The organism is Staphylococcus edaphicus (assembly GCF_002614725.1).
Taxonomy (GTDB): domain Bacteria; phylum Bacillota; class Bacilli; order Staphylococcales; family Staphylococcaceae; genus Staphylococcus; species Staphylococcus edaphicus.
Genome location: NZ_MRZN01000001.1, coordinates 1 through 53,236, shown reverse-complemented (window position 1 = coordinate 53,236; position 53,236 = coordinate 1). Strand labels below are relative to the sequence as shown.

The following is a 53,236-nucleotide window of genomic DNA, read 5'->3' as shown; positions in this document are numbered from 1 at the left end:
TGAATACGTTTTTTCACCAAATTTTGTTAGCAAATAGTATGTGCCTTCTGTAGCTTCAAAAAACGATTCTATGTTTTCATAATACGAAATATTCACAGATTCCCAATAATCTAAACCAGCACGTTTTAACATTTTATCATCCGTACTAAATCCTAATGGTTTAATTAAATGTAAATGTGTATATGTTCCTGCACAAGTTCTAGCGATACTGCCCGTATTACCGGGTATTTGCGGTTGAAATAATACTATATGATTTGTCATTCTCTTACTCGCTCCTCATTTCAAGCCCTTTCATCATTTCTGTCTGGACTTCTGCTAATTCATTATCATATTGTTGTAATATAAATGGCCTTGCCGTTTCACCTTGAATTTGGCCTATTGCCCAATATGCAGTTCCTCTAATCATAGGTCTAGGATCATTCAAAGCCACTTCTTTTAATTCTGGTATTGCAGTTTCATCTTTAAAATGTGCTAATGCGACGATTGCATTGCGCTGTATTGGTTTCTTACCTCTCCATGCACCTGCTAAATGTCCATAGGTATTTTTAAATTCTTTATTACTCATTTGTAATAATGGTACAAGTCTAGGTTTCAAAATTTCGGGTTCCAACACGATATCATCATGCTGTGTATTTATCCCTTTATTCCTTGGACACACTTGTTGGCATGTATCACAACCATACAGACGGTTACCAATTTTATAACGATATTCATCTGCTAAATATCCTTTTGTCTGTGTTAAAAAACTAATACATTTTTGGCTATTTAGTTGTCCATCTCCAACGAGTGCACCAGTTGGACAACGATCAACACAAATTGTACAATCACCACAGCTATCAATTAATGGATCATCTGGTGGAAAGGGTATACTAACTAGCATTTCACCTAAATAGGTCCATGTGCCTAATTCTGGATTAATAACAAACCCATTTCTACCTACGTAGCCTAATCCTGCACGTTCTGCAACTGCTCTGTCGGAAAGCACACCTGTATCTACCATTGATTGTATTTCTACATCTTCAACTCTAGTTTCTAAATAGGCTCCTAGTTTATCCAGTCGTTTTCTCATAATAGAATGATAATCTTGTCCCCATGATGCACGAGCAAACATGCCTCTTCGATCACCGCGAACACTTTTAGGTGCGCCCTTCAATTTATTTGGATAACCTACTGCAATAGCAATGATTGATCTAGCTGTCGGAAGTGATAACTTTGGTTCTGTTCTCAATTCGATATCCGATTCTTCGAAACCAGATGCATATCCTTTAGCATGATAGTCAGCTAATTTTTGTTTCAACTCATCAAAGGGATCAGCTGTAGTAAATCCTATACTATCAATACCAATTGTATGAGCATAATCTATGACATCTTGTTTCAATTGGTTTAAATCCATTTACATTTACACCCCACATTTAAAACATACATCCTACAGTTTAACACATTCCAATGCTTTTAGCGTATGACGTTTATTACTTTTCTAATTATAATTTAAAAAAGCATATGAGTTAGAATAATTAAATAATCCATCTCATATGCTCTGTAATTATTTATTTATAGTACTCTGCTCAAGAAATTTTTAGTTCTTTCATGTTGTTGGTTATCAAATATATCTGTTGGTGTCCCTGATTCAACAATCACGCCGTCTGCCATAAAGACAACTTTATCGCTAACATCTCTGGCAAAGTTCATTTCATGGGTAACCACTACCATTGTCATACCCTCTTTTGCTAAGTCTTTCATAACTTTAAGAACATCACCAACAACTTCAGGATCAAGCGCTGACGTTGGCTCATCAAAAAGTAAGACTTCAGGATTCATTGCTAATGCTCTCGCTATAGCAACCCTTTGCTTCTGCCCACCAGATAATTGTGATGGATACGCATCTGCTTTATCTGCCAAACCGACTTTTTCCAATAACGTATGCGCCTGCTGTTTTAAATGAGCGCTACTATCTTTTTTCAACAAACTTGGAGCTAATATAATATTATCTATAACTTTTTTATGAGGAAACAAGTTAAAATTTTGAAATACCATTCCCATTTGTTGACGTAGTTTTTCTAATTCAGTATTCTTATCTGTTAGTTTTTTTTCTTTAAAAATAACTTCCCCACGGGTTGGTGTTTCTAACAAATTCATACAACGCAATAATGTACTTTTCCCACTACCAGAAGGGCCTATTATTGCAACAACTTCGCCTTGATTAACTTTTAAATCAATCCCTTTAAGCACTTCATTTTTATCAAACGTTTTATATAAATTTTTAATGTTAATCACTAACTTTCATTCTCCCTTCGAAGTAATACATCACTCTAGATAATGTGAATGTAAGAATAAAGTATAGTATTGCAGCAACAATCAATGGTGTAAACGGATCAAATGACGCACCTTGTACAACCTGTGCATTAAACATAATTTCACTGACACCAATAACAGAAACGATGGATGATTCTTTTATTACAGTAACAAATTCGTTGCCTAAAGCTGGTAATATATTTTTAATTGCTTGCGGTAAGATTACCGATTTCATAGTTTGTCCATATGATAATCCTAAACTTCTTGCTGCCTCTGTTTGACCATTATCCACAGCATTAATACCTGCTCTTATAATTTCCGCAATATACGCAGAACAATTAATTACTAGCGCAATCATGCCACATATAAGCGCCGATATATTTAACCCAAGAACTGCAGTTGTGCCAAAGTAAACCAGGAATACTTGAACTAAAAGTGGTGTACCTCTTAAGAACTCAATATAAGCTGAAGCAAGCCATCTCAATATTTTTATTTTACTTAGCTTAAGTAAAGCAATAAGTGCACCAAACACAGTCCCTAATAAAACACCAACTATAGAAATTAGAATTGTGTTTTTTATACCTTTTAAGAAGAAATTACCATATTTAGTGAAAAAGTTGCCATCATCTTTTTTCATTGCTTCTGCTGCAGAGGCTTTATAATCTGCTATTAAATTATTATCTTTAACATCCTTTATTGAAGCATTCAATTTTTCCATCAGTTTCGGTGAATGCTTAGGTGCTGCAATTGCTGTACTTTTTGTACCTTCATTAAATTTCACATCTTTAGCAAATGTTAAATCTTTATTTTGCTTCAAATAAGCTTCTGCAACTGGTCCTTCTATGACCATACCTTTGACCTTACCACTTTTTAAAGACATGATTACTTCTGGAACTCTTGTCAATGACTGTACTTGAGCATTATCAATTTCACTTTGTGCAATTTTTTCTTGTTGTGTTTGTTTTTGAACACCTACTTTCTTATTTGCGAAATCATTAATATTTTTTAAATGGTCTGCATCAGATTTTTTTATTATCATTTTTTGCTGCACCGTCATATAAGGATTAGAAAAATCTACTTCTTTTTCACGTTCTGGTGTAGGTGTCATTCCAGAAATAATTAAATCGACCTTCCCTGTCTTAATAGCTCCCAATAAACTGTCAAATTGCATATTCACTATTTTTAATTTCAGATGATTATCTTTAGCAACTTTTTTGGCTAAATCTATATCGATACCTGCATATTCTGATTTACCATTTACATTATGCTCAAATTCATACGGCGCATAATCTGCTGATAAACCAACACGCAATTCACCACGTTCTTTTATTTTATCCCATTGGTCTTGTTCTGCTGCATGCGCAACAGGATTAATGTAAACGATTATACCGCTAATAATTAAAATAGCAGCCATCATTAATTTAGTAATATAGCTCATTGTCGCTCCCCTTTTCTATATAATTTATTATTATACATATTAACGCAATAATATTCAATAGTGTTTTGGTGATAATTTACTAATCGCTAGATATAACCAAAAATTTATAAAATTATGCATTAAAATTGCATAAAAAATAACCTGAGACAAACTTTTTGTCTCAGGTACAATCACTATTTTACAACTTTAAATACCAAATATGTGAAATTTATTCTTTATACAATATGTTTAAAAATTACCTTCTATATTTTAAATCAATTTAGCTTTGAGATTTATTGTTTAGGTATTTCAAATTTATATATATCATCCGAATAGCTTCCAATGAACTTTTTACATAATTCATGTACAAAAAATGCAGCCACAAACGGGATAATTAGATAGCCAAATACCAAGAGAATCACATTCATAACCGGATCTCCATCCATCCTATTAAATGCATTGATCGGTCCAACTAAACCAGTATAACCAAACCCTGCAGACATAGGTGTGCCTTGAATCCCTATGAAATAAGCTATTAATCCGCCTATCATGCCATTTATAATTAAAGGAATTGCAATGATTAAATGTTTAAAATAAACAGGAATCATCATTTTAGCTGCACCAATAATTAATACAAGGTTTACTCCCGCACCGTTTACTCTTATTGATCCAAATAAGAACGTAACACACGCTGCTACAATACCCATATTAGCAGCACCACTACCTAATCCTGATAAACCTATCGCAGTGGCAATTGCTACAACAGATATAGGTGTAACCATTAATAACGAATATGTAACACATATTAATATAGACATTAACAAGGGATTCAGTTCTGTAAATGAACTAACTACATGGCCAATACCTTTTGTCACATTAGATACATAACCCAATGAATAAATACCTATCATGCCACTTATAACTGGAATTATTACAGGTAGTATAATCATTTCTAAAGAACCTAATTTATTTTGAAGTATTAAATATAAAAAACAAGCAACCATGACTACCAATATCGTATTTATAATATCTCCAATCCCATTCAACATAAAACCATTTGGTGTTACCTTTACAGCACCACTACCAAGCATTGCAGAAACGCCAATCATCGTGGCACCTGCACCACTAAATTTAAATTGATGCGCTGCTAACACACCAATAATAAAAGCCATAAATGATTGAATTAATACAACCAATTGAAAAACAGACTCTAGTAATTGGTTCCCTTCTTTAAAGAACTTTAAAAATTCACCTAGCAAAGCATTTGGTATTAATGCAATAACTACACCAGCTCCAACAGCTTGAAGTATGTTGCTAAAAAATTGTTTACCATTAACATTACTATTCTTAGTTTTAGCCATTCCTTTTCCTCCAAATAAAGCATTAGACTTATAATATTATACTTTCATAGAAAGCTCAATATAAAATCACGATAATCAACAGATAAACTATATAGTAATAATGGTCAATGCAAACAGACATGGATATAAAATTTAATAAAAACAAAAAAGGCCCATACTAAATACGTAACCACAAGACTGTATCTTATAATTTTCTATTAGATGGACTATTACATATTCGTATAGTTAACTATTTAAGCTTAAAAATATTTAATCTAGGTCACAAAAAAAGAAACCCTGTAACAACAGGGTTTCTAATCTATGTTGATGTCTTATGATGTTATCATTATACCGGTGGTCGGGATATTTTGAATTTAAAATCGTTGTTATGCCTAGGGTTGAGACTTTAGCGTGTCCACTACGTGACCAAACTTTTAATTTGACAGACCATAAATCCCGATTGGGATTTTTGATGCACACATTATAATGGAAGAAATTCATCCCACCTTAATGGGTGGGTCATTTTCTTACACTGTTATTTTTAATCTTTTAGCTTTTGTACCAATTGCTATATCAATAACAGAATCATCATAAAGGCCTTTAGGATTGTGAATGTCTAAATAAGCTTCACCGCTTCCTGTTTTTAAATAAGCTTTTGTTTCAACAGATTCTTGTTGTTTTCCAAAATTATATATAGATGCAAGTAGCTCAACATTAGATTGACCGTACACATGATCAACTGTAATTGGAATTCGGATAAATTCACCAATATTCTCAGCTTTAGTTGTTTCTAAAGTTGCAAAATCCAAGAAGTTTTTAACGGTTGAGTTCAAATCAATCGATAATAATTCTGATGCATTTTTATATATTAGGTAAGTGTTACCGTTTATTATCGCAGTGTGTTTGAAAGCATCTGTACATGCAATGGCTCTTTGTGAAAAGAAATCTAAATATGAAAATCTAGTTGCTAAATCATAAGGTTGTTGTTTATCAATATCATCTTGAATGAAATCATCTAAACGCAAACCAAATGTCAATGAACCTGTAACTGTATACCCAGTTAATGAAGTATCATAATTAAATTCACTTTCTTCTACATGCTTTAAATCCCATGTAGTTCTCGTTGTTCTACCTTTTAATGCAGGTAGATACATATTATCCGTTGCATCTATTTCATGATATTCAGTTAATTCTTTAGGTAATGCCTTTTTAACATCTTTAGGTAAATTTAATTTAGGTGCTTTCGGCTTACCTTTGATTTTCACATCACTTTTCTCATCATTTGTAATTTTAGCTTCAGTTGTAAACATGATTTCATCTTTATCAAATGAAATATCTTTAATGTAACTTCTAGCAGTGATGTTTGCTTTTGATTCAGAAAATGAAATAGCAAGTTCTGGTTTGTTGAGTTCTAATATTTTATCTAAAATTTTACTTCTAGTATCTAGTTTTTCTATCACTTCATTAGTAACGTATTTTTCTTTCCACTCTTTGGCTTTTTTAAATTCAACTTCTTTAGTTGCATCTTTTTTCTCGTGGAAGTTTTTTCTAATAGCACCTAATACACGTGAATTGTACCAGTGAGTAATCATTGTAATTCTATCTTTTTCATCTAAATGTTTATTGAAAAATTTTGCTAAATTGTTTAATTGCGACCATTTATAGTTTAAGTCTTTTCCGAATCCAGCAGATACATTTTGTTCACGCCAATGATAAATTGGGTAATCTGCATAGATACCTATTTTAGGGTTTTTGCTATATACAAGGCATGAGTACATAACATCTTCCCACCATACCTTTTCACCTTCAGAAAAATAAAGGTCATTATCAATTAGGAAATCTTTTTTATACAATTTAGGTACTGTCATTGGTCCCATTGAATTTACACCGTCTTTTTGTGCATCAATCTTATTCTCTTTGTATTCTTCCCAACCCCAAGACCAGCCTTTCGTTCTTACTACTTTAGGGTTTACCACATCTAAGTTATTCGCCTCTGCGAATTCATACATACGTTCTAAGGCTTGTGGGAAAATTGAATCATCATCATCACTGAAGAATATGTATTTTGAATTAGCTAAGTCTATCCCTTTGTTTCTAGGTCTGCTTGACCAACCCGATGGTGAGATTCTGTGGACAAAATAATTTTCATGAGATTTTGCTTTTTCTTTCAATCTTTTATAAGCAGCAAAATCACTAGACCCATCATCTATAAAAATTACGTCAAAATCATTTTTATCCATTGTTTGTGCATTTAATGAGTCAAATAATCTTTGTAATACTTTTTCTTCATTATTAAAACTAGGTATGACTACACTTATTTTTTTCATAAAAAATAACCCCTTTACATATTTCTTTAAATATTATCACATTTTATGTTTTATTTATACACAACAGAAAACAATTTTAATTTACATAAAAACAACCTACCTATTCATTTAGGTAGGTTTTTGCATATTCGTATAGTTTCCTTACTGTGTGTAACCTTGCATTTTCAAGTTTCGTATTACCGTTTCGCAAATCTTGAACTGTTTGATATGGTACCCCAGTATTTTTAGAAATTTTTGAACCGTTTTCCTTTTTAAAAAGAGTTTGAATTTCTTCAATTATTTCATCGAAGTTGGTCATTTTTTACCATTCCTTTTATCTCTGTACATTTTTAATATAACTAAAGTTGTGGCTAATGTAAGTGCAGCGCTCGTATAAGAATTACCGACAAATAAGTTTATCCATAATAAAATAACTAAAGTGATCGCAATTGTTTTCATATATACAACATGTTAGAATTTATATAGGCAAGCCCCGAAGGGCTATTACCTATTTTTCTTTATCGTCTTTCAGTGCTTTGATGACTGCCATTGTCGAAACCACTGTAAAGGCGATGTTTGCTATTCTTTCCAAATTCTCTAACATGTTTTCCCTCCCTTCTTTATATATTAATTATATCACGGTTAATCGTGATAAACAACCCTTTTCTTAAAGTTTTTTAATTTATTTACATAAAAAAATAGGGCAAGCACATAAGTGCCTACCCTTGTAATATAATCTCGCGGTAATTTTATTATAACATCATCACATTACCAATTCCATTTTAATTTACCCCAATACTTCTCATTTTTAACCTTTTCTTTGTTATCAGTAATCTTACAAATAGCACTGTAGTATGTTTTACCTTTAGATGTGTAGCTTATCCACCAATACCCATCGGCTTTGACAATGAAATTAAATTTAATAGTCTTAACCCTTGTGAACGATAGTACATTATTACTTACAACTTTACCATTTATTGATGGAGAAGTTCTCACTTTAATTGCTGTATTAGGTGTGAATCTACCCTTCCAGTTCCATTTAGTTTGTTTAGTTTGTTTAGCTTTTTTACTTCCTCCACTTGTACCACCAATTGCTTTACCATTGATAGCCCCTGCAAGTTCTTTACTAAACTTGTCATAGTTCTTTTTAAGATAATTCATATCTTTTTTGTTTGTAATGAATCCCATTTCAACAAGTCTATAATTTATGTTTAAACGACCTGACACATTCGCGTTCAATAAATCATTACGTGGGTCAATACCTCTTATTGTTCCTACAGTCGCTTTCAAGCAGTTATTTATATCTTTATCAATCTTGTCTGCTGGCCACTGGTTAGATATAATTACATGACCACCTGTTGCACTTGCACTAGCTGCGTCAAGATGTAATTCAACTACAATGTCATATTTCTGCTGTTTAACCCAATACATACCATAATTTTTAGTATCTCCTAGACGTTCACCGTATGCAGTATCGGTATATAAGTTTTGGTCTTGTTTACTTCCACCGTATAAATCTACAGTGTGTCCAGCTTGTTTAAGATACTTTTGTACGTTTGGAGCAATGTATTTACGAATGAAGTCACGTTCGTTTGTGCCATTAGCAACTGCACCAGGATCATTATATCCATGACCACTAGCGATTAGAATTTTCTTACCTTTTGTTTTAGATGTGCTAGGTTTAAAAACTTTATCTTTTACTTTAGATACAACACTAGCTTTAGCTTTATAATGTGGACGAATGAAATACATATTCATATCATAAGTGTGAGTGACAAGTTGAGCGACCTCTGTTTTATATCTTCCACCACCATACCAATTTTGTTCTAATCCTACGAAAGTGTTTAAGTTAGCGCTCCACACCGTACCAGTGTGACCAGCGCCTTCACCATACTTTTCATCCATTACAAAAATATCTCCTTCTTCTGGAAGGAATGATGGCGTATTTTTATAGACAGTTGCTAAACCGTTAAAATTGTTTTCAAAAGGTATGTCCTTAGCATAGTAACCATATAACTTACCACCGGTTAAATAGTTCCACTGCATGTTACTTAGATCAAAGCACTGCCAACCAAATGCCCCATCGAAGTCCCAACCTTTTCCTTTCAAAGTTTTCATATAAGCTATTGCTTGCGCTTTAGTTTTATTTACAGTCATTTAATCCCTCCTATATTTGTCCGTCTTTATCTGCGTCAAAATCACTAGGTGCCTTACCGTTAGTCGGTTGTTTCTTTTCGTACTTCAATTCTTTTAATTTATCGTTAGCTTGTTTACCTTCTTTAGTTATAGGGTTATCTTTATAAGCTGTATATGCTCCAATAATCCACACAACAATATCGCTTAACATTTGGTCGTCACTAGGAATAGGACTGATACCATGTTTTGTAAGTTGTTGATTTATTAAAGCTAAAATTAAAGCTAGAATCCTTACTGCGGTTCCTTTTGTAATATTCATCTAAAAACCTCCATAAATTTATGCATAATAAAAAGCCGACACAAATGTGCCGACTAAATCTATTTAAAAAAAGATATGCGCTACTCCAAACGCACCAACTAGCACTGTTCCTAAAGTAGTTATAATTGCAACAGTGATTTGCACGCTTCCAGCTTTCTTTTCTTCAGATACTTTAATAATGTTATTTATATTTCTTTCGTGTGCATTTGATTGGTCTTCAACTTTTGTTACGCGCTTATCAAATTTGATTAAGTTATCATTTATTCTGTCTAAGCTAGAAATCATTTTCCCTTGTTGTTCTATTGTTTGTTCTCCACGTTGTCTATCTAAATCTAACTTTTTATCAAGATTATGAAATAAGTCTTTTAACTCCCCGTCTCTTTCGTCAATGTATCGGTACATTTTACGTTCTCTAGTATTAAGAACTTCATGGGTAATATATTTATTTTCTTCTAGCATAGATTTCTGCACCACCAATAAACGCTAATACACCAGTCCATACCGTTAGTATTAAAAAATTAAATGGCGTTAACCAATTTAAATTGTTGTACATACCAGCACTCGTCATAATGAAATAAAATATCGCGGAAGTTCCACCACCGACAAATGAAACTAAATGATATTTTATGGAATGTTCCATTGACGTTACAAATAACGCACTAGAGGTATAAATGATACCAGTAACCATAACTATTAATCCCCAAAGCCAAATAGGCATAATTTCATGTAATGCTAAATAAAATGGAGAATCATGTAAAACTGATTCTGGTCTTGTAAACCAGAGAACACCTCTACCAGTTATGGTTGCTCCTAGTAATATTGACTGAAGAATTAGTATTATCTCTTTTGTCTCTAACTTATCCACACTCAACATTTTCTTCATTCACTCACCCACTTTCTATAAAATAAAACCACAAGCCTAAGCCTGTGGTTGTTCTGGATATTTTTCACCCGTAATTAAAACATAGTCTTCTTTATCAATAGCTCCCATTGTTACAAACCATTGAATATCTTGGTTGGTGTAGCAACCCCAGCCATAAGTTATCTGTATATCATTAAACGTTGGAAAGAACATCTCCATGTTACTCAACTCCCTTAGCTTCTTTTAACTTCTCAATTTCTTTTTCTAGTTCAACAATTTTCTGTGTTGCTTTCGCATTTTGTTGAGCCATTTGCATAGATAATTTTGTACCTTGAAGAGATTGCTTTTGTAGATTAGAAACCATTGTTTTTAATTGTTCAACACTTTTAGAATCGCTATTTATTTCATTCACTATAGGTGTTTCGTTAATAATTCCTTCTTGAAAGTTATTGTTGTAAGTGACTTTTTCGTTTTCATATAAGAACTTCCCACTCTTAAATTCAGGTATAAAAGTATCAGGAAGGATAGAATCATCTATCTCTATCCCTCCATCAAATCCACCGATAATAGCATAAGAAGTGATTAAATTATCACTGTTTAATAATATTTGCATTACTTACGCACCCCCACAATTTTTGTAATGGTACATTTATTTGCATTTGCACCTGAACCGATTTGTTGACCTATGTCAAAATATACATCATTAGCTATAGTTAATTGAGTTCTATTTGTTTTAGTTAGACCAATTTCATATATAGCCCCACCGTTTCCATCAGCATCTACTATGTTAGATGGGGTTAAGTTTATTCTAGATGTTCCAATCGGATTACCAATTTCAGTCAGTAGCCCACCTGGAAACGTTCCATAAAAGATTAATAATATAAAGTTATCAAGTGTTTCTGATAAGTTAATAACTGAACCTACACCATTTGCAGTACCTTCAAATATAGTAGTGTTTCGATTGCTGTACTTGCTATCAGCATAAGCTTTTGCGTTACCTTCTGCTACGTTTGCCTTAGCTTGTGCACTTGTTGTAGTTTCCATATCAGCAATCGGATTTTCCCATTCTAACCAAGTATTGTAAAACCTTTTTATAAATCTTTGACTTGAATTATAAGGTCTAAATTCTAAATATTGGACAGCCCCTCTACTAAACTTAGTTAACCAACCATTATTAGACGTAGCATTTGTCGGTGTTCCTGTAGAAGAAATTATATATCTAGTCCCTGTAGTAAGGTTAGATAATTGATCACTATTGTTAAAATCAATTTTCAAAGTACTATCGTATAAATTCGTTCCATCATCATTTGTTACTTTGTGCTTCTGCCAATTAGCAGTAACTCCTGTAGTGACTAACCCACTACCTTTTACTGATTCTCTAAATGCAGCTGATTGTGTATCAATGTATTGCTTATCAGAGTCAAATTTATTACTGTACTCAGTACCTTTATCATTTAACTCTTTTAATTTAGCTGTGTGATTAGCATTGTAAGCGCTTTGTTTAGTGTTGATTAAGTTAGTTAATGCTGTAATACCGTCTTGAGTTGTTTGTTCTACTTGAGTAACATAGTCGTTCATGTTTGCAAAATCATTATTTAATTTCTCCATCATCTGAGCTACTTCTGCTCTCATATCAGAAAAATATTTAATTTCCCTTATCTTATCTTCAGCAGGTAAAGAAGCTATTAAATCGTTTGCTACATCAAAACTAAATTTACGTTGCACTACCACTTCTTCTTCATCTAAAGTCGTTACATAAACTTGACCTACAACACTTTTAGCAACTCTCATGAAATTATCAGGAATCGTATATGATACGACTCCATTTAATTCATCTAGGAAATCTAAATTATCATCCACTAAAAAACTATCCCCTGATTCAAGTGCTACAAAAACTTTCACGTTTTCTTCACTTAAAGCTAAAGGATAGTTATTACGAGTGATTTGAAATTGTAGTATTGCAGTTTGTCTATCTTGATTCCAAAATTGAACACCTAGTTGTGATAATGCTTGATAACTAGCTGTAGTTTCTAACGGAATACCTTTTATTTTATTCATTGACATATACTAAATACCTCCTATATATTTTTCCCATCCATTAGTGTCCACGGAGAAGTACGTTTATTCTCAGTAGTGGAGAAATAAGCTATATACATTTGTACCGCCGCTGTAGTAGTAACTCGTGTGATTGTTACTTTAAATACATATGTGCTTATATTTTCAACGTATGCTGTCATCCCCACACCTGATATCGGTAAATCTTTAATTTGTCGACTTCTATCGGATGTTATATACCATTGTTTATCCGCAATGATACCAATTTGGCTTATATCTGTTATATGGTTAGGAATACCATCAGATGGACCACCAATTGAGGTACTACCGATATGATTCCAATTAGTAGTAGTGTTAGAATCAGAGAATTTATTGATAGATACAATCCTTGTGAATTGCATGATATCTCGTGAAAACGTACTTCTTGTAAGTGTTTGTTTAACTTGTCCTGCTTGGTTTGGTGCGGATACTTGCAACCAATAACCAGCATCTCTCATTTCTTTAGGTAATGGGAAATCGGTAAGGTTTTGTATGTCTACGGTATATAAGTAATATTCACCTGGTTCAATGATATCTGATAGTTTAGTGAAATTAATTACTGGTAATGTCTTTGTACGTCCTCCAGTTTCCATTAATGATTGTGGTGTAGCTTGCGCAGTGAGTTTGTCGTACACGTCACGCATGAAAATACCATGTACTTGATGTGAACGATAGTTTCCAGCACCAACAGTCACACCTATGAGCATAGCTTTTTTACCTGTTCCTTTGTCATAGTACATTTGTATACCTTCAGCCTCTGCAAAGTTACCAGGAAATTCATTACCAATTTTCCCTACATCTGCTTGTTTTTGATACAATTGTTTCCCTGTTTTTAAGTCAAACACAGTAACAAAGTTAGGTACATTCGGGTCACTATCGCCTGAGTACCAATAAAGTTTTCCATCGTCATAAGCACATCCTTGCATAGGTTGCGCCCCTTGTGTTAATCGTCTAGGAATATCCATTTTATAGATTACTTTATCTACTCTATTATCCACATCAGATAGCTTTCTAACTTCAACATAGTTAGCTGAACCTCTTACATCCCATTCTGATTCGGGATATTGAATACGATACATAATCATGCCTTCATGTTCATTGATACTAGGTGTCATATAAGGTAGTTCTGGTTTACCTGTAAATACTTCTTCCATATCATAATCGCCATAACCAATACTCGTATCAGGTCTATATGAAAACCTTACCAATTTACATTTACGGTCATTATCATAAATAAATGAATAGATCCATAACTTATTATCTATCCAACGATAACCGTTTTGTGTTCCGTGTCCGCCACCGATTATTTCCATTTGAGATAGAAACTGTCCATTAGGTTGTAATCGTGAAATTTTATAATTATCTCCGTAAACTTGTGTCATATAAATAATTCCTGTTTCGTTATCTAAATGAAATGATTGCATAACAGAGTTTGTCCACGGACTTAAGTTAGTTAAATATTGCCACGACTGATTGGGTATATCAAAAGCAAATTCTTGTGCCAATACTTTCTCTTTTGCATCATTCACACTTTGCATGATTTCGTTTTTATCAGTCTCAAATCGAACATTGTCAGATAACAAACGGTCAAATAACGTTAAATGAGCTTGTCCTTTATTATCTACACGAGCGTCTTTTACTTCTTGCAAACTATTTTTAGCTTTAGATAAAACTAAATTACTATAACGTTTGCTTATGACTTTCAATCCATTATCAACTGTCCCGAATTTTTCATCGCTTATTTGCTTTGAACTGTGGGCGTTTAGATCTTCGTTCTTATGTTTTTCAAACTTATCTGTTAATTCATTAACAAAATCTTCGATTCTCAAAAAATTTGTGTGTAACTGCTGTCTGAATTCTTGTCCCAACGTTTGAGTTAAAGACTTCAATAATTTCAACATTTGCATTCTCCTATTCTTAAAGCATGATTGTTATATCAATTGGAAACCATAAACCACTTGTAACACTGTCCACTGTTGCACGTTCTATTTTGATCGTTCCATTAGTGTCTACTCTCATTCTTGTAAATTGAGCCATATTATTTACGACACTCATTGACTGAGAGAATTGTTTGTTTTCTTTAACAGCAAATGTCATCGATGAAGGTATTCTCCCAATCTCAACATTATTTGAAGTTAGACCTTTAAACGCACCTTTCAATGACAAAAAATAAACACCATTGACTGAGAATAGTCTAGCCTTAGGTGTACTTACTGTGTCATATGAAATTGCGCCATTTAAAAAAGAAATATTTTGCCAACCTGTATCGGTTACTGTAGGTATATTGGCTACTGCACTTTGTAAATTAGCTATCTGTGATTGAATATTGCTAACGTCTTCTTTTACTGTTCCTACATCAAAATCAGCAATATCTTCAGGAATACCTTCCACACAAGTAACGTGAGTAAATGGAAAGTACACCTCACCTTTTGCATCTAGTAATTGTCTAGCATTAATCTCAGGCATCTGTTAACACACTCCCCATTACATCGCTATAAAATTCTTGCTGTATGTTTTTATTTACGTTCCAATTTCCATTAGCTATCGTACTGTTTGCTCGTTTTATTCTTAGATTAATTTGATTTTGAATAGATATGATATCCTGCTTTGAATTACTGAATTCTACTTCGTTAGCTTTCTGAGATTTAGGATGATATTTAGTGAATTTCACTACTTTTAACTCTGTATTAAATCCTAATGGACGATGTATGAATCTAACTAAACTGTTCTCTTTAATATCGTCCTCAGTTATATAATGCCTATCATCCGCTTCTCCTAAATAGTTAGTAGATAATTCCACAGTTGGTTCATCATTAAGCGCTTCTTTTATTTGTTCTTCTACTTGTTCCTTAGTAGTAGCTGAGTCTGAGAAGATTGTAGGTGCTTGTATGTGTCCAAATGTTTCATAGTTAGGACTCTTATAAGTTGTTGTTGCATAATAAACTTCTGAGCCTTTTAAAACTGCTGTAAGGTTTAATATAGTCGTTTTTTCTGTACCTATCATCATCTGAGCAGGTTTCTTCTTATAATCTACGACTGATTGAGCACCTCTAAATACTGCTTTAAAAGTGTGTTCACCTTTTTCAAGATTTTTAGCTATGACAATAGATTCCGTTTTTGATGTTTTGTTGTAAGTATTAAAGGAATCGACTTTTACATTGTCCAAGTAGACATCTACTTTTCCGCCTTTAGAACCTCGTTTACGTGTCCAAGTAAGGGTTTCATTACCCCACTTACATGTAAATGTTTTTGTATAACTAGCCCCAACCTCCTCAGTGTTCCAAATACTCTCCTTAGTAAATTTACCTGAGTATTTTAGGTCTTTCGGTTTGATTGGTGTATAGTTCTTAGTTTCTTTAACTGTTTTCTTTTTACCATAACCTAGCCCTACTGTTTTTAGATCAGTTGTGACTATAGTAGCTTGTAATTCATCTGAATTACCTCTATATATAATTGGCGTTTCTGCCCTCTGATAGAATGTTTCAGGTTGATAAAAATAAATCTTTTTATTATCGGCAAAGTATATATAATTGAAATACTCAGCACCCGAAACGATGTGCTCCATTCCATTTTTACCACCAAGTTCTTCTACTGGTGAACGGTTATTCGTTTCTCCAATAATCTCGTAAGTAAAACCTAATGGATTATTTTTAAAACCAAATTCAATATATTGTTGTAGTGTATAACTAGGTACAGATTCCTCAGTTGCTTCTGTATTTAATTCTTCATCTTCCACATCTTTATCAATATAATGATTTTGAAATTCCATAAAAATATGTTTACCTATAATGTCATTTGTAATAACTTGACTATCATATTTAATAGCGCTTGATTTAATAACAAAATATTGACCTTCATAAATGATGTAATTTTCATTTGTTAACATATCAAATATATCTTCATGACCCACTGCTTTATAAGCAGTAAGAGAGATACTTCTTTCGTTATTAACTTCATATTCATAGGCAAAAGATTCAGGGTCATAGTCTGTGAACACTTCAGCATAGTTACCCGCTTTATTTTTGATAATTAATTCTTTCACACTATTCACCTACCTATATATGAAATTAAATTCAAATTCTGCCGATACATTACTCATACCATTACCATCTATTTCAATGTTGTTCATTCCAGGAATCAAAGTAATCCATTCGTGATTAGTATTTACGCCCACTCTGCTTTCACCAATTACTGGATTAACTCCATGCAATGTTAATGTTTGATAATCTTTTAATTCTCCTGTGTATTCAAATGTTTCACCTGTCATGTGGTTAGTCATTTTAAAACCATTCGGAGCATTGCCTTTTATTCTTATGATTAATTTATGATTTAATGGGTCGATAGTATCGTAACTACCATTCCATATTGAAAATCTTTTATTATTATGTTTGTAACTAATATCTCTATCAGTGATTAAACCACCTTCAAATTGCCAATTATCTGATAGAAAGTTAACGTCTAAAGTGTCTTTTAACGATTCACTATAGCCTTTATACACAACAAAACTTATCTCAAAACTGCCATATTTGGTACCTATATCTGTAATTGCATTTTCTGTACAGTAAACAGCGTACTTCTTGCCTGGCATATCTGAATGAACAATGTAAAAAGGCTCCCTTCTAAAAAGGAGCCCTCTAAGTCTTTGTTTTAATAAATTATAATCTTGTGTATCTGAACCACTATAAAAGAATCTGAGGATAAGATTAAAGGGTCCGAATGATGAATCACCAATCAAAACCCCATCTTTACCTTTGACTTCAAGTGTGTTGGCTCGAACCTCCACACCTTCTTCGTCGTAATCTAAAAACTTTAGACCGTTGATATCAGTTAAAACAGTTTGAAAGTTATCGTTAAACATTTTTACTGTTTTTACCAATTTTTATACCTCCATCATAGACCTAAATTATAACTTGCAATCCTCGCCCTATTACCTTGTGCTTGCGATACATCTTTTTCAGTAAACCCTTTAGGTTGTCCCTCGATGTTCTTAGTAACTCCTAGTAATTGCATTAACAAATTATTTTGTTCTTTTGTGGCTTCTAACTGTTGTTTCATAAGAGCAATTTCACTACTATTATTACCACCAGTAGACGGTGTGCGCATTTGGTTAGGGCGTTTATTTTTCTTATTACCTTCAATTCTTTGTCTAGCTATAGCAAGTAATTTCATTGCATCCGATTGGCGACTAGGGTCTGTTGGTATAACAAACTCTGGATGTCCTTCTTCAGCTAAGTTATACAAACCGGATGAATTGATTAATCCTCCTGTGGCAAATCGTCTCCCCCCAGTAGGACCCCAACCACCTCGACCTGAAGGTAAATTAGCACGCCAAGCACTGTTATTAAAGAATGCTAATAATTGATCGTAACCATTTAAAATGTTTCCATGACCTTTAACAGCATAAGATTTAAATGTTTTCGGAACATATTGTAATAGCCCTTGTGCAGGTTGACCTAGTAGAGTGTTAATATCAGTTATACCTTGCTTGATACCAGCATTACCGCCAGACTCGTGTTGTATTAAAGATACTAAATCATTAATATCATTTTGCCCGATTTTAACTTTCATTTGTTTTGCAGCACGTTTAATATCATCTGTCCATGCTTTAGCGGGTTTACTTCCGCCTGCTCCACCTTTACCATTTTTCTTCAACCAAGGTATTGGATCAGTTGAATTAGCATTACTTTCTCCACCTTCGTTTACTTGGAAATGTAAATGACGATAGTTTGTCATAGAACCAGTATTACCTGATTTACCGACTAATTGTCCTGCTTTTACAGATTCGCCAGTTTTTCTCAATTGTTCGGCTAAGTGCATGAACCATAATGATGTTTTACCTTTCGTTACTGTAATAGCATTACCACCACCGTATGGGTCGTACCATTTACGAACTTTGCCATCCATCGGTGTTTTTACTGGTGTTCCAACTTTCATGTCATAGTCGACACCGTGATGGACACCACCATTAAATGGGTAATTAGGATTAGGTTTTTTAGGAGGAGCTGAATATGGTTGCAATATTCTGTATCCATCAAATACTGAACCGTCACCAACTTGAGCATCCATTCCGCCTTTTATCCATTGTATAGCTGCAGATTTAATTTTTTTCCATCCAGCTTTTGTCATTTGACCAACAAGGTTATCATCTTTAAATTGTGAGAAGTCCACATTGAAAGCTTGTAATGCTAAGTCTAAAAGTTTTCCGGGATTATCTACGTAATCCATAACATCTTTCACTTTGCCACCTAGCCATTTAGCGCCTCCACCTACTGCTTCTTTGGCTTTTGTATAACCATTTTTAACAGAATTTCCAATCCATTTACCTGTATCCATTGCTTTATCTTTAACCCAACTACCTAAGCTAAAGTGTGGTAAATCAACTGTTCCAGTAGATAACATTTTCTGTGTTGTAGCACCGTTGATGACGGATGACCCTTTAGGTAAGAATGTAGTTGTATCCTTAGCAGGTGTTAAAGCAGTACGTCCATTTGGATAGCGAATCATTTCACGACGACCGTCTTTACCTTTACCATTACCAGGTCCTTTGTCGCCAACTACTGCCATAGTGCCATGTTTTAATGCACCATCACCAGTAGTTTTGATTTGACGATTAATAGTTTGTGTACCAGTAGAAAGTTTAGGAATGTTAGGTAAACCTAATTTGCCTCCGACCCAGTTTAAACCTTTAATCAAACCATTTAATCCAGATTTAACAGCATCAACCATACCGGTTATGTGGCCTTTTATTTTTCCAATAATATTCTTAAGTCCGTCTTTCATATTATTGAATATACCTTTTACTTTTGACCACAGTCCGGAAGCTATATCAACAACTTTTGATTTAATTGAGTTCCAAGTATCGATAAGATTGTTTTTTACATTCTTAATAATATTGCTAATACTAGTTTTTAGACCATTAAATTTATCTTTAACACCATTCCATAATGATTTGGCAATATTTATTACTTTATTTTTTATTGAATTCCAAACACTGTATAAGAAACTTCTAATTTTACTTGTTATTGAATTAATACTATTTTTCAAATTATTGAACATGGTTTTTACGCCATTCCATAAAGTCTTAGCTCTAGAAACAACGCCATTTTTAATATTAGTCCATAATTTTAGAGCGAAATTCTTAACAGCATTAAATATGTTATGGATACCTTTACTTAAAGTATTAAATGTATTTACTACTCCAGTTTTAAGCCCTTTTACAATATTTATAACGCTGTTTTTAATAGTATTCCAAACTTTAATAGCAAATGATTTAATAGCGTTAAATATTGTTGTTACAATACGTTTCACTAAGTTAAAATTAGATCTAACCTGATTAACGTATGCTTTAATAATTGCAACTACACTATTTTTAAGTAGAATCCATATTTTAATGGCTGCTGCTTTCATTCCATTCCACAAAGTGGATAATATAGTTTTCAAAGCTTGAATTGGGTGTTGTACTGCATATTTAATTGCATTCCATATTGTAATAGCCGAAGTTTTTAATGCGTTCCAAATACCGATTATATATGGTTTTAAGAAACCAAATACAGCAATAGCAGTATTTTTTATTGCGTTCCAAGCTGAAATTACAACGTTTCTAAATGTGCTGTTGGTTTTCCACAAATATATTATGCCACCAACTAATGCAGTAATTGCAGTTATAACTATACCAACGGGACCCGTCATAAATCTCAGAGCTAAGCCTAAACCTTTGGTTGCTAATGCAGCTGCTTTCGTTACGCCTGTCCAAACAACTGTTGCAGCAGACGCTATTTTTGTTTTAATAGCTTGTGCAGTTTGCGATGTGCTCAGTGCAGCTATAGCATATCTATATCCATTAGCTATTCCTTTTGCAGTGGCAGTAACACCATTCCATATAGCTTGTGAAGTGGCCGATATTTTAGAAGCAACGTTATGTCTAATGAAGAATTGTATCAATCCAGACATACCACTAAACATGCCACCAATTACACTTGTGAATTTACCGAAAATAGTTAATACCGGTCCCATTGTGAATAAGACAATGCCTAACCATTTAGCTAAGCCGCCTAGAGTTTTTTGAGTGCCTCCGTCCAATCCTTGATACCATTTAACAATTCCACTGATACCATCTATTATTTTGCTAAAAGTATTTCCTAGAGCTACACCCCATTGTTCTGCTTGAGGACCCATTTTATCGAATGTTTCCGTTAGATTATTCATAATAGGTTTTAATTTCGAGAAGAAACCGCCACCTTTACCACCAGCGTCAAGAAATGCGGCGCCTAATCTTCCAACTGCCGCCCACATATTTTGAACTGATGCAGTAAATGATTTTTGACCCATTTCTTTTGCTGCGCCACCGATATTGTTACGAATTGCCTCTTGTAACATCTTACTGGATATTTCACCTTTAGAAGCCATTTCTGTAACTTGTTCTCCAGTCACTCCTGCTTCTTTTGCTAACCATTGATAGATAGGTAGACCGCGGTCTGATAACTCTTGTAATTCGCCATTATATGCTTTGTTTTGTGTTTGAACTTTATTTAATGTTCGACCCATTTCTGACATATCGACTCCGGCAACTGCCGCAGCATCACCAGTAGTTGTTAAATATTTTGTTAATTCTTTACCTGGTTTTATTCCAGCAGCAACCGCGTTTGCAGCAGTAGTTGCAGCTTCTCCCATACCAAACGATGTGCCTTTAACAGATTCCATAGCATTATCCATAATCGTATTAGTATCTTTAGCACTATTACCTAATGCAGATAATTTAGCTTTAGCAGTATCTATTTCTACTAAACGACCAAATCCTTTTGTAATTGCAATTCCAGCTAACGCACCACCAGCTAACAAAGCAGGCTTAGTTATCTTACTTGTCAAAGATTGTCCCATCGTTTGTGCTTTAGTACCTACATCTTGCATGCCGGTTCCAATTGACTTGAATTTATTGCTCAGTTGACCCATAGAAGAAAAATTTTGTTTATAATACTGATCTAATCTTCCATATTCATCTTTTAAAGCGTTAATAGAATTAGCTTGTTTATCATATTCTGTTTGTAGTCGTATAGCTTTAGCACTATTTGCACCTTGTTCTTGAGAAACTTGCTTGTATTGAGTTTCTAATTGCTTTAAATTAGATGTACCAACTTTTATTGCACCATCTAAGTCATTCATTCTTGATTTATATGATGCTGCGTTTTTCTCTCCGTATTTAAAGTTATTACCTGATAACTTCAAACTAGAGTTCAGGGACCTAAACTCACGTTTTACACCGGCAAGTGTTTTGGCAACACCCATATCACGCATGGATAGGTCAATTTGCAACCCTTTTATCCTTTCTGCCATTACTCCACCTCCCTACTTGTGAGATATTTACATGAATGCATCAATCATTGATTCTGATTTTTTAACATTTTTCTTGCTTGATTCATCTACTAATTCCATAAAAAAAGAAAAGGGCATATCTAAAATATCGTTGATATCTTTGCCCCCTTCTTTCATCATCTGTAGCATTATTTTTTTCATGTTTTCTTTGTGCTCTTTATAAGATATTGATTTTAAATTATTCTCGCTAGTTCCTTTTTTCTTTCTTCGTCCATTTGGCCTTGAGCGATAAATTGAATTTGTTGTTGTAATTCTTCTATTGCATCCGGTGCATGTAATCTGTCTAATAAGTCATCTTTTGTAAATTGTTTATTATAAATGTCCACAACCATATCAAGCATTTGGTCAATATTAGATTGAGATGAACTATTTTCATCTTCTTTCCCATCCATCAAATCAGCTGCATCATAAATTTTACGAAACGGAATTTGTGTTGGAGTTATAAATGTATCGAATTTTGCATTTCCTTCTGTATCAGTTACTGCGTTGCCTTTTTTGTCAATTTGAGTTAATTTAATAAAATTACGTTTAGCCATAGTTATTATTCTCCCTTTTATGTTTTTATTTTTTATTTGCAAATAAAAAGAGGGCTCGTAGCCCTCAGTGTAATTATTCTTCTATTTCTTTGATTAATACTTTACCGCGCTTATTGTCACTTGTTGTAAGGTCTAATATGCGATCGTGTGCTACTTTTTTATTAGCTGGTTTTGGAAATGTATCGCCAGCATTATATACTTTATTCTTATCTTCTAAATCTATAAATTTATGCAATACTTCATATTTTTTCTTAGCCATACTCAAACCTCCTGTTTGTTATGCTCCTAATTCTGCTTCTGGTGTACCTTCTGTTGGATTGCTACTTTCAGCACTTTGACCAAATACCGCTTCCCAAATAGCGTCTTTCATAACATTGGCACCTTTTGCATCATGTCCAATTAACATAGCCTTTTCTTCTTCAAAACCTTTAACTGGTGCTTGCATGAATTCAGCAGAAGTGGAATCAGAACTGAACTCAACGCCGTCCTCTTTCGTGTTACCTTCTAGTTCTGGGAATGTGAATAATCCTTTTGGTAAACCAACGTATTCTCTTGAGCCATCTTCCATTGTTTTAGCGAACATTACAGCCACATATGGAGGTGTATCGTTACCAACCGATACAATGCCACTTTCTGATTTTTCTAAACCAAATAACGCTACTCTATCTTCTAATGGTAGTTTGTGGAAACCTGCTTCTACCTCAATTGTTCCATTGGCTACTGCCATTTCTGCTACTTGGTTATCACCATAAGCTTTTTCAATATCTTGGTCTTTCGATACTGAAATTTCTTGTAAATATTTAATACGTTCTGGGTCTTTAACAACTTGCACATCTTCACCATGAACTTTGTAATAAAACTCTGTTAAACCTGTAAATGAACGGTAATTTTTCTCTGCCATATTAAAACACTCCTAAATTTTGTAATATTGTTTGCCTTCAAACCTTTTCGCTTGATGGTATAGTTTGAAATCCTTGATATATTCGGGTTTAATTGAGGAAGTTTCGCCAAACCCCAATTGCTCCCACATGATTCTTTGCAATAAAAAAACGAGCCTATCTGATAGGGCTCGTCCGTTAATGCCTTTATCCTGTTTTACAAATATGTCTATTTGATATAGATATTCGTATGTTAAATTGTCATCATCTGCAAAATCAGAAGGTTTAGGTGTATCTAATGGATCTATGACAATACATGTATTTGTGATTTCTTGTGCATTAGGATAATCGTAAAATTTAATATCGCTTTTATTAACGTTGTTCATTATTTCTTGATTATCTATGATTGCGTTATATATCTTCATCATGATGTCTTCCACCGCTACACCCTCTTTCTGATTTCTTCTTTTACTGTTCTAAAATATGTTTCTCTACCTTCGCGCATTGCTCGTTCAATAACACCTTTACCAGCAGTATTAACCCATTTACCTGAACGGTCATAGTGACCAAATTCGTTTAGATGAATAATCCTGTAACGTTGTTTAGGACCGCGCCAGTGAACTTTCACAGTGCGTACACCATTAATAGTCATCGGTTTTGACAAGGAAGTTTCTTTTACAGATTCTCCAGTATCCTTAAATGAACCAATATTACTTTTAATTATCTGAACAACTTTTTGACCGCCTTTAGTCAATGCAAAATCAGTAATACGTTTAGTTGCTGTTTTACCAAATTTCTTTTCTAAATGAGCGATAATTTCTTTATCACCTTTTACGGATATACTCATTCCTCTTCACCAACCACCTTGATGTAGTTAGGTGTTTTAGCTGGTGCAACATTTTTTATATTAAAAAACAACCCAGCATACATACCGTTTTGTATCTCAAATGAATGATTAACATTAGGTATGAATTGAGGTTGTGGGTTTCTAATATTTAATGTGACTGACCTTTTGCTAAGTTCTAAGTTTCCTAACTGAACATCTTTTTGTGTAGGCTCATATAAACCACTGAAACAACTGTATACTTCTTCAACATCGTTCATGCCAGCCTCGGGTCCATCATTCACACTCTCATAAAAAGTAACTCTATAATCTAATTGATTAAGGTTCATAGGCAAGCACCTCAATGTTTTCTTTGCGCCACTTGACTAAATCACTTCGTAGAGTTTGTACCAGTTTCATAGAAGATGACGGTATATCAAAACTTTGTTCATTAGATGTAATTGAACGATTATCGTTATGATGCGCAATGATGTTTAAAACTGCTAAATTAAAAGTTGGATTATCTTTATAAAATGGTTCATCTTCTTCATTTAATGAAACTGCCGTTTTAACTTCGTTTATAGCACCAGGTAAATAAACATCCATAATTAGATCATCGTCAAAATCGTGGTCAACACGTATCGCTTTTTTTATTGATTCAACGCTATCTAGTTTAAACATTGGATACACCTACTTTTCTTATGCTCCTAAATCTCCACTAGGTTCTGTTGCTGCATCTTCAAATGTAACGAAGAAACCAGCATTTTCATCAGCTTGTTTAACATCGAAACGGAATGCACCCATCAAGTATTTACCGTAGATTTGGTTTTCAATCCATTGAACTGACACGTCAGTACGGTCTGCGAAGAATACGCCACGTTTGATATCTCCAATAAATGCTTTTGCATCACCATTGGCACCAAGTAAATCATCACGTACAACTGTTACATTCATACCTAATACAGTATTGCCAGCAGTATTGATAATGCTATCTTGTAATAAATAACGACCGTTACCATCTTTCAAAGTGTCTAACTTTTGGTAGAAACTTTGTGTACAGATGATTTGACGGTCGTAACCTGGGTCTAATTTCACGTTGATGATTGATTTTAAATCGTCCACATCGGAAACTGTTGTTGGGTTAAAAGATTTTAATACAGTTCCGATTCTTTCATTTAAAGTATTGATTTTTTGTTCGTTGATATTTTCAGACACAATAGCTGTTAAGTTAGCAACTGAATCGTCCAATGCTTCTTGAGAGATTGGAATAGAACCACGATAAGTTTGTACTTTCCATTCAATTGATTTGAACTCTGGTTTAGCTAACTCTGGGTTTGCTTCTAATTCTGCAACTGTACTGAATTTAGCATTAGCACGTTTCAAAATTGGGTATTCTCCACTAGGTCCAGAAACCTTTTCTTTTTGCACTAACTCTGATAAGTCTTGTACTGTGTTAACTTCTTTTTCTGGGATATATTTAATATCATGTGGGATTGTTACACCTGCATCGTCAGACTTAACGTTGTCACGTTTAGCCCCTTTTGATTTCATGTACTGCTCGAAACCTAAGATTTCTTCATTTACTTCTGTGTTTTGATTTAATTTCGCCATAGATCGTTTCGCTCCTTCTTTTTTCTTTTTGTCTTTTTCTTCTTCCAAATCATCTTCTGTAGGTTCTTCAACTTTCTCGATAACTGGTTTTTCTTCAGTAGATGGTGTCTCATCTTCTTTTGGTTTTTCTTCAGTCTTTTCTTCACCTTTAGCATCATCGACCGAAGTATCTTCTTTTTCTTCTGCTTTGTTGTCGACCTCTTTTGCACCTTCATCTTTAGGTGGTACCTCTTCTTGCTTAGGTGCTGATGATTCAATTTCTTGTGACAATTGTTCTAGTTCTTCATATTCTTTTTTCTGCGCATCGATATCAGCTTTTAAATTACGAGCTGTTTCAAGGTCTCCCTTATCAATTGCTTCTTGCGCTTTAGAAACCAAACTTGTGATTTCTTTTTTGCGCTCGTCTAAATTAGCCATTAATATGCCTCCTTATTAAAATTGGGTATAAAAAATAGCCTTACGTTTTAAAACGTAGGCCGTCCAACTCAATCGCTATTTTCAATTTTTCTAATTCTTTAACTTCCGTGAGATCTTGAGAACGTTGAGCAACTAACACTCCGGTATCTTTATATGCTGGTGTGGTGACAACACTTACATCGAGTAACTTATCGAATTGTTCTACATTCCTAACATATTCTCCTTGTTCAACCGTCCAAAAATACCCTGTATCTTTACCATTGTTATCTTTTGGAAACCATGCATGGAAACTACATTCGTTAACATTACCAACGTCTATGTTTTCATATATATCTTTAGCATACGAAGTATTAGGTAACTTACACTTAAACTTTAAGCCTTTACTATCAAGCGTTAGTTCTAGTGTTTCTGCTTTTGTTCTACCTATAACGTATCTATCTTCATGATTGATTAAACACTTGACATCACTGATATCCACATTGTTCAACGCATTAGGTAGTACGCGTTCTTTAAAGCCACCTACATCATTACTCAAGGAATTAAATATTAAAGCATATCCTTCAATAACCATGTCTTGTGTAGTGTCAACGTTACTGTTAGTCATAATCATCACCCCCTTTAAGGGTGTTTTTTTCTACTTCCTTATCAATCTTAGATTCTTGATAATTTTGTAATGTGGATAATGGTGCTCTATTTAAATCCACAAGTGGTTGGTCACCATGATCAATAGGTTGATATCCAAATACACTTCTTGCCTCGTCTGTTGATATAATCCCTTTACCATGCAACTCTGTAATACGTTGCAATTGTAGTTCTGGGTCTATATCGATTAGTCTTGAAGAATCAAACTCTAATTCGTAACCAGAATCAATGAACTTAAATATCTTAGTTTCAAGTTCCGATATCATCATTTTGAATATTGGATCTAATGTACTTTGTAAATATTCAAGATTGGCTTGTGTTATTGAAGTGTTAACAGTTTCAATGCCTAATTTGGATACTGGTAATCCAAAAGCTTTAGCAACTTGTGATGTACTGAATTTATAACTGTTCAGGAAATTTAATACTTCTACCGGAATTTGTAATCTGTTAAATTCCATCGTGTCATCAATAGCAACTAAGCCACCATTGTTTTTTAATTGACTTTCTGAGAAATTCTTTTTCAAATCTCTAAGTTGTTCAGCGTTGATTTGTCCTTTTTTATACCTCAATACTGATGTGGATGTTCCACCATTATCAAAAAAGTTACGTAAAAAGTCTTTTGAACCTTGAGAAATTCCTATCTCATGAGCCAATGCATACAATGGACTGTAACCCACATAACCATCTAACGTGATATATCTAAAATGCAATATATCTTCGCTAGTTATCTTGACTGCATTTCCTTCATAATCTTCACTAACGTTGTAAATAATCTCTCCGTCTTTTTCTTCAATTCCTACTAAGTCGTTATGTAAGAAATTAAAGCCTGTAGGGAAATCGTTTTTATCTCTTATGATTTCAACGAATGATTGTCCATTGAGTAACATGTTAGCGATAATAATGAATTTGAAGTGCCAACCCGGTAAATCTGAATGTGGATTATTATTAAACAAATTCAGTATTTGATTCATTACAGTGTTTGATTCATGCCCTTTAACCTTTAACTTGGTACTTGCAATGTCTGCAGAAATAATACGTGTCGCAGTAAATACATCACTATTCTTTAATGCATTTATCCCTGTATAACTTGCATGCGTGCCATGTTCTTGAAAGTACAATAAACGTTCTAGATCCTTACTCATTCTTTCTTCTTTATTGCTAAACCCTAAATCAAGTAATGGCATTAATTTTCACCTCCTTTACCATTCGAGGTATTGTCATATGCTTGGTTAAGTATTCCTGCCATACCAATAAAAATAAAACCACCAACAATATACGCTAACGGTTTCCAAAAAATATATAATCCATAAAATATTCCTGCTATACCTACGACAAATAATAAGAGTATAAATAATGCGTAAATAATTTTCCTCATATCCACACCTCCTATAAGAACAACGGCATAAATGTTTCTGTATCCCATTCATGTTCGCTTGCAATTACATAAGCAAATATTGTAGCCATTAATGGGTCAATTTTATGTCTGTTCATTTTCTTTTCAATCATTATTGAATCATTCACATTTTTAGATATTGCATTTTTAGCAGCTATATCAAGTAATGGGTTTTTATGATGTTTAATGTCTCCATTAATCACATTTAATTTAAAGTCTAAGTTAGGATTAGAAAGTGTTTGTGGACCTTGTCTAATTTCATACAAGTCATAAAACCATTCTCTACGTTCAATCTCTGCTAACACACCATGTATTGAATAAGGGTCATAACAAATTGCTTGAACATCAAGCTTGTGGGCATTTACATAAGTTTCAATGTAATCTAATACTTGATTAGTATTTATGATGCCACTAGACAAGTTTGTGATAGTGCAATAGCCATCTTCTGCCAATTGACGATAGTCTATAAGGTCACGCTCAATCTTGCCTTGTAGACCTCCCTTAGTGCCCACAAATGAGTGAGAGGTAATGTAATATTGTTTATTACTTTCGTCTAAATGTATGAAAGATACTGCGGTTAAGTCATCTGCACGTGATAAGTCTAATCCTATATAAACTTTTGAATTGTTAATGTTGAAGTCAGTTTCATTTTTCTTCCAATCATTGAAATCTAAATATGATTCTTCACTTGCTTGCATCCAATAATTGAAGTTTTTCACTAATACTCTAAACATAGAACCTTTTTTCGTAGCCTCTGCAACACGTTTCTCAAGAAAATCATCAATTTGTTCCTTGAGTTCATCTGTTTCATTCATTAATGGATTAGATTTAGCCCACATTGAACTGTTTTGCCATTCATCTTCACTATCTTGTTCGAAAATTACGGCAAAATATTCATCATCTTTGTATACTTCGGCTAAAATATCTTTTGCATAAGGCCATTCATCTGTATACATAGGCGCATTTAAATCAAATCCAGCAGTAGATATAATGAAAATTAACGATTGTAGCAAGTTACCTTGACCAGATTGAATAAGTTCTAACATTTCGTTTGTTTTCGCTGCATGGTATTCATCTATTACTGCTAAGAATGGCTCGAAACCATCAACTGCACCAGTATCACGTGACAAAGGCCTAATGTACGAACCGTCTTTAGTATGTGTAAGTAATTCTCTTACTTTCTTAACGTCATTCTGCAACTCCGGTACCTTAGAAATGAAATACATCAACTGCTTTGAGACCATGTTGAATACAATGCTAGCTTGTGATTTATCATTTGCAGCAGTAAACATTTGTCTGCCTTCTTTAGGTTCTTTATCGAACAAGAAAGCGTACAATACTAAGCCCGAAACTAATATCGACTTACCTTGTTTACGTGCCATAGAGATAAACGCTTTTTTAAATCTCAACATATCCGTATCTTTCGTAAACCAACCACGAACGCTTGAAATAATGAACTTTTGGAACAATCCAAGTTTGTTAATATTTCCTTTTGTATCAGGTAACGCCTCAACGAATTTAATAACCTTTTTAGCGCGTTTAGGCTTGTAGGTATAATTCCAACTATCATCATTGATTGACCGTTGTATGTCCTTTAAATGACGAATACAAGCTAATCTAGTATCTTTGCACGTTATATATGTTCCAGACAGTACCATAACGCAATACTTGTAGGCATCGTCTCTGTATTCATTAGGTATATCAAGTAATTTTTCGTATGCTTTAGGTATAGTTACGCTAGTCATCGTCATCAACACCAAATTCATCATATACAGAACGCTTAACTTCGCTTTCAGTAGGTACAACCAACCTCATACGGGAATCAATTGTCATACCTAATTGCCCACATATAGAACGTAATTCTTTCAAAGACTCCATATACGCCATAAAAGCGCCAGTTTTACGATTAGTTTCTGGGTCAACCATACCTTCAATACCATTTTTCTGACTTATAGAGCGATAGAGCGTATCGTTTTGATCTAGTACTTCGCAATATTTCTTGATAAGCGAGTAATCTAAATCAGCAATCGGTAATTGTTCGAGTAAAGGCACAACCCTCAACCATTCTTTAGCAGCATTATCGGTTAATCCCTCTGGTATAGAATCAACGTTTATCTTCTTGAATGCTTTAAGCCCATTCTCTTTTAATTCTGCTTGTTCCAATTCTTCTTTTGTTCTATTTCCTTGCTTTGTTGCGTTTAATTTTGGTTTTCTTCCTGCCATTCCAGCACCTCCAGACGATATGTGACTTTGTGAAAGTTTTCATTTTGGGAATTTGGTCGCAAATAAGGTCGGCTCGTTGTTCGCTCGTCTCAGAAGTGACGGGGGTTTTCCTTCGCCCCAAAAATTTTTGAATTTATTTTTCAAAAATTATCACGAAATTATTTCTCATGAATTTTGTTATGGCATGAAATACATACCGCCTCTAAATTTTCCATATCCAGTCTTTTCGACCAATCCCGTTTCAATTCAATCTTGTGATGGACAATTAAATCTTTGTCATTCACTACACCTTGAGCTAAACAGTGTTGACATAAGTAATTGTCACGTGTAAGCACTTGTATACGTAACTTACGCCACTGTGTACTGTTGTAGAACGTTGTATACTCCTTGTTACGTGAGTCATGTCTAACCTGTTGGTTATACCTTTGTGTATTGGCTTTCCTATAGTCTTGCAACTCGGTTTGAGTATATGACTTATTACCAAGTCGAACCTTTGGTTGAACAAACAAATGAATCAACTTCTTCCATTTGAATTTTATATTTAAATAATTAATATTAGAAATTAAATTAAGAAAAGATAAAACGAAATCAAAATCATTTTATCTTTGAGTTTAGAAATTGTTTCATTTATCAAATGCAAATTAATCTAATAAAGTTTATGATCAACAAAACATTTCTTTTGATATTCAATTGTTAAACAACAATCATCAATTAGTTTTTATTATTCAATGTTTCAATCAATCTCTTAAACTGATTAAACCTTTTAATATAATCAAATGAATGTTGTCTATAAAACTACACACAATGTCATTACTGTGCATATCATTATTAAAGGGTATGACACCTTAACTCCCTCACCTTAATTAGTAGTGTCCTTTAATATATGTGTCCTTATTAGGTGGGTCGATTAAATAGCTGCATACAAAAAGACACACCTGCGGAATAGGTGTGCCTAAATATAATATAGTATCTTTATTTATAACGCCTTAACTGAAATACCCTATGTTATCATAATAACCTGTTGACACTGCGCACTTCCACACAATTAGGAGTGCGGTCTATTCAAAGTTAATCCAACCAATTCGTTCGGCTGTATCTCGCATAATCTTATTACGCATTCTTAATACTGCGTCCCTACTTATAATCTTGTCATCGGCTCTACGCTTAGTTAACTCATGTGCTATATCTGGCCATTCATATATAGCCAAGTCCTTCTCCCAGTATCTATATTCAATAACAGCCTTCTGTTCATCAGTCGCTCTATTATAAACATCTTCTACTGCTTGTAATGTTGCTTGTAAATTACGATACTTGTTATCTTTATGTAGCTTGATAACTTCATTCTCTACTGGACTACTAACAATGTTTGATTTCCCACCACCTATATTAGTATCTTGCGGTTGGTATAACAGTTCATATCTTCTATATGCTAACTGTCCTTTTAAATCATTGTAGTTAATCCAATATTCTTCTAACTTAGGTAAATCAGCTCTGCCAAGTTTCATATAATACCTCCAAGTTATTTCTTATTAATGTATGACTGAATATAATTCTTCAAGTGCGCCTTCTCATATCTAAGTGTAGATATCAAGTCATTCTTAACACTGTTTGATATGAGTAACAGTATCGTAATGACACCCAATATTATTGATGTGATTATCCACATACGCATTACCTCCATTTACTTATTTCGTAATCCATAGGCACTTTATCAACCGCATCATTCGCAGTGAGTTTGATTATGATTTCATTTGTAACGTATTTGCTTAGTTCGTATAGTGCAATTATTAGTAATGTTTTAAGTATTGGTTTCATTTATTCGTCCTCCTTAAATTCCCACTGATTAACAACGTGTCCACATTCTGTACATTTGAGTTGTGCGTTCAAAGGGCGTCCGTCATTATGTTCATATACGAATCTTGGGAGTTCTCTGTCAAAATCTTGTTTTCTAGTTGTCTTTATTTCCAAACTATCTTCATAACACTGACCACAAACTTCACCATCCATGTCCAATCTAGTAACGATAGGCCATTTCCAATTTCTGTATGATTCCCAGGCTTTGTCGTTTAATTCTTTTTCATAATTATCAATCAATGGTTGCACATCTTTCAATTTATCCTCTAGCTTATTAATACGATTTTTTGTCTCATATGAGGTGTATTCTCTTAGTGGTCTGTTTGACATCAAACTACCACTGTTCTCTTTTTTATTACTCATGTACACTATCATAATTGAGTTTCCGATAGTTGCTAGTGCTACTAAAAACATTGCTATGTTTGTTAACATATTCACTCACTGTCCTTTCTTGTAATCTTTACCGAATAAACTTTCCATTGTTTCTTCCGAAGGTCTTTCAAAACTCACTACTGTAGAATTATTTGTTTCTGTAATGATTGGTTTCTTCGCCATTTCCTCAGCCTCTTCCTTACTCTCTGCCTCAACAACTTGATAAGTTTCGTTATCACGTATTTTAGTAACGTCTGTGAAAGTTTCGCCTGTGATGTGGGTTGTGTGTTTGATTAGGTATTGTGTCATTGCGTCACTCCTTAAAATGTAAATGTCATTTCTATTATTTTATATGTGAATAACAAAACGAAAGGTATTGCCGCAGCACTCACTCCAAACGCTATCGCTATGGTTCCATCTTTAGATAATATACCTTTATCATGTTTCATTCTTTTCGATTCCCAAGCCCACTTCATAATTATTCCTAGGCAACCTATTGAACCTAAAACCATTAACATAATTATGAATTTAAATATAAAGAATCCCATCCACACTCACTCCTTATTCATATCTTTTCTGACCAGTGTTTATATCAATTACAATACGTGTAAATTTCTTATCATTATGCTTGTGTTTATTCTTATTAATGTTCATTTCCTCAACACTTCCTTAACTTTTTCTTATATATTTCTACTTTGTTTTCTTCTATATTGCTGTGTATGATAAAACCGTCAAACTCTTCATCTTCTAAGTAACTTTCTATTTCTTCTCTGTGTATAACAAACAGTTGTTGGTCTTTTTCAAATAACTTTGATTCGATTTCCTTCACACACTCACTCCTATTTTAATAATTCGCCTAATGTTAAAAGGAAAGATAAATACATTGCTACGATTAATAATGTGATTACTGGGTGCTTTGTTATATTTGCTATAATGTTATTTTTCCATCTGTGTACCCTATTCATTTCCTCAACACTTCCTTAACTTTTTGAAGAATATCTTTATCTTGTTCCACTTGACCCAAAACCTTTTTCTCCTCTTGCTGTTTCATTACTAAACTCCTTAACTGGTTCTAACTCTGGTGTCCATATTGGTACGATAACTAACTGTGCTAGTCGGTCGCCTTTGTTGATTTTGTATGTGCCATAGGGAACCAATACTTCTTCATCATTTAACTCGATTTCTTCGCCATTTATATTAAAAGCTGTATAAACCTCACTTAAAATATCATAGTTATTAAAATTTTGATTATCATTCTTAACATTAATCTTCATATGACCTTGAAACCCTGCGTCAATCTTACCCGTCTCAACTACAAGATGTGTCTTACTACTCACACCACTTCTGCTAGTCAGTAATCCCACATAACCTTTAGGAATATTCACTGCTAGATCAGTAGCGACTAATGTTTTCTCTTGTGGTTCGAGTACTACTGTTTCTGCTGCGTATATGTCATAACCAGCACTTTCGTCATCTGCGCGTTTAGGTTTAGTTGCGTTGTCGCTTAGTAGTTTGATTTGTAATGTATTGTTAATGTATTTACTTGCGTTTTCTATTAATTTTTTAGCATTAGTCATTTTGTTTGTCCTCTCCTTCTAATCTATCTAATGCAATGTTGTATATTCTTAGCACTGTTTCAAATTCAGAATCTGTTAAATATGGAGTTAGTCTTTTAGCCATTGATAAAAAGTCTCTTACATTTTCATTTGCTATTTGTTGTTTCATCTACTCGTCCTCCATATCGCTTAGTAAGTTGCTAAATCCGTTTGTGTTGTCTGCATTATCCATATCCAACAATTCGTTCTTTTGTTCTATATATCTTAAATAGTCGCCCTCATCTTCATGGTGGTTAATAATCAAGCTGTGCAGTTTAGTAAACTTCTCAATCTTCTTTTCCTTCAACTCTTGCCATGCGTCTTTATATTGATTAGTTTTCATCGTTTGCACGCTCCAAATCCGAAATTATTTTGTCGTATTCTTCAACACTTTCTATTAATTCATGTCCATGACGTACCTCGTTTTTGTATGCCTCAATAAATTCTTCTTTGCTTTGCATATAAAAGTCGTATGTTTCTTTAGCGAAATTACTGCGTTTAATATAATCATGTGGGTAGGTTTCAATACTTTTGACCATATCTACAATATAATTATCAAACGCCTTTGCTTTGCGATAGACTTCTTCAAGTTCTTTAACTGCTTGGTCTGTGCTAATTGCTGAAGTCACACAACCTATACTATTTATTCGTTCATACTCATACGCCATCTAACCACGCTCCTTGTAATACTTCTTGAAACCTTTTATTACATCTTTCAATACTGATAACATTTCTCTTCTAGTTAGCGATTCTTTATATTTTGCGCACAATCTAGTGATATCTCGTCTGAGTGTTATTTGTTCTATATTTCTGTTCCTTAAATGTTTTGGTAGTTTTTCGTAAGTGTAGTAGTATTTTAATTTCATCTAATCACGCTCCAATATAAACTCTTTAAAATCTATTCCATTATTGGCACAAATTGTTTTGGCTAAATCTTCTAAAACATCAATTTCACATTTCAAAGCGAATAAATCTTCCCCCATGAATTTAGCAAATCCAAATTCATGATACTTTCTGATTAATGTTTCTCTTACTATATTTTCTGTTGTATTTTTCATAATTAATTATCTCCCTTTTCCAATCTATCAATGAAGTTAACCAAATCTATATAACGACTTACCCCTGGATTGTTTTCTGCTTTCAAACGTATGTGGTTGCCGAGTTTACAATACTTATAATTTTGTTCGCGTAACGCTTTGATTTCGTGTTCACTGTTTATATTCTCAAATGTCAGTTGCTTGTTTAATTCACTTAATTGTCCATTCTCCCGTTCCAACTTCTCATTTTCCGCTCTATATTCATGTTTCTTTTTTTTCTTGATAGTTGAATATTTCATTTAATTGTTCGTTATTATCTTCTAGTTCTTCATTTTTCTCTCTCAACACTTTCAAATCGTCTATCAATGTGTCGCGTTCTGATTTGTATTGGTCACGTTGTTTTAGCGCTTTATATAAATGGTCTTGTAACTTCATAGTGTTTCTATTAATTACCTTTTCTTCTTCTGGACTCACTCGCCATCACTCCTCTAGTAAATGTTTAAGGTTATTAGCCAACACTAAACTTCCATCAATAAATCTTTCATCGGATAGTAACCACAATTTATATTTACTCACTCGCCATCACTCCTTACTTTGAATAGCTCTTTCAATTTTATGCGTTGCCCATACAATTGTTGATATAATCAATAAAGTATCTTTTTTAAATACAGCTCTATTCATATTTAAGTCACTTTCAATATTTCTGAAACCTTTGTAAATAGCATCTATTATATCCACTCGTCATCACTCCTTTTATTTTGTTCTCTTTCTTGTGAATCACCTAAATATGTGAAAATGCATAAATACGCTATAGATAACAAACCATATATTGCTACTAAAATTTTTAGTATAATCACTCGCCATCACTCCTTTTTAAGAAACGTTCCAAGCAATGATCTTCTAAATCAATTTCAACACCCGTTAACTCGTATGCTTTATAGATTACGTCACGTGCTGATTGTGCAGTGTTATCGAAACACTCATCAGTACCACACCATTCATCCGCTATTTGTTCCACATTGCTAGCATATTCAATAGCTAGAATATTAATAAACTCGTCTTTATCGGTTACCTGTTTTATATCGTCTATATCTCTCATCTACTCCACCAGCTTTCCGTCACGCCAGATTAAAGTCATTGTTAAGTCGTCGTTTAGGATGTAGAAGGCTTGTGTACATTCGTCCTTACAATCATTAATTGATAAACCTCTACTGAAAAAGAAGTCCTCTCCTGCTCCATCATCTCCTAGTTCCACTAACCCATCTAATTTCGTATCTTCCGTAATTTCTTCCTCGACTTCGACTGTGAAAGTATCGCCTTTGTGTATATCTCCATGTATTGATACAAGTATCCCTATTTCAAATCTAATTCTTTTAGCTTCAGCTCTATCATATGAAACGATAGATCCTGTTACATCGTTTTCAAATCCCCACTCAATCAACTGTGGTAAGTTTAGTTGTTTCTTAGTCTTTATTTTCATTGTCTGTGTCCTCCAATAATTCTTGCGGTATAACAATTTGCAATCCTCTATAAGATGAGTGCCAACCCTCGTCAAAATATTCTCTTGTTACCCTTAATCCAATTTCTTTATACTTTTCAATAATGTTATTTTGTACAACCTCAAGACTAGATGTTGATATTTCTTCACTTAGCCACAAGCTATAAAATTCTGATTTACTATGTGTTTTTCTGCCATGATATCCAGTACTTATTCTAATGTTTAATTTTCCAGATAAAACAGAACATTTGATTTTCTCATCAATATATCTTTCGATTTTTTCTTCCAATACTTTCCTTGCTTTAACATCGTTCCAATCTTTTAATTGTTCTATTGTAATCATTCTTTAACCCCTCCATTACTTTCCTGTTATGTGCTTTATCCTCTGGCAACACTGCTACGATAAAGCTGTTTCAATTCCCTATTTTCTTCTTCTAATTTTTCAACTTGTTTCTCTAAATCTTTCATCTCATCCAATAAAGTCCTTTGTTTTGATTTTTTATACCATTTATATCCAGCGTGGGTATTACCTTTTCCAAGTATGCAATTCGATATTGCTCCATTTCTAAAACCATCTTTTTCGGCAGCTAGCATCGATTCATATTCGATTTTATTGCCCGTTAAAATGTTTATACCTACAACTGGTGTTGATCTAATTTCAAAACTCCTTTTAAACTTTGTACTTGTTTTCTTTGTTTCTAATCCCCTTTGTATTCCTGTACCGTGATTAATATTTTCTTTTTGCGTACACCACTCTAAATTACTTACATGATTATTAGTCTTATTTTCGTCAATATGATTAACTACATTTTTACCGTCTATTAGAGGTATGAAATTTAACGCTACTAATCTATGGATGTCATATTTTCTCACTTTACCTCTTTTACTTAACGACACATGTAAATACCTACCTTGACTACTAAATTGCTTTAAATACTTTTTGTATTTGTTTGTCCACACTCTACCGTGATTAGAAATCTTATAAAGACCTTCATAGCCTTTTACATCCTTCCAAATTTCTTCCATTAAATCACTCCTATAATAGATATAAAACCTCTATAAAATCCATAATACTTTAGCAACTGTGCCATTTCTTTGGTGTTCATCCCACCGGTTTTATATTTGTATCTAATATTTATTGTGTTTGAAAGGATCATTGCTCTAGTACCAAATTATTGTTTTGGACAAATTCATCAAATCCTGCTTTATCAAATCTACGTCTTTTAAATTCAGTGAATTGTTTATAATGCCCACATACTATATATTTGCTACCTACAATATGAACATGTGCTACTCGAATGTTGTCACGTGTTAAATAGTATTTATGCTTGAAGTAATCCATCTAGTTCACTCCCACTTATCAAATAGTCGCTGTACGTAAAATTTCGCTTTATCAATATCTTCTCGACCATTCTTATGATTTGCTCTACTCAAATACTTAATAGCATTAAATACGTAAGGTGCTAATTCTGGTGGATATTGCTTACACACTTGGTCACAATAATCTATTACTTCTATCTCACCGTAGTTATAATGTGATGGGTGGTTAACTGTGTCGTTACGCTTACGTTGTTGTACGTCATTGGATTTAACTTTACTAATATATTCTTCTGAATCTTCAATAGCTTTCTCTAACCACTTACTAGGGTCTAATGGTTTGCTAGCTTTTCTAATTCTTTTGAAATCTGATTCATCTGATATAAATCGATGACCGACTATAGGTATTTCTACAATTGCTAACTGGTCACTAATTGAAGTCACTTTACCTTCTAAAGGAACCTTTCCGTTTGGAATTTGGATAGTATCTCCTAAATTCAAATCTTTTACCCTCACTTCACTCACACTCTACGTTTTACTCTCTATATAGTTACTCCACAAATCAAAGTAGTTATTGTCTGTGATTGTATATAAATTGCCCATTGAATTAATCTCTGCAAAATTTGTATTTTCATCATTAAATATTAAGTCTATTACTCTACCAACAACCGTCATACCTTCACTATTCTCACCCTTGCCTATGTCATACACAATGACGTAGTCATCTATATTTAAATCTCTGATTTTCATCTACCTAACCACCTTCGGGAAAATACTCGTGTTCATCAAATACTCACACCATTTACCTCTACGGTGTTTCTGTGGTGTTCCATTAAACAAATGTGGTTTCTCTTTTCTCAACTTCTCATCTCGATAATCTAATGTGGCTTCTTGCGTATCTTCTTCGTATGCTTTAGCAAAGTTAATATATTCTAGATCACGACGATTTAATCCTTTAGGTACTTGGCACGCTTCTTCTAACGTCCACCCTCTTAATAATCTTGTACGAATCGTTGCATCTGCTATATCTAAATCTTCTATTGCATTCAGATTATCTCCTACGATTTGATATATAATGTCGTGTATTTTAATTGTTTTCATTATTTGAGTCCTCCTAATAATCCTTAACTTGTACGTCTGATACTTTTCTAAATTTAATATCCTCGAAACCTAATTTCTCTGGGTTGTCCTTGTATGCTTCTGCCACTCTGTCAGCTTCTCTATTGCTTATTTCTTCTAAGTCATAATTGTCTGCCACAGGTACCGTGACCTCTTGTTCAACTTCCACTTTAATTTTCAGTGTGATTGTTGCTTCCATGCTTATCACCTTCTATGATTTTAATTTCCATTTATATCCACCAGCTTGTTTTCTTGTTCCATTCATTACACATGAGATGTGAAAAATGCCTGTTTGTCTTTGAGCTTCTTCTATAGATATATATTCATTAAGAATTTTATTATCTTTATCTAACTGAATAACTTTCTTTCTAGTTTTTTTAAGACTTGCTTCTTTTGTTTTCTCACTTATTTTTGGTGTCCAAAGTTTGTTTTCTATAGCATGTTTCACATTTTCTAATTGAGTTACCCACTCTAAATTAGTAGCTCTATTATCGTGTTTTATGCCATTAACATGATTAACATATTCTTTATTCTCTTCATTTGGAATAAATGCTTCAGCAACTAATCTGTGTATTGATTTGTTATTTCCTTTACCAAGTGAAATTCTTAAATATCTTTCTTTCGTACTTTTGTTCTTAAGGATTTTTTCTTGTTTTGTATTATTAAAATTATGACTCTTAACTCTACCTAAATTTGAAATGCTATATTTACCTTCATAGCCTTTAATTTCTTTCCAAATTTCATTCATGATATATCGCTCCGTTCTCAATGATATCTATGGCATCTTGTGGACTTCTCGCTACTCCATATAAAACGGGTTGTGTTTCAATGAACGTTTTAAACTTCTCTTGTTCTGGTCTCAATCGTCCTTTATCTGTTTTAACTTCTATAAATATTATCTTGCCATCCGTTTTACGAAACCCTACTGTGTCGGGAAAACCTTTAGGGAATAGTTGAATAACGCGGTTGTCTTTCGTAATAACTTTGCCTGCATTACTTCTCCACAATCTGTGACCTAATCTATTAACAGCAATAATTATTTCATTTTGTATTGTTTGTTCTGATTTCATAACTTCCTCCACAAAGTGCACACCTTTGTGTATACCTAAAACAGTCCTTAACCCTTACGGCTGTAAGGTTTTAAATAAATCGTGTATACCACCACTTAAAAGACTTCTCTATATTTATATAGCTTTTATATTTACGTATATTACTTTTATATTAATAGGTATACACTCTCTATATATAAAGTATTATAAACGTAGTCATATCAATGGTTTGGACAATTTTATTTTGTCGATTAGGTATACACATTGGTGTACACCTTTTGCTATTTTAAAGAATGTAATCCTGGATAAGTTTGTATTAATTCAATTCCGAAATAGTTAACACCTGTATTCATTCTTTTGCTTTCAAATTTCTCTTTCATTTTCTTACCAAATTTATTTTTGTCCATTTTGTACTCATTATTATCATCAGCCCATTTTTTAAAGGTTTCGTATAATTCGTTAGCTGTTGCTTTTCCACCATCTATACGTCTACACTTTTCTTCAATAAACTGTTCAATAACATCCATTTCAGTACGATAAGATTGTCCAGCATTCTTTAATTTCTCTGGCATTTCTAATCCTTCTCGCATCCACATGTATGCACCTTCTGTCATCCAATTGAGTATGGCTGGTGCTTCTCTTAATAATTTATACTTTAGATCTTTATCAACTTTTTCTTCTGGTATCTGCACTTCGAAAGGTATTAAGACTAAACGTCTCCAAATACCATCATCTGTTCCTCGTATAATTGGCTTATGGTTTGTTGAAACCCATATTTTGAATTTAGGCGTATATTCAAATTCTTCTGCATATAGGAATCTTGCTGTAACTTTATCTCCACCAGTGATCTGTTTTATTAATCCTTCATCGAATCTAAATCCTTCATTAGGTTCAGAAGATGTAACAAACCTTGCTTTGCTCAATCTGGCAATATCTGTATTTACATTGTCGTTCTTCTTAACCATTAATGATTTAGCTTGCATATTATTCGAGTAATCTCCAAGTATCTCTGCGATTGTTTCAACGAATATACTCTTACCATTACGCCCTTTACCATGAAGTATGAACATTACTTGCTCCCTTGTACTTCCTGTTAATGAGTAACCTAATGCTTTTTGAATATATCTAATAACTTCTTTATCTCCTGCAAATATATCGTTTAAGAAATCTAACCATACAGCAGGTTGCATTTTTTCTGAATAATCAGTATTCGCTATTTGTGAAAACATTTTATCTATATCGTGTTTGTATAGTTCACGACTTGTTAAATCAATATATCCATTCGATACATTTAGCAGCATATTGTCTTTGTCGAAACTATCTGGAGTAACAGGTCTACGGTGTTTCAATTCATCTGTGATATTTTTCTTTGATTGAGTACCTCTTGTTTTTTTATAAAACTTTTGAAAGAACTCTTTAGCTTCTTCTTCAGTAACTCCCTCACTGTGGATGATTTTTTCATTCTTCATACTCTCAATCATTTCATCAATGAGTTTGCGTATAGAACCTCTATCATCCAGTGTCCATTTTGTTCCATCATAGATATAGAATTTCTTTTCTACATAACTGTACTTATATAAGTTCCCGTATCTATCTATGAAACGATCTGCATTACCAGTATCATCATAGCTACGAATTGGATATTCTTCTTTTTTCTCTTTAGTATCAAAGATGTGGCTTAATGCATAACGCAATGGTTCTTTTTCTTCTTTAGGAGTATAGATGTTATTTGCTTCGTTAATTGCTTTAAATAATGTTTGCTCTCCGTATGTGGAGTTCTTTCGTTTCTCGTCCCATTTATCTCTATATAGATTAGATTGTCTGAATATACTATCCATTTGGGAATAATCTTTAGCACACCAGAATGCTAGAATATTTGCTAGAGCCATATCCGCTTCTGAGTGGGAATTATAATAAGGTTCGAAATTCCCTTTCATTAGGTCATCGAATAATTTTGATTGTTTCGATTTGTAAATTTCATTGATCACATCAATTTCAGACAAGTTGTGGATGTTTTGTTGGTAGTTATTCTGTGTAGGATACTTTACTGTATTGTCAGGTAAATATTTGTCATAGATTGTTTTGAATACTCTTTCAGATGTTTCTGTTACTTCTGAGTATTTACCTATTTGTTTACCAGTCATTGTAAAGAATCGACCACTGTCGTACATTTCTATGTTACCTTTACGTCTACGATTGCCTGGTATCTTACCTTTAACAATAATGTGTAATCCTGTGCCACTAGGGCTTATTTCTGTGTAACTTTTAAACGCTTCATTAAATTCACTAACAATATTATCTAGTTTATCTCCATGTTTATATCTGTGTAGATCATCATCTATTTTATCTATATCAATGCCAAGGTATGGGGGTTCAAAGAAGAACCCTATACCATCGACACCTTCTGCATTAACTGCTGCTTCATAACTAGACCAAGTACTTTTGTCATTTGATTTAGCAAATTCTCCAGTCTCTGCATTAAAAGGTAATTTTGTTTTTTTACCATTTCTTTCTTGTAGTTTCCAAACACACCAATTATTTAATTGTTTTAATTCATCTGGTATACGACTATACATTTAAATCACCCTTTACTTAAAATGGAAGGTCATCATCTTGAATATCTATAGGACCATTGCCTTCGAATGGATTGCTAGATTGCTTGTTGTCTTTATCTTTTTCTTTCCACTCATGATTCACTTGTGGGTATTTAGTATTTTTGAAATTCCAAGGTGCTACACGGTTTACCGTTTGTTTGTTACCTTTATATTCATTTTCTTCTTGTTTAACAAAAACTCTTACTGGCTTACCTCTGAACATAGAAAGTAATTGCTCAAAACTTTCTACTTTTGTACCTTCTGGCACACCCACACCATTTAAGTAGTGCATGAAGTTATCCATTTTGTATTTATATTCTCCGTCAATATCTCGTTTCCACTCATCTACAAAGATGTGACGATTTGCATATTTTCCATTCTGTTCTGCAAGTTCTGGTACTTTAGTTAAATCGTTACGAACTACTAATGTTAATTGTGTTTCTTCTTTACCATTTGGTGTTGAACGCTCAGATGCGTTTTTGATTACTACTTCGTACTCGCCTTCTGGAAGTGGTCCAAAGTCTTGATTGTTTTCCTCGATATTTGAATAATCTGTTGTAAATAATGTCATAATTAATTGCTCCTTTAATGTTTATATTTTTCTCTTAATGGTTTAATTTCTGCGTAAAACTGTGGGAAATTCATTCTTGAACATGCTGGATAATTAAATTTAACCCATGTTTCTTTGTAGTTATTTGCTTTTGCATATAAATAATAATCTTCTAATGTTTCTAAATCTGACTGTGAAATATTTTCTTTGCTGTACCTTTTTAGTGTGTAATCGACTTTGAATGGTTTGATATCAGTAAGCTCAGCATCTACTTTTTTTAACTCCGAACTTTCTGCTATTGTTTCATTTTCATGACCACACTCAGGACATACAGGTAAAGTATTATCGTAAACACCAAAGCATTCATTGCATGACGTTAGACCTATTACATTGGCATCTTGTTTGTTACTTCTTTTCTTAATACCGTTAAAGTACTTTTTCCAATTGTGTTTGGTATCTGGTAGCCCATGTCTTGCGTAATTTCCTACATGATCTATAATCAATGCTTTTTTATTAGGTTGATAACGCATTGAGCGCATAGCTTGTTGCATGAATAAAACTAACGAGTCTGTTGGTCTTGCTAGTATTACACAAGTACAATCTGGTACGTCGAAACCTTCACTTATTAAATCAACGTTGCATAACACTTTGATAGTTCCATTTCTGAAATCTTGCATGATTTGTTCACGTTCTAAATCTTTTGTATTAGCATCCGCATGAGCAGCAGAAATACCTTGTTCTTGAAACTCTTTAGCTATATCTTTACTAGCTTCAACACTGTGGGCATACAATATAGTTTTTTGACCATTTGCATATCTTTTGTAATTCTCAACAATATCTCCATATATTGCTTTAGGTATTGCTTCATCCATAGATTTTTTTGTGTAGTCACCAGTTGATGATTTTTTTAATTTTTTTGTATCTGCCATTACGACACTCTTATAGTCATAATCGGCTAATTTCTTATTTTTTATAAGCCACTCTACGCTAGGACCCTCGACTATTTCGTTATATATATCAGTGAAACCTTTGCCATTTGAACGCCAAGGAGTTGCAGTAAATCCTAAACGTAAGGCTTTAGGAAAGTACTCATATATTTCTGTATAAGTTTTTGCTCTACTGTGATGCGTTTCATCAGTTAGTATAATAGTTGGTGGTTTTAATTCTTGTAGTATATTTCTTGCTCTCTTTTCTGAAAGTATGTCTACATGATTTAAATCAACACCGTGTGTATTTAGAGTATGGGTTATTTGCATAATTAACTCTTTACGATGAACAATAAATAAAATGTGTCCACCCTTTTCGACTGCTTTTTTAACAACTTCAGCAATCATTACTGACTTGCCACTACCTGGGAGGTGACTGAATAAGCACACCTTGATTTTTTATAATTAAATTTCTAGCCTTATTCACCAGTTCTAATTGGTAATCGTGTAATTTAAACATGTCACTCTTCACCGTCCTTACCTAACTGAAACACTTCATCTTGTTTGCAGTGTTTGTCTTGTGAAAGTTGGTTTTTTGCCCATACTGTATTGCTGGGCGTTAGTATAAAACCTCTGTTACCCGTTTCTTCATTAATAACTAATCTAGCTACTACTTGGCACAATCCCGCAACATTATCCCTAATTGTGTGTCTGATGTCAGGCATAGTTCGTGTAAACTGTTGTCCACCTTCTGTGTAATGTTCTGCTGTAGACTCCCACGCTAGAAAAACTAAACGCTTATTTAAGTTTTGTAAGAAACGGAAACTATCAATTGTAAAAAAATCAACTTGTTGATAGTGTGCCATTTCAGGTGTGCGATTATTTCTACCATTCCTACCTAAATTTGCAAGCATTGATCTAAATAATTCAGAAATGTTATCTATTACGATATTGTCGTACATACTTAAATCTTCATCGTTCAAATATTTAGTAAGTTCTCCCCACTCTTTCCAAGCTTCGTGAGTATTAAAGTCTAAAATGTCAATGTTTTCATTACCTTCTAGTGGCTTCTCTGATTTGTCTACACTGATATATAACGTTTTGCCAGGAAGGAAATTAATCGTATGTGTTTTACCTTTACCTGGTTCACCGTATATAAGATAAGTAACAGTGTCTTTATTCATATCTTTAGCCGATTTAATTTTAAAACTCATTGTCTACCTCCTGATATTCAATTGTTTCAGTTACTGTTTTTTTAATTGCTATGTGGTAATCCATATTAATACTCGCTTCTTCCATACCGTTAAATTCTCTAGCTCTATTTCTATTCGTTGAATAACTAACGTCTGAATTATTATCAGTTGGTTTGTTAGTTATATAAATTGGCATATCTCTGTGACGGATAATGTAAGTTATTGTTTCACTCACCACTGCATCACCCGATTCATAATACGGTCTGCTTCATCAGTGTTTTGTTCAATCCAGTTATATATAGCTTGCTCAAATATTTCTTGAGATAATCGAAAACCTATATCTTCATCATTAATTTCAGCTGAATCTACTAAATTTTCATATTTGTCAATTATTTCAACAAATACACCATATTGAGTTTTAGTACCTTTCACGTGAAAAGTAAATCCATCTACGGTTATAAAATTCCTTCTTATTTCTCCTATTTCGTAATACATCTTGTCTACCTCCTATAATTGGTGGTATACTTGTGTTGTCTATTAATACAAATATACTTATTCGACTGTTAAGCGTTGGCGCGCTTAGCGGTCTTTTTTTCTGCGTAATACGCGTTCCAAAATGCGTAACTACCAATGAAACTTATAATGCTAAATGCAATACTGTAATGAAAGTCGAATGTGATCAGTGCGAATAGTGTTGTGGATAATATTGCAGTCAACCATGCTAAAATGTGTTTCATGTTATCACCTCCTTAAAATTCATTCCTATACTCTCTTAAAAATTGATATGCTTTAGGACCATCGAAACTCCAGTTTTTATTTTGTGAACTTGGATAAGTTGCTATCCCTTTACGTTCTAATATTTTTCTGAATTTAGGTTTGTAAAGTATACGTTCATTTACAGTAGTTTCACTTTTAAATGGAGATTGTTCTATAAAGTCCTTCTTCTTCCAAGTAGCTTTTTGTTGATTCATAATTAATTGATTATGTTCATCACGAGTAATTACTACGTATTGTTCTGGTATAGTCACTGTAAGTTGAGTCATTTAATTCACCTCCTAGTGTCTTTTATGACACTTATTCTCCAAAAAAAATATCATTCATTTGTTGCTTAGACAGATTTAATACATCCGTGATAACTAAAATCTCTTTTCTATCAAACTCATAAGTACCTCTTAATCGCTTATAGTAAGAACTTTTAGACATTTTAATGCCTTTAGAATTTATTTTATATAAAAATTCTTCTATAGACATTCCAGATCTAGTTACTTCTGCCTTTAAGTTGTTAGTGTTCATTTTCACACCTCCTGTGTCTTAAAGGATACTTACATACTACATGTAATTAATTATTAAGTCAACAGAAAAGTGTCTTTTTGGGAAACTTTATTTTTATTTCCTATATAAGTGTTGCCTTTAAGACACAAAAGTGTTATATTCTATACATACCAATTAGGAGGATAAAGCATATGAAACCAGACATTAAAAAAAGAAGATTAGAATTAAATTTAACTCTTGAAGAAGTAGGAAATATAGTTGGTGTTGGAAAATCTACTGTACGTAAATGGGAAACTGGAGATATTGAAAATATGAAACGTGATAAAATAGTAAAATTAGCTAATGCGTTAAAAGTATCCCCTTCTTATATTATGGGATTTGAAGAAGAACCAAAAGATGAACCTACAACTGGTTTCGAAACAATTGCTGCTCACCTTGATGGTGAATTAACTGAAGAACAATGGAAGAAAGTAATTGAATATGCTCGTTTTATTCAGGACAATGACAATAAGTAAGGGGTGTATATATGGGTAGTTTCGAACAAATGTTAATTGATAATGATGATGTGAAGATTAAAGAAACAAACATACTCCCCTATGAACTTAGTGGCCTAACTTTGGATAAAATGATATTACTCAATACAAACAATAAGCATGTTCATAAGCTAGAAGTATTAGCTGAAGAATTAGCGCATCGTAAAATTACATATGGTGATATACGTGATCAATCTAAAATTCTTAACAGAAAGTTTGAACTAAAGGCCAGACGTTTGGGTTGTGAAATGGTCATTACCTTAGATGGAATTATTGACGCTTTCCACGAGGGTATATGTAATTTGCATGAAATGGCATGTTATTTTGAAGTATCGAACAATTATGTTTTAAAAGCGATTGAACATTATAAAATGAAATATGGCTTAGATGTTTACTATAAAGGATACGTAATTAAATTCGAGCCTTTACAAGTATATGAACATCACAATTGGGAATAATCTAATTAAGGGAGAAATGTAGAATGAAAAAGGTATTATTTTTATTATTAGCAAGTTTCTTAGTAATGGCTGCATGTGGAAATAAAGAAGAAAGTAAATCAGAAGATAAAAAAGAAACTAAAACATCTAATAAAGACAGTAAGAAGAAAGACGATAAAAAATCTAAAGATGAAAAAGTCAAAAAAACTAAAGAAGAAACCAAACAAGTAACAAAAGACGAAAATACACAAGAACAACCTAGCACGCAAGAAAATGTTCAGTCACAAGAACAACAAGCAACTGCAGATTCTCAACAACCAGTTCAACAAGAAGAAGTACCTGCCACTTCAAAAGCTTATGGCTTAGATTATAACTATCCTCAAGAAAACAAAGCTAATAACCCTACTGGAGAATTAATTGATCAAGATGCACAAAGAATGGCAGACCAAGCAAGCGAATACGATGCAGAAGTCGCTGAACATAATACAAATGTTGATGCAAATCAATAATTTCAAGGGCACAGTAGGGTGCCCTATATATTTTTATCTTTTTTAGGAGGAATAGCTATGAATGTAACCAAACGTAACGGAAAATGGCAATATGACTTTAGATACAACGAAAAACGTTACCGTAAAGGTGGATTTAGAACAAAGAAAGAGGCAGAATATGCAGGTAATGAAAGATATAATCAAGCAACCAAAGGGATAGACTTAGACAATAAAATATCATTTTCTCAATATGCTAAAGAATGGATTGAAACATATAAGAAACCGTATGTATCAGCAAAAACTTATCGAGATAATTTTAGGCATTATGAAAAAATAAATAATTATTTTGACGACACCCCTATTAATAAAATAACTCGTCCACAATATCAGAAGTTTCTAACTGAATATAAGGAAAAGTTATCACAAGATCAATTAGGTAGAATAAATGCAATGTGTAAAAAGCTAGTAGAAAATGCAATGTATGATGGATTACTAACCAAAAATTTTACATTTGATGCAAAAGCAAGTTCTACTAAACCACCTGTCAAAAAAGAAACTGATAAGTATTTAAATTTAGATGAACTAAGTATGATTAAAGATTACTATATGAAACGTACGCAATACCTATCAGCGTCTACACATATCATATTATTAATGCTTGAAACAGGTGGCCGTTTCAGTGATTGCATTAATTTAAAACGTGAAGATATTAACCAATTTAAAAACGAGATATTTTTAAACGGTACTAAAAACGATACCGCCCCCCGTCATGTGAAAGTATCTAAAGAATTAATCGATGTACTAATGGAATATGCAAATAAACGTCCCGCCTCTATGAGTGGTTATCTATTCACACATAACGGCGAACAGATTACTAATCCTAGTGTTAACAAATCAATTAAGCAAGCGTGTGAGAAGTTAGAAATTAAAAGGAATATTACAAGTCATGCGTTCAGACACACTCACGCATCATATTTAATCTATAAACAAGTGAACATATATTATATATCAAAAAGGTTAGGTCATTCAGATATATCCGTTACATTGAACAAATACGGTCACCTTCTCAAAGAATCATTAGCAGAAGATGAAGAACGTACAGTAGAGTTAATAAGTAAAGTTTAATCGTCCTATCCCTTATGTATCAATGGGTTTCGCCATTTTTGGTCACGTGACCAATACAAAACACCTCTCGTGTCCACTCAGTGACCAAAATATTTAAACTTAATGATATTTAATGGAGGTCATAAAAAAAGAAACCCCGTAACGACGGGATTTCTAAGGTATGTTGATGTCTTATGATGTCATAATAATACCGGTGGTCGGGATCGAACCGACACTCCAAAGAAGGAACGGGATTTTGAGTCCCGCGCGTCTGCCAATTCCGCCACACCGGCTCAATAAAAAATTGAGCTTTCATTTTCAAAATGAAATACTTAAGTTCGAAACGACATAAATACATTATATTACTTAGTGCTTTTGTCGTCAATAGATTTCTTCAAAACCGCCAAAACACTACTTTTCAAAAGAAATATAGTTACTCTTTTTGAGTATAAATTGTCACTTTTATTATCAATATCAACCAACAATAAATAAAATTATCAATACTGCTATTAAATTTGAAATCATTTAGTACTTTTATCTCATATTAAACCTATGCTTAATCTAACACAATCTCATTTTCTTTTTCACCAATCATTTGTGTAATTTGATTAAATTCATTCATAACAGCAACTTTAGGAACATGACTCATTAATTCAGTTTCATTTAACTGAACATATGTCATAATAATCACTATATCATCCACTTCCACTAATCTGGATGCAGCGCCGTTTAAACATATTTTTCCAGTACCTCGTTCTCCCTCAATCACATAAGTTTCAAAACGCGCCCCATTATTATTATTAACAATAGCAACTTTTTCATTTGGCATTATATCTACTGCATCAAGTATATCTTTATCAATCGTTATACTACCCACGTAGTTTAAATTAGACTCTGTTACTCTTGCTCTATGTATTTTTCCATTCATCATTGTACGTATCATTAAATTCATAACTCCTACAGTTCATATTTTTATAAAAAACAAGTGTCAGAAACAGTTAATCAATATATAACCAATTAAGTATAACATATGTATTGTAAGTTATAATAATAATGAAAACAATAGCATACGCCTCTTTAATAAATCTTTTCTATAATAAAGATTAACATTTTTCTCTGAACCTTAAAAATTGATAAAAAAAAACTTCCCTAACGGAAGAATAAATGGAGCGGAAGATAGGACTTACACCTATACCTCATTCCGGGAAGGAACGTGTTCTGAGAGTTGAACTACTCCCGCGTAATAATATGGAGCGAGGATAGGACTTACACCTACACCTCGTTCCGGGAAGGAACGTGTTCTAAAAGTTGAACTACCCCCGCATGGGTTATAATAAATCTTATGGAGCGGAAGATAGGACTTGCACCTATACCTCGTTCCGGGAAGGAACGTGTTCTAAGAGTTGAACTACTCCCGCATGGGTTATAATAAATCTTATGGAGCGGAAGATAGGACTTGCACCTACACCTCATTCCGGGAAGGAATGTGTTCTGAAAGTTGAACTACTCCCGCTTATTTTTGAAGGCGGCAACCGGATTTGAACCGGTGATAAAGGTTTTGCAGACCTCTGCCTTACCACTTGGCTATGCCGCCAATAAATAACTGGGCTAGCTGGATTCGAACCAGCGCGTGATGGAGTCAAAGTCCATTGCCTTACCGCTTGGCTATAGCCCATTAATATAAAGGGCGGATGATGGGAATCGAACCCACGAGTGTCGGAACCACAATCCGATGCGTTAACCACTTCGCCACAACCGCCATGGCAGGGGCAGTAGGAATCGAACCCACATCAAAGGTTTTGGAGACCTCTATTCTACCGTTGAAATATGCCCCTATAAAATTAAATAGATGGTGGAGGGGGGCAGATTCGAACTGCCGAACCCGAAGGAGCGGATTTACAGTCCGCCGCGTTTAGCCACTTCGCTACCCCTCCAAAAAGATGGTGCCGGCCAGAGGACTTGAACCCCCAACCTACTGATTACAAGTCAGTTGCTCTACCAGTTGAGCTAGGCCGGCTTGCATTAAAAATGGTTCAGGACAGAATCGAACTGCCGACACATGGAGCTTCAATCCATTGCTCTACCAACTGAGCTACTGAACCATAATAAATGGCGGTCCCGATGGGATTCGAACCCACGATCTCCTGCGTGACAGGCAGGCGTGTTAACCGCTACACTACGGGACCTTTTAAAAATTGCGGGAGGCGGATTTGAACCACCGACCTTCGGGTTATGAGCCCGACGAGCTACCGAACTGCTCCATCCCGCGATAATAATATTAATGGCGGAGGAAGAGGGATTCGAACCCCCGCGAGCCGTTAAGCTCCTGTCGGTTTTCAAGACCGATCCCTTCAGCCGGACTTGGGTATTCCTCCACAAATATTAGCTAAAATAAATTATATTCAATTATTATAAAAATGGCGGAGGAAGAGGGATTCGAACCCCCGCGGGCCGTTAAGCCCCTGTCGGTTTTCAAGACCGATCCCTTCAGCCGGACTTGGGTATTCCTCCAAAATTATATGGACCTTGCAGGACTCGAACCTGCGACCGAACGGTTATGAGCCGTTAGCTCTAACCAACTGAGCTAAAGGTCCTAAATATAATTTACAACTAATAATTAGTGGCGGTGGAGGGGATCGAACCCCCGACCTCACGGGTATGAACCGTACGCTCTAGCCAGCTGAGCTACACCGCCGTTGTATTTTAGTTTGTATAAATATGGTGGAGACTAGCGGGATCGAACCGCTGACCTCCTGCGTGCAAAGCAGGCGCTCTCCCATCTGAGCTAAGCCCCCATATATGATTTATCCAGGAAATCGGGAAGACAGGATTCGAACCTGCGACCCCTTGGTCCCAAACCAAGTGCTCTACCAAGCTGAGCTACTTCCCGTAAATTAGTGCGCCCAATAGGGGTCGAACCTATAACCTCTTGATTCGTAGTCAAGTACTCTATCCAGTTGAGCTATGGGCGCATAATTTTCATAGGATGATGCCGAGGACCGGAATCGAACCGGTACGATAATCACTTATCGCAGGATTTTAAGTCCTGTGCGTCTGCCAGTTCCGCCACCCCGGCTAAAATAATGGAGCAGAAGACGGGATTCGAACCCGCGACCCCGACCTTGGCAAGGTCGTATTCTACCGCTGAACTACTTCTGCATATGCGGGTGAAGGGAGTCGAACCCCCACGCCGTAAGGCGCTAGATCCTAAGTCTAGTGCGTCTGCCAATTCCGCCACACCCGCGATTTAAATTAATGGTGAGCCATAGTGGGCTCGAACCACTGACCCTCTGATTAAAAGTCAGATGCTCTACCAACTGAGCTAATGGCTCATCAAAAATGGTGCCGGCCAGAGGACTTGAACCCCCAACCTACTGATTACAAGTCAGTTGCTCTACCAGTTGAGCTAGGCCGGCTAAAAAATAAATGGTGGAGGATGACGGGTTCGAACCGCCGACCCTCTGCTTGTAAGGCAGATGCTCTCCCAGCTGAGCTAATCCTCCATATAAATTGCCTGGCAACGTCCTACTCTTGCGGAACGTAAGTCCGACTACCATCGGCGCTAAGGAGCTTAACTTCTGTGTTCGGCATGGGAACAGGTGTGACCTCCTTGCCATTGTCACCAGACAATGAAATGTAT

74 protein-coding genes, 26 tRNA genes and 1 rRNA gene (1 of these 101 cut by a window edge) are annotated in these 53,236 nt (G+C 34.0%); 4 read left to right on the top strand and 97 right to left on the bottom strand.

Annotated elements, in window-relative coordinates; translation table 11 throughout:
• The 69 genes from trmL to BTJ66_RS00160 all read right to left on the bottom strand — a co-directional run.
• Window positions 1-261 carry the 5' portion of a tRNA (uridine(34)/cytosine(34)/5-carboxymethylaminomethyluridine(34)-2'-O)-methyltransferase TrmL gene (gene trmL, locus BTJ66_RS00475; RefSeq protein ID WP_099089046.1) on the bottom strand. The gene continues 210 nt to the left of window position 1, outside the view, so the window shows 261 of its 471 coding nt (coding positions 1-261); its start codon is at window positions 259-261; its stop codon lies beyond the left edge, outside the window.
• A 4-nt stretch (window positions 262-265) separates the two neighbouring features.
• Entirely contained in the window at window positions 266-1,393 is a 1,128-nt protein-coding gene (queG, locus tag BTJ66_RS00470) for a tRNA epoxyqueuosine(34) reductase QueG (protein WP_099089045.1), read from the bottom strand.
• Window positions 1,394-1,551: 158 nt separating this feature from the next.
• Window positions 1,552-2,274, bottom strand: coding sequence for an amino acid ABC transporter ATP-binding protein (locus BTJ66_RS00465; protein WP_099089044.1), 723 nt, complete (start codon window positions 2,272-2,274; stop codon window positions 1,552-1,554).
• A complete protein-coding gene (locus BTJ66_RS00460; RefSeq protein WP_099089043.1) occupies window positions 2,267-3,730 on the bottom strand; it encodes an ABC transporter substrate-binding protein/permease in 1,464 nt (487 codons plus the stop codon). The genes BTJ66_RS00465 and BTJ66_RS00460 overlap by 8 nt, the downstream gene beginning before the upstream one ends.
• 272 nt (window positions 3,731-4,002) lie before the next feature.
• Window positions 4,003-5,070: a PTS sugar transporter subunit IIC gene (locus BTJ66_RS00455; RefSeq protein WP_099089042.1), complete on the bottom strand. Its 1,068-nt coding sequence runs from the start codon at window positions 5,068-5,070 to the stop codon at window positions 4,003-4,005.
• Window positions 5,071-5,576: 506 nt separating this feature from the next.
• On the bottom strand, window positions 5,577-7,376 hold the full coding sequence (locus tag BTJ66_RS00450) for a glycosyltransferase family 2 protein (protein WP_099089041.1): 1,800 nt from the start codon (window positions 7,374-7,376) through the stop codon (window positions 5,577-5,579).
• Between the two features lie 100 nt (window positions 7,377-7,476).
• The gene (locus tag BTJ66_RS00445) at window positions 7,477-7,674 is read right to left on the bottom strand and encodes a hypothetical protein (protein WP_099089040.1); all 198 of its coding nucleotides are present in this window, start codon (window positions 7,672-7,674) and stop codon (window positions 7,477-7,479) included.
• Window positions 7,675-8,123: 449 nt separating this feature from the next.
• Window positions 8,124-9,512 carry an N-acetylmuramoyl-L-alanine amidase gene (locus BTJ66_RS00440; protein WP_099089039.1) on the bottom strand — a complete coding sequence of 463 codons (1,389 nt, stop codon included), beginning with the start codon at window positions 9,510-9,512 and terminating at the stop codon, window positions 8,124-8,126.
• A gap of 10 nt (window positions 9,513-9,522) precedes the next feature.
• Window positions 9,523-9,810, bottom strand: coding sequence for a phage holin (locus BTJ66_RS00435; RefSeq protein WP_047172524.1), 288 nt, complete (start codon window positions 9,808-9,810; stop codon window positions 9,523-9,525).
• A gap of 63 nt (window positions 9,811-9,873) precedes the next feature.
• Entirely contained in the window at window positions 9,874-10,269 is a 396-nt protein-coding gene (locus BTJ66_RS00430; protein ID WP_099089038.1) for a hypothetical protein, read from the bottom strand.
• A complete protein-coding gene (locus BTJ66_RS00425) occupies window positions 10,253-10,693 on the bottom strand; it encodes a hypothetical protein (RefSeq protein WP_099089037.1) in 441 nt (146 codons plus the stop codon). Before BTJ66_RS00425 ends, BTJ66_RS00430 begins: the two co-directional genes overlap by 17 nt.
• A gap of 36 nt (window positions 10,694-10,729) precedes the next feature.
• Entirely contained in the window at window positions 10,730-10,891 is a 162-nt protein-coding gene (locus BTJ66_RS00420; protein ID WP_099089036.1) for an XkdX family protein, read from the bottom strand.
• Between the two features lies 1 nt (window position 10,892).
• Complete coding sequence (locus BTJ66_RS00415; RefSeq protein WP_099089035.1) at window positions 10,893-11,285, bottom strand: DUF2977 domain-containing protein; 393 nt, start codon at window positions 11,283-11,285, stop codon at window positions 10,893-10,895.
• On the bottom strand, window positions 11,285-12,736 hold the full coding sequence (locus BTJ66_RS00410; RefSeq protein WP_099089034.1) for a BppU family phage baseplate upper protein: 1,452 nt from the start codon (window positions 12,734-12,736) through the stop codon (window positions 11,285-11,287). The genes BTJ66_RS00415 and BTJ66_RS00410 overlap by 1 nt, the downstream gene beginning before the upstream one ends.
• Window positions 12,737-12,750: 14 nt before the next feature.
• Window positions 12,751-14,667 (bottom strand): phage baseplate protein, encoded by a 1,917-nt coding sequence (locus tag BTJ66_RS00405; RefSeq protein ID WP_099089033.1) that lies wholly within the window; start codon window positions 14,665-14,667, stop codon window positions 12,751-12,753.
• Between the two features lie 16 nt (window positions 14,668-14,683).
• Window positions 14,684-15,232, bottom strand: a complete 549-nt coding sequence (locus BTJ66_RS00400) for a hypothetical protein (protein WP_099089032.1) — start codon at window positions 15,230-15,232, stop codon at window positions 14,684-14,686.
• A complete protein-coding gene (locus BTJ66_RS00395; RefSeq protein WP_099089031.1) occupies window positions 15,225-16,808 on the bottom strand; it encodes a prophage endopeptidase tail family protein in 1,584 nt (527 codons plus the stop codon). The genes BTJ66_RS00400 and BTJ66_RS00395 overlap by 8 nt, the downstream gene beginning before the upstream one ends.
• Before the next feature lie 9 nt (window positions 16,809-16,817).
• Window positions 16,818-17,642 carry a phage tail family protein gene (locus BTJ66_RS00390; RefSeq protein ID WP_099089030.1) on the bottom strand — a complete coding sequence of 275 codons (825 nt, stop codon included), beginning with the start codon at window positions 17,640-17,642 and terminating at the stop codon, window positions 16,818-16,820.
• Between the two features lie 14 nt (window positions 17,643-17,656).
• On the bottom strand, window positions 17,657-22,096 hold the full coding sequence (locus BTJ66_RS00385; protein ID WP_099089029.1) for a peptidoglycan DD-metalloendopeptidase family protein: 4,440 nt from the start codon (window positions 22,094-22,096) through the stop codon (window positions 17,657-17,659).
• Window positions 22,097-22,123: 27 nt separating this feature from the next.
• Entirely contained in the window at window positions 22,124-22,255 is a 132-nt protein-coding gene (gene gpGT, locus BTJ66_RS13925; RefSeq protein ID WP_274521108.1) for a phage tail assembly chaperone GT, read from the bottom strand.
• A gap of 53 nt (window positions 22,256-22,308) precedes the next feature.
• Window positions 22,309-22,671, bottom strand: coding sequence for a phage tail assembly chaperone G (gene gpG / locus BTJ66_RS00380; RefSeq protein ID WP_099089028.1), 363 nt, complete (start codon window positions 22,669-22,671; stop codon window positions 22,309-22,311).
• Window positions 22,672-22,744: 73 nt separating this feature from the next.
• Window positions 22,745-22,930, bottom strand: a complete 186-nt coding sequence (locus BTJ66_RS00375; RefSeq protein ID WP_099089027.1) for a hypothetical protein — start codon at window positions 22,928-22,930, stop codon at window positions 22,745-22,747.
• 18 nt (window positions 22,931-22,948) lie between these two features.
• Window positions 22,949-23,572, bottom strand: coding sequence for a major tail protein (locus BTJ66_RS00370; RefSeq protein ID WP_099089026.1), 624 nt, complete (start codon window positions 23,570-23,572; stop codon window positions 22,949-22,951).
• A gap of 12 nt (window positions 23,573-23,584) precedes the next feature.
• Window positions 23,585-23,989 (bottom strand): hypothetical protein, encoded by a 405-nt coding sequence (locus tag BTJ66_RS00365; protein ID WP_099089025.1) that lies wholly within the window; start codon window positions 23,987-23,989, stop codon window positions 23,585-23,587.
• 2 nt (window positions 23,990-23,991) lie between these two features.
• Entirely contained in the window at window positions 23,992-24,396 is a 405-nt protein-coding gene (locus BTJ66_RS00360; RefSeq protein ID WP_099089024.1) for an HK97-gp10 family putative phage morphogenesis protein, read from the bottom strand.
• Entirely contained in the window at window positions 24,393-24,722 is a 330-nt protein-coding gene (locus BTJ66_RS00355; RefSeq protein WP_099089023.1) for a hypothetical protein, read from the bottom strand. The genes BTJ66_RS00360 and BTJ66_RS00355 overlap by 4 nt, the downstream gene beginning before the upstream one ends.
• Entirely contained in the window at window positions 24,712-25,053 is a 342-nt protein-coding gene (locus BTJ66_RS00350; protein WP_099089022.1) for a head-tail connector protein, read from the bottom strand. Before BTJ66_RS00350 ends, BTJ66_RS00355 begins: the two co-directional genes overlap by 11 nt.
• 18 nt (window positions 25,054-25,071) lie before the next feature.
• Window positions 25,072-26,400, bottom strand: a complete 1,329-nt coding sequence (locus BTJ66_RS00345; RefSeq protein WP_099089021.1) for a phage major capsid protein — start codon at window positions 26,398-26,400, stop codon at window positions 25,072-25,074.
• Window positions 26,401-26,440: 40 nt separating this feature from the next.
• Complete coding sequence (locus BTJ66_RS00340) at window positions 26,441-27,004, bottom strand: HK97 family phage prohead protease (protein ID WP_099089020.1); 564 nt, start codon at window positions 27,002-27,004, stop codon at window positions 26,441-26,443.
• On the bottom strand, window positions 26,997-28,226 hold the full coding sequence (locus BTJ66_RS00335) for a phage portal protein (protein ID WP_099089019.1): 1,230 nt from the start codon (window positions 28,224-28,226) through the stop codon (window positions 26,997-26,999). The genes BTJ66_RS00340 and BTJ66_RS00335 overlap by 8 nt, the downstream gene beginning before the upstream one ends.
• Window positions 28,226-28,417 (bottom strand): hypothetical protein, encoded by a 192-nt coding sequence (locus tag BTJ66_RS00330; RefSeq protein WP_099089018.1) that lies wholly within the window; start codon window positions 28,415-28,417, stop codon window positions 28,226-28,228. Before BTJ66_RS00330 ends, BTJ66_RS00335 begins: the two co-directional genes overlap by 1 nt.
• 11 nt (window positions 28,418-28,428) lie before the next feature.
• Window positions 28,429-30,180 carry a terminase large subunit gene (locus tag BTJ66_RS00325; protein WP_099089017.1) on the bottom strand — a complete coding sequence of 584 codons (1,752 nt, stop codon included), beginning with the start codon at window positions 30,178-30,180 and terminating at the stop codon, window positions 28,429-28,431.
• The gene (locus tag BTJ66_RS00320) at window positions 30,173-30,658 is read right to left on the bottom strand and encodes a phage terminase small subunit P27 family (protein ID WP_099089016.1); all 486 of its coding nucleotides are present in this window, start codon (window positions 30,656-30,658) and stop codon (window positions 30,173-30,175) included. The genes BTJ66_RS00325 and BTJ66_RS00320 overlap by 8 nt, the downstream gene beginning before the upstream one ends.
• A gap of 158 nt (window positions 30,659-30,816) precedes the next feature.
• Entirely contained in the window at window positions 30,817-31,167 is a 351-nt protein-coding gene (locus tag BTJ66_RS00315) for an HNH endonuclease (protein ID WP_099089015.1), read from the bottom strand.
• Window positions 31,168-31,716: 549 nt separating this feature from the next.
• Window positions 31,717-32,163: a transcriptional regulator gene (locus BTJ66_RS00310; RefSeq protein WP_029376943.1), complete on the bottom strand. Its 447-nt coding sequence runs from the start codon at window positions 32,161-32,163 to the stop codon at window positions 31,717-31,719.
• 166 nt (window positions 32,164-32,329) lie between these two features.
• Window positions 32,330-32,473: a transcriptional activator RinB gene (rinB, locus tag BTJ66_RS00305; RefSeq protein ID WP_099089014.1), complete on the bottom strand. Its 144-nt coding sequence runs from the start codon at window positions 32,471-32,473 to the stop codon at window positions 32,330-32,332.
• Window positions 32,474-32,944 (bottom strand): hypothetical protein, encoded by a 471-nt coding sequence (locus BTJ66_RS00300; RefSeq protein WP_153043307.1) that lies wholly within the window; start codon window positions 32,942-32,944, stop codon window positions 32,474-32,476.
• A 6-nt stretch (window positions 32,945-32,950) separates the two neighbouring features.
• Window positions 32,951-33,193 (bottom strand): DUF1381 domain-containing protein, encoded by a 243-nt coding sequence (locus tag BTJ66_RS00295; protein WP_099089012.1) that lies wholly within the window; start codon window positions 33,191-33,193, stop codon window positions 32,951-32,953.
• A gap of 11 nt (window positions 33,194-33,204) precedes the next feature.
• Window positions 33,205-33,432, bottom strand: coding sequence for a hypothetical protein (locus BTJ66_RS13545; RefSeq protein WP_099089011.1), 228 nt, complete (start codon window positions 33,430-33,432; stop codon window positions 33,205-33,207).
• Window positions 33,433-33,542: 110 nt separating this feature from the next.
• Window positions 33,543-33,713 (bottom strand): hypothetical protein, encoded by a 171-nt coding sequence (locus BTJ66_RS13540; RefSeq protein ID WP_161940532.1) that lies wholly within the window; start codon window positions 33,711-33,713, stop codon window positions 33,543-33,545.
• Between the two features lie 172 nt (window positions 33,714-33,885).
• Window positions 33,886-34,419 (bottom strand): dUTP diphosphatase, encoded by a 534-nt coding sequence (locus BTJ66_RS00285; RefSeq protein WP_099089234.1) that lies wholly within the window; start codon window positions 34,417-34,419, stop codon window positions 33,886-33,888.
• Window positions 34,420-34,453: 34 nt separating this feature from the next.
• On the bottom strand, window positions 34,454-34,609 hold the full coding sequence (locus BTJ66_RS13600; RefSeq protein WP_167380369.1) for a hypothetical protein: 156 nt from the start codon (window positions 34,607-34,609) through the stop codon (window positions 34,454-34,456).
• Window positions 34,610-34,822: a hypothetical protein gene (locus tag BTJ66_RS00280; RefSeq protein WP_099089010.1), complete on the bottom strand. Its 213-nt coding sequence runs from the start codon at window positions 34,820-34,822 to the stop codon at window positions 34,610-34,612.
• Window positions 34,812-35,147, bottom strand: a complete 336-nt coding sequence (locus tag BTJ66_RS00275; RefSeq protein ID WP_099089009.1) for a hypothetical protein — start codon at window positions 35,145-35,147, stop codon at window positions 34,812-34,814. Before BTJ66_RS00275 ends, BTJ66_RS00280 begins: the two co-directional genes overlap by 11 nt.
• 198 nt (window positions 35,148-35,345) lie before the next feature.
• The gene (locus BTJ66_RS00265) at window positions 35,346-35,537 is read right to left on the bottom strand and encodes a hypothetical protein (RefSeq protein ID WP_099089007.1); all 192 of its coding nucleotides are present in this window, start codon (window positions 35,535-35,537) and stop codon (window positions 35,346-35,348) included.
• Between the two features lie 2 nt (window positions 35,538-35,539).
• Window positions 35,540-35,815, bottom strand: coding sequence for a hypothetical protein (locus BTJ66_RS00260; RefSeq protein WP_099089006.1), 276 nt, complete (start codon window positions 35,813-35,815; stop codon window positions 35,540-35,542).
• Window positions 35,778-35,990, bottom strand: coding sequence for a hypothetical protein (locus BTJ66_RS00255; protein ID WP_099089005.1), 213 nt, complete (start codon window positions 35,988-35,990; stop codon window positions 35,778-35,780). Before BTJ66_RS00255 ends, BTJ66_RS00260 begins: the two co-directional genes overlap by 38 nt.
• Before the next feature lie 108 nt (window positions 35,991-36,098).
• A complete protein-coding gene (locus tag BTJ66_RS13535; RefSeq protein WP_161940531.1) occupies window positions 36,099-36,254 on the bottom strand; it encodes a hypothetical protein in 156 nt (51 codons plus the stop codon).
• The gene (locus BTJ66_RS13920) at window positions 36,245-36,373 is read right to left on the bottom strand and encodes a hypothetical protein (RefSeq protein WP_274521107.1); all 129 of its coding nucleotides are present in this window, start codon (window positions 36,371-36,373) and stop codon (window positions 36,245-36,247) included. The genes BTJ66_RS13535 and BTJ66_RS13920 overlap by 10 nt, the downstream gene beginning before the upstream one ends.
• Window positions 36,370-36,615: a hypothetical protein gene (locus BTJ66_RS00250; RefSeq protein WP_099089004.1), complete on the bottom strand. Its 246-nt coding sequence runs from the start codon at window positions 36,613-36,615 to the stop codon at window positions 36,370-36,372. Before BTJ66_RS00250 ends, BTJ66_RS13920 begins: the two co-directional genes overlap by 4 nt.
• A complete protein-coding gene (locus BTJ66_RS00245; protein WP_099089003.1) occupies window positions 36,616-36,996 on the bottom strand; it encodes a hypothetical protein in 381 nt (126 codons plus the stop codon).
• Window positions 36,980-37,357, bottom strand: a complete 378-nt coding sequence (locus BTJ66_RS00240; RefSeq protein ID WP_099089002.1) for a hypothetical protein — start codon at window positions 37,355-37,357, stop codon at window positions 36,980-36,982. The genes BTJ66_RS00245 and BTJ66_RS00240 overlap by 17 nt, the downstream gene beginning before the upstream one ends.
• Window positions 37,358-37,392: 35 nt before the next feature.
• Window positions 37,393-38,040 carry an NUMOD4 domain-containing protein gene (locus tag BTJ66_RS00235; protein WP_099089001.1) on the bottom strand — a complete coding sequence of 216 codons (648 nt, stop codon included), beginning with the start codon at window positions 38,038-38,040 and terminating at the stop codon, window positions 37,393-37,395.
• Between the two features lie 127 nt (window positions 38,041-38,167).
• Entirely contained in the window at window positions 38,168-38,356 is a 189-nt protein-coding gene (locus BTJ66_RS00230) for an SAV1978 family virulence-associated passenger protein (RefSeq protein ID WP_099089000.1), read from the bottom strand.
• A 5-nt stretch (window positions 38,357-38,361) separates the two neighbouring features.
• A complete protein-coding gene (locus tag BTJ66_RS00225; protein WP_238597570.1) occupies window positions 38,362-38,832 on the bottom strand; it encodes a DUF3310 domain-containing protein in 471 nt (156 codons plus the stop codon).
• A gap of 27 nt (window positions 38,833-38,859) precedes the next feature.
• The gene (locus BTJ66_RS00220; protein WP_099088999.1) at window positions 38,860-39,081 is read right to left on the bottom strand and encodes a hypothetical protein; all 222 of its coding nucleotides are present in this window, start codon (window positions 39,079-39,081) and stop codon (window positions 38,860-38,862) included.
• A complete protein-coding gene (locus BTJ66_RS00215; protein ID WP_099088998.1) occupies window positions 39,082-39,432 on the bottom strand; it encodes an SA1788 family PVL leukocidin-associated protein in 351 nt (116 codons plus the stop codon).
• Between the two features lie 13 nt (window positions 39,433-39,445).
• Window positions 39,446-39,649, bottom strand: coding sequence for a hypothetical protein (locus tag BTJ66_RS00210; RefSeq protein ID WP_099088997.1), 204 nt, complete (start codon window positions 39,647-39,649; stop codon window positions 39,446-39,448).
• Window positions 39,650-39,661: 12 nt separating this feature from the next.
• On the bottom strand, window positions 39,662-40,198 hold the full coding sequence (locus BTJ66_RS00205; RefSeq protein WP_099088996.1) for an NUMOD4 domain-containing protein: 537 nt from the start codon (window positions 40,196-40,198) through the stop codon (window positions 39,662-39,664).
• Entirely contained in the window at window positions 40,191-40,520 is a 330-nt protein-coding gene (locus tag BTJ66_RS00200; protein ID WP_099088995.1) for a VRR-NUC domain-containing protein, read from the bottom strand. Before BTJ66_RS00200 ends, BTJ66_RS00205 begins: the two co-directional genes overlap by 8 nt.
• 260 nt (window positions 40,521-40,780) lie before the next feature.
• The gene (locus BTJ66_RS00195; RefSeq protein ID WP_099088994.1) at window positions 40,781-43,075 is read right to left on the bottom strand and encodes a phage/plasmid primase, P4 family; all 2,295 of its coding nucleotides are present in this window, start codon (window positions 43,073-43,075) and stop codon (window positions 40,781-40,783) included.
• A 16-nt stretch (window positions 43,076-43,091) separates the two neighbouring features.
• Complete coding sequence (locus BTJ66_RS00190; RefSeq protein WP_099088993.1) at window positions 43,092-43,664, bottom strand: DUF669 domain-containing protein; 573 nt, start codon at window positions 43,662-43,664, stop codon at window positions 43,092-43,094.
• A gap of 14 nt (window positions 43,665-43,678) precedes the next feature.
• Window positions 43,679-45,019: a DEAD/DEAH box helicase gene (locus BTJ66_RS00185; RefSeq protein ID WP_238597569.1), complete on the bottom strand. Its 1,341-nt coding sequence runs from the start codon at window positions 45,017-45,019 to the stop codon at window positions 43,679-43,681.
• 71 nt (window positions 45,020-45,090) lie between these two features.
• A complete protein-coding gene (locus tag BTJ66_RS00180) occupies window positions 45,091-45,783 on the bottom strand; it encodes an AAA family ATPase (protein WP_099088992.1) in 693 nt (230 codons plus the stop codon).
• Window positions 45,773-45,997 (bottom strand): DUF2483 family protein, encoded by a 225-nt coding sequence (locus tag BTJ66_RS00175; RefSeq protein ID WP_099088991.1) that lies wholly within the window; start codon window positions 45,995-45,997, stop codon window positions 45,773-45,775. The genes BTJ66_RS00180 and BTJ66_RS00175 overlap by 11 nt, the downstream gene beginning before the upstream one ends.
• Entirely contained in the window at window positions 45,994-46,257 is a 264-nt protein-coding gene (locus BTJ66_RS00170) for a DUF1108 family protein (RefSeq protein ID WP_099088990.1), read from the bottom strand. Before BTJ66_RS00170 ends, BTJ66_RS00175 begins: the two co-directional genes overlap by 4 nt.
• Before the next feature lie 68 nt (window positions 46,258-46,325).
• Window positions 46,326-46,499: a hypothetical protein gene (locus tag BTJ66_RS13530; protein WP_161940530.1), complete on the bottom strand. Its 174-nt coding sequence runs from the start codon at window positions 46,497-46,499 to the stop codon at window positions 46,326-46,328.
• Window positions 46,500-46,511: 12 nt separating this feature from the next.
• Window positions 46,512-46,805 carry a DUF771 domain-containing protein gene (locus BTJ66_RS00165; RefSeq protein ID WP_099088989.1) on the bottom strand — a complete coding sequence of 98 codons (294 nt, stop codon included), beginning with the start codon at window positions 46,803-46,805 and terminating at the stop codon, window positions 46,512-46,514.
• A 31-nt stretch (window positions 46,806-46,836) separates the two neighbouring features.
• On the bottom strand, window positions 46,837-47,055 hold the full coding sequence (locus tag BTJ66_RS00160) for a BetR domain protein (protein WP_099088988.1): 219 nt from the start codon (window positions 47,053-47,055) through the stop codon (window positions 46,837-46,839).
• A 170-nt stretch (window positions 47,056-47,225) separates the two neighbouring features.
• Between BTJ66_RS00160 and BTJ66_RS00155 the strand changes: the two genes are divergently transcribed.
• From BTJ66_RS00155 to BTJ66_RS00140, 4 genes are read left to right on the top strand one after another with little or no spacing between them, the layout of a single operon-like run.
• Window positions 47,226-47,549 (top strand): helix-turn-helix domain-containing protein, encoded by a 324-nt coding sequence (locus BTJ66_RS00155; protein WP_099088987.1) that lies wholly within the window; start codon window positions 47,226-47,228, stop codon window positions 47,547-47,549.
• 11 nt (window positions 47,550-47,560) lie between these two features.
• The gene (locus BTJ66_RS00150) at window positions 47,561-48,025 is read left to right on the top strand and encodes an ImmA/IrrE family metallo-endopeptidase (protein ID WP_099088986.1); all 465 of its coding nucleotides are present in this window, start codon (window positions 47,561-47,563) and stop codon (window positions 48,023-48,025) included.
• A 23-nt stretch (window positions 48,026-48,048) separates the two neighbouring features.
• Window positions 48,049-48,513: a hypothetical protein gene (locus BTJ66_RS00145; RefSeq protein ID WP_099088985.1), complete on the top strand. Its 465-nt coding sequence runs from the start codon at window positions 48,049-48,051 to the stop codon at window positions 48,511-48,513.
• 57 nt (window positions 48,514-48,570) lie between these two features.
• On the top strand, window positions 48,571-49,617 hold the full coding sequence (locus tag BTJ66_RS00140; protein ID WP_099088984.1) for a tyrosine-type recombinase/integrase: 1,047 nt from the start codon (window positions 48,571-48,573) through the stop codon (window positions 49,615-49,617).
• Between the two features lie 188 nt (window positions 49,618-49,805).
• Here the strand turns inward: BTJ66_RS00140 and BTJ66_RS00135 are convergent.
• The 28 genes from BTJ66_RS00135 to rrf form a co-directional block, all read right to left on the bottom strand.
• A tRNA-Leu gene (locus BTJ66_RS00135) sits at window positions 49,806-49,889 on the bottom strand.
• A gap of 263 nt (window positions 49,890-50,152) precedes the next feature.
• On the bottom strand, window positions 50,153-50,539 hold the full coding sequence (panD, locus tag BTJ66_RS00130; protein ID WP_099088983.1) for an aspartate 1-decarboxylase: 387 nt from the start codon (window positions 50,537-50,539) through the stop codon (window positions 50,153-50,155).
• A 222-nt stretch (window positions 50,540-50,761) separates the two neighbouring features.
• Window positions 50,762-50,836, bottom strand: a tRNA-Gly gene (locus BTJ66_RS13485).
• Between the two features lie 103 nt (window positions 50,837-50,939).
• A tRNA-Gly gene (locus tag BTJ66_RS00125) sits at window positions 50,940-51,014 on the bottom strand.
• A 20-nt stretch (window positions 51,015-51,034) separates the two neighbouring features.
• Window positions 51,035-51,109: transfer RNA gene (locus tag BTJ66_RS00120), tRNA-Gly, on the bottom strand.
• Between the two features lie 10 nt (window positions 51,110-51,119).
• Window positions 51,120-51,190: transfer RNA gene (locus BTJ66_RS00115), tRNA-Cys, on the bottom strand.
• Between the two features lie 9 nt (window positions 51,191-51,199).
• A tRNA-Gln gene (locus BTJ66_RS00110) sits at window positions 51,200-51,271 on the bottom strand.
• 11 nt (window positions 51,272-51,282) lie between these two features.
• Window positions 51,283-51,355, bottom strand: a tRNA-His gene (locus BTJ66_RS00105).
• Between the two features lie 2 nt (window positions 51,356-51,357).
• Window positions 51,358-51,431 (bottom strand) — tRNA-Trp (locus tag BTJ66_RS00100).
• A gap of 15 nt (window positions 51,432-51,446) precedes the next feature.
• Window positions 51,447-51,530, bottom strand: a tRNA-Tyr gene (locus tag BTJ66_RS00095).
• 7 nt (window positions 51,531-51,537) lie between these two features.
• A tRNA-Thr gene (locus BTJ66_RS00090) sits at window positions 51,538-51,613 on the bottom strand.
• Between the two features lie 12 nt (window positions 51,614-51,625).
• Window positions 51,626-51,698 (bottom strand) — tRNA-Phe (locus BTJ66_RS00085).
• An 8-nt stretch (window positions 51,699-51,706) separates the two neighbouring features.
• A tRNA-Asp gene (locus BTJ66_RS00080) sits at window positions 51,707-51,782 on the bottom strand.
• A 9-nt stretch (window positions 51,783-51,791) separates the two neighbouring features.
• Window positions 51,792-51,865: transfer RNA gene (locus tag BTJ66_RS00075), tRNA-Met, on the bottom strand.
• Window positions 51,866-51,878: 13 nt separating this feature from the next.
• A tRNA-Ser gene (locus BTJ66_RS00070) sits at window positions 51,879-51,971 on the bottom strand.
• Between the two features lie 43 nt (window positions 51,972-52,014).
• Window positions 52,015-52,107: transfer RNA gene (locus BTJ66_RS00065), tRNA-Ser, on the bottom strand.
• Window positions 52,108-52,116: 9 nt separating this feature from the next.
• Window positions 52,117-52,190, bottom strand: a tRNA-Ile gene (locus BTJ66_RS00060).
• Between the two features lie 27 nt (window positions 52,191-52,217).
• Window positions 52,218-52,291: transfer RNA gene (locus BTJ66_RS00055), tRNA-Met, on the bottom strand.
• Between the two features lie 24 nt (window positions 52,292-52,315).
• Window positions 52,316-52,391: transfer RNA gene (locus tag BTJ66_RS00050), tRNA-Ala, on the bottom strand.
• Window positions 52,392-52,412: 21 nt separating this feature from the next.
• A tRNA-Pro gene (locus BTJ66_RS00045) sits at window positions 52,413-52,486 on the bottom strand.
• An 8-nt stretch (window positions 52,487-52,494) separates the two neighbouring features.
• A tRNA-Arg gene (locus BTJ66_RS00040) sits at window positions 52,495-52,568 on the bottom strand.
• Between the two features lie 18 nt (window positions 52,569-52,586).
• Window positions 52,587-52,672: transfer RNA gene (locus tag BTJ66_RS00035), tRNA-Leu, on the bottom strand.
• 8 nt (window positions 52,673-52,680) lie between these two features.
• Window positions 52,681-52,755, bottom strand: a tRNA-Gly gene (locus BTJ66_RS00030).
• A gap of 3 nt (window positions 52,756-52,758) precedes the next feature.
• A tRNA-Leu gene (locus BTJ66_RS00025) sits at window positions 52,759-52,840 on the bottom strand.
• Between the two features lie 12 nt (window positions 52,841-52,852).
• A tRNA-Lys gene (locus BTJ66_RS00020) sits at window positions 52,853-52,928 on the bottom strand.
• A gap of 8 nt (window positions 52,929-52,936) precedes the next feature.
• A tRNA-Thr gene (locus BTJ66_RS00015) sits at window positions 52,937-53,012 on the bottom strand.
• An 11-nt stretch (window positions 53,013-53,023) separates the two neighbouring features.
• Window positions 53,024-53,099, bottom strand: a tRNA-Val gene (locus tag BTJ66_RS00010).
• Between the two features lie 9 nt (window positions 53,100-53,108).
• Window positions 53,109-53,223 (bottom strand): 5S ribosomal RNA (rrf, locus tag BTJ66_RS00005).
• Between the last annotated feature and the right edge of the window lie 13 nt (window positions 53,224-53,236).

Excerpts from the sequence above, each read along its gene's own strand:
- rinB (WP_099089014.1), bottom strand. The coding sequence starts at position 32,473 with ATGAAACCAATACTTAAAACATTACTAATAATTGCACTATACGAACTA.
- BTJ66_RS00445 (WP_099089040.1), bottom strand. The coding sequence starts at position 7,674 with ATGACCAACTTCGATGAAATAATTGAAGAAATTCAAACTCTTTTTAAA.
- BTJ66_RS00370 (WP_099089026.1), bottom strand. The coding sequence starts at position 23,572 with ATGGCAGAGAAAAATTACCGTTCATTTACAGGTTTAACAGAGTTTTAT.
- BTJ66_RS00160 (WP_099088988.1), bottom strand. The coding sequence starts at position 47,055 with ATGAACACTAACAACTTAAAGGCAGAAGTAACTAGATCTGGAATGTCT.
- BTJ66_RS00435 (WP_047172524.1), bottom strand. The coding sequence starts at position 9,810 with ATGAATATTACAAAAGGAACCGCAGTAAGGATTCTAGCTTTAATTTTA.
- BTJ66_RS00410 (WP_099089034.1), bottom strand. The coding sequence starts at position 12,736 with ATGTCAATGAATAAAATAAAAGGTATTCCGTTAGAAACTACAGCTAGT.
- BTJ66_RS00140 (WP_099088984.1), top strand. The coding sequence starts at position 48,571 with ATGAATGTAACCAAACGTAACGGAAAATGGCAATATGACTTTAGATAC.
- BTJ66_RS00245 (WP_099089003.1), bottom strand. The coding sequence starts at position 36,996 with ATGAAAATAAAGACTAAGAAACAACTAAACTTACCACAGTTGATTGAG.
- BTJ66_RS00210 (WP_099088997.1), bottom strand. The coding sequence starts at position 39,649 with ATGGAAGCAACAATCACACTGAAAATTAAAGTGGAAGTTGAACAAGAG.
- BTJ66_RS00200 (WP_099088995.1), bottom strand. The coding sequence starts at position 40,520 with ATGAAATCAGAACAAACAATACAAAATGAAATAATTATTGCTGTTAAT.
- BTJ66_RS00335 (WP_099089019.1), bottom strand. The coding sequence starts at position 28,226 with ATGCCATTACTTGATTTAGGGTTTAGCAATAAAGAAGAAAGAATGAGT.
- BTJ66_RS00220 (WP_099088999.1), bottom strand. The coding sequence starts at position 39,081 with ATGAAAATCAGAGATTTAAATATAGATGACTACGTCATTGTGTATGAC.
- BTJ66_RS00375 (WP_099089027.1), bottom strand. The coding sequence starts at position 22,930 with ATGGCTAAGAAAAAATATGAAGTATTGCATAAATTTATAGATTTAGAA.
- BTJ66_RS00230 (WP_099089000.1), bottom strand. The coding sequence starts at position 38,356 with ATGGATTACTTCAAGCATAAATACTATTTAACACGTGACAACATTCGA.
- BTJ66_RS00385 (WP_099089029.1), bottom strand. The coding sequence starts at position 22,096 with ATGGCAGAAAGGATAAAAGGGTTGCAAATTGACCTATCCATGCGTGAT.
- BTJ66_RS00205 (WP_099088996.1), bottom strand. The coding sequence starts at position 40,198 with ATGAATGAAATTTGGAAAGAAATTAAAGGCTATGAAGGTAAATATAGC.
- panD (WP_099088983.1), bottom strand. The coding sequence starts at position 50,539 with ATGATACGTACAATGATGAATGGAAAAATACATAGAGCAAGAGTAACA.
- BTJ66_RS00420 (WP_099089036.1), bottom strand. The coding sequence starts at position 10,891 with ATGGAGATGTTCTTTCCAACGTTTAATGATATACAGATAACTTATGGC.
- queG (WP_099089045.1), bottom strand. The coding sequence starts at position 1,393 with ATGGATTTAAACCAATTGAAACAAGATGTCATAGATTATGCTCATACA.
- BTJ66_RS00145 (WP_099088985.1), top strand. The coding sequence starts at position 48,049 with ATGAAAAAGGTATTATTTTTATTATTAGCAAGTTTCTTAGTAATGGCT.
- BTJ66_RS00215 (WP_099088998.1), bottom strand. The coding sequence starts at position 39,432 with ATGAAAACAATTAAAATACACGACATTATATATCAAATCGTAGGAGAT.
- gpG (WP_099089028.1), bottom strand. The coding sequence starts at position 22,671 with ATGGCTAAACGTAATTTTATTAAATTAACTCAAATTGACAAAAAAGGC.
- BTJ66_RS00235 (WP_099089001.1), bottom strand. The coding sequence starts at position 38,040 with ATGGAAGAAATTTGGAAGGATGTAAAAGGCTATGAAGGTCTTTATAAG.
- BTJ66_RS00190 (WP_099088993.1), bottom strand. The coding sequence starts at position 43,664 with ATGACATTATTTACAACAGATTATTCAAATATCGAGGAAAACAATCAA.
- BTJ66_RS00330 (WP_099089018.1), bottom strand. The coding sequence starts at position 28,417 with ATGAGGAAAATTATTTACGCATTATTTATACTCTTATTATTTGTCGTA.
- BTJ66_RS00295 (WP_099089012.1), bottom strand. The coding sequence starts at position 33,193 with ATGACACAATACCTAATCAAACACACAACCCACATCACAGGCGAAACT.
- BTJ66_RS00415 (WP_099089035.1), bottom strand. The coding sequence starts at position 11,285 with ATGCAAATATTATTAAACAGTGATAATTTAATCACTTCTTATGCTATT.
- BTJ66_RS00275 (WP_099089009.1), bottom strand. The coding sequence starts at position 35,147 with ATGGCGTATGAGTATGAACGAATAAATAGTATAGGTTGTGTGACTTCA.
- BTJ66_RS00425 (WP_099089037.1), bottom strand. The coding sequence starts at position 10,693 with ATGAAGAAAATGTTGAGTGTGGATAAGTTAGAGACAAAAGAGATAATA.
- BTJ66_RS13545 (WP_099089011.1), bottom strand. The coding sequence starts at position 33,432 with ATGGGATTCTTTATATTTAAATTCATAATTATGTTAATGGTTTTAGGT.
- BTJ66_RS00195 (WP_099088994.1), bottom strand. The coding sequence starts at position 43,075 with ATGTATAGTCGTATACCAGATGAATTAAAACAATTAAATAATTGGTGT.
- BTJ66_RS00320 (WP_099089016.1), bottom strand. The coding sequence starts at position 30,658 with ATGGCAGGAAGAAAACCAAAATTAAACGCAACAAAGCAAGGAAATAGA.
- BTJ66_RS00265 (WP_099089007.1), bottom strand. The coding sequence starts at position 35,537 with ATGAAAAATACAACAGAAAATATAGTAAGAGAAACATTAATCAGAAAG.
- BTJ66_RS00350 (WP_099089022.1), bottom strand. The coding sequence starts at position 25,053 with ATGTTTAAACTAGATAGCGTTGAATCAATAAAAAAAGCGATACGTGTT.
- gpGT (WP_274521108.1), bottom strand. The coding sequence starts at position 22,255 with ATGATGAAAGAAGGGGGCAAAGATATCAACGATATTTTAGATATGCCC.
- BTJ66_RS00260 (WP_099089006.1), bottom strand. The coding sequence starts at position 35,815 with ATGAAATATTCAACTATCAAGAAAAAAAAGAAACATGAATATAGAGCG.
- BTJ66_RS00155 (WP_099088987.1), top strand. The coding sequence starts at position 47,226 with ATGAAACCAGACATTAAAAAAAGAAGATTAGAATTAAATTTAACTCTT.
- BTJ66_RS00345 (WP_099089021.1), bottom strand. The coding sequence starts at position 26,400 with ATGGCTAATTTAGACGAGCGCAAAAAAGAAATCACAAGTTTGGTTTCT.
- BTJ66_RS00180 (WP_099088992.1), bottom strand. The coding sequence starts at position 45,783 with ATGAGTTTTAAAATTAAATCGGCTAAAGATATGAATAAAGACACTGTT.
- BTJ66_RS00170 (WP_099088990.1), bottom strand. The coding sequence starts at position 46,257 with ATGTATTACGAAATAGGAGAAATAAGAAGGAATTTTATAACCGTAGAT.
- BTJ66_RS00440 (WP_099089039.1), bottom strand. The coding sequence starts at position 9,512 with ATGACTGTAAATAAAACTAAAGCGCAAGCAATAGCTTATATGAAAACT.
- BTJ66_RS00360 (WP_099089024.1), bottom strand. The coding sequence starts at position 24,396 with ATGAGTATATCCGTAAAAGGTGATAAAGAAATTATCGCTCATTTAGAA.
- BTJ66_RS00460 (WP_099089043.1), bottom strand. The coding sequence starts at position 3,730 with ATGAGCTATATTACTAAATTAATGATGGCTGCTATTTTAATTATTAGC.
- BTJ66_RS00325 (WP_099089017.1), bottom strand. The coding sequence starts at position 30,180 with ATGACTAGCGTAACTATACCTAAAGCATACGAAAAATTACTTGATATA.
- BTJ66_RS00250 (WP_099089004.1), bottom strand. The coding sequence starts at position 36,615 with ATGAGAGATATAGACGATATAAAACAGGTAACCGATAAAGACGAGTTT.
- BTJ66_RS00455 (WP_099089042.1), bottom strand. The coding sequence starts at position 5,070 with ATGGCTAAAACTAAGAATAGTAATGTTAATGGTAAACAATTTTTTAGC.
- BTJ66_RS00165 (WP_099088989.1), bottom strand. The coding sequence starts at position 46,805 with ATGACTCAACTTACAGTGACTATACCAGAACAATACGTAGTAATTACT.
- BTJ66_RS00310 (WP_029376943.1), bottom strand. The coding sequence starts at position 32,163 with ATGAAACTTGGCAGAGCTGATTTACCTAAGTTAGAAGAATATTGGATT.
- BTJ66_RS00450 (WP_099089041.1), bottom strand. The coding sequence starts at position 7,376 with ATGAAAAAAATAAGTGTAGTCATACCTAGTTTTAATAATGAAGAAAAA.
- BTJ66_RS00405 (WP_099089033.1), bottom strand. The coding sequence starts at position 14,667 with ATGTTGAAATTATTGAAGTCTTTAACTCAAACGTTGGGACAAGAATTC.
- BTJ66_RS00340 (WP_099089020.1), bottom strand. The coding sequence starts at position 27,004 with ATGACTAACAGTAACGTTGACACTACACAAGACATGGTTATTGAAGGA.
- BTJ66_RS00430 (WP_099089038.1), bottom strand. The coding sequence starts at position 10,269 with ATGCTAGAAGAAAATAAATATATTACCCATGAAGTTCTTAATACTAGA.
- BTJ66_RS00400 (WP_099089032.1), bottom strand. The coding sequence starts at position 15,232 with ATGCCTGAGATTAATGCTAGACAATTACTAGATGCAAAAGGTGAGGTG.
- BTJ66_RS00355 (WP_099089023.1), bottom strand. The coding sequence starts at position 24,722 with ATGAACCTTAATCAATTAGATTATAGAGTTACTTTTTATGAGAGTGTG.
- BTJ66_RS00300 (WP_153043307.1), bottom strand. The coding sequence starts at position 32,944 with ATGTTAACAAACATAGCAATGTTTTTAGTAGCACTAGCAACTATCGGA.
- BTJ66_RS13530 (WP_161940530.1), bottom strand. The coding sequence starts at position 46,499 with ATGAAACACATTTTAGCATGGTTGACTGCAATATTATCCACAACACTA.
- BTJ66_RS00280 (WP_099089010.1), bottom strand. The coding sequence starts at position 34,822 with ATGAAAACTAATCAATATAAAGACGCATGGCAAGAGTTGAAGGAAAAG.
- BTJ66_RS00150 (WP_099088986.1), top strand. The coding sequence starts at position 47,561 with ATGGGTAGTTTCGAACAAATGTTAATTGATAATGATGATGTGAAGATT.
- BTJ66_RS13600 (WP_167380369.1), bottom strand. The coding sequence starts at position 34,609 with ATGAAACAACAAATAGCAAATGAAAATGTAAGAGACTTTTTATCAATG.
- BTJ66_RS00240 (WP_099089002.1), bottom strand. The coding sequence starts at position 37,357 with ATGATTACAATAGAACAATTAAAAGATTGGAACGATGTTAAAGCAAGG.